This is a genomic window from Haloplanus sp. (assembly GCF_028275055.1).
GTDB lineage: Archaea > Halobacteriota > Halobacteria > Halobacteriales > Haloferacaceae > Haloplanus.
In genome coordinates this window covers 1-44924 of record NZ_JAQCNJ010000038.1, presented here as the reverse complement: position 1 = coordinate 44924, position 44924 = coordinate 1, and the positions used below count along the sequence as shown (strand labels likewise).

Annotated in this window: 44 protein-coding genes and 1 pseudogene; 29 read left to right on the top strand and 16 right to left on the bottom strand. The window is 65.6% G+C overall.

Going from position 1 to position 44924, the window contains the following annotated elements; genetic code table 11:
• Positions 1-237 precede the first annotated feature (237 nt).
• Positions 238-921: a PHP domain-containing protein gene (locus Q0925_RS04915; RefSeq protein ID WP_299332392.1), complete on the top strand. Its 684-nt coding sequence runs from the start codon at positions 238-240 to the stop codon at positions 919-921.
• Positions 921-2030, top strand: a complete 1110-nt coding sequence (locus Q0925_RS04910; protein ID WP_299332397.1) for an asparagine synthase C-terminal domain-containing protein — start codon at positions 921-923, stop codon at positions 2028-2030. The genes Q0925_RS04915 and Q0925_RS04910 overlap by 1 nt, the downstream gene beginning before the upstream one ends.
• Here the strand turns inward: Q0925_RS04910 and Q0925_RS04905 are convergent.
• Both Q0925_RS04905 and Q0925_RS04900 read right to left on the bottom strand, forming a co-directional pair.
• Entirely contained in the window at positions 2019-2495 is a 477-nt protein-coding gene (locus Q0925_RS04905; protein ID WP_299332391.1) for an NUDIX hydrolase, read from the bottom strand. The genes Q0925_RS04910 and Q0925_RS04905 overlap by 12 nt on opposite strands.
• A 208-nt stretch (positions 2496-2703) precedes the next feature.
• Positions 2704-3693, bottom strand: a complete 990-nt coding sequence (locus Q0925_RS04900) for a transcription initiation factor IIB (protein WP_299332390.1) — start codon at positions 3691-3693, stop codon at positions 2704-2706.
• A 127-nt stretch (positions 3694-3820) separates the two neighbouring features.
• Here Q0925_RS04900 and Q0925_RS04895 point away from each other — a divergent pair, with 127 nt between their 5' ends.
• A complete protein-coding gene (locus Q0925_RS04895) occupies positions 3821-4933 on the top strand; it encodes a CobW family GTP-binding protein (protein WP_299332389.1) in 1113 nt (370 codons plus the stop codon).
• Here the strand turns inward: Q0925_RS04895 and Q0925_RS04890 are convergent.
• Genes Q0925_RS04890 through Q0925_RS04880 form a run of 3 tightly spaced genes read right to left on the bottom strand, consistent with a single transcriptional unit; the run spans position 4930 to position 6740 of the window.
• Positions 4930-5085 carry a hypothetical protein gene (locus Q0925_RS04890; protein WP_299332387.1) on the bottom strand — a complete coding sequence of 52 codons (156 nt, stop codon included), beginning with the start codon at positions 5083-5085 and terminating at the stop codon, positions 4930-4932. The two genes, Q0925_RS04895 and Q0925_RS04890, sit on opposite strands and share 4 nt — an antisense overlap.
• 45 nt (positions 5086-5130) lie before the next feature.
• Complete coding sequence (locus Q0925_RS04885; RefSeq protein ID WP_299332395.1) at positions 5131-6288, bottom strand: glutathione-independent formaldehyde dehydrogenase; 1158 nt, start codon at positions 6286-6288, stop codon at positions 5131-5133.
• Positions 6289-6293: 5 nt separating this feature from the next.
• On the bottom strand, positions 6294-6740 hold the full coding sequence (locus Q0925_RS04880; RefSeq protein WP_299332386.1) for a GlcG/HbpS family heme-binding protein: 447 nt from the start codon (positions 6738-6740) through the stop codon (positions 6294-6296).
• 387 nt (positions 6741-7127) lie between these two features.
• Between Q0925_RS04880 and gatC the strand changes: the two genes are divergently transcribed.
• Together gatC and gatA are read left to right on the top strand one after the other, a co-directional pair.
• Positions 7128-7406 carry an Asp-tRNA(Asn)/Glu-tRNA(Gln) amidotransferase subunit GatC gene (gene gatC, locus Q0925_RS04875; RefSeq protein ID WP_299332385.1) on the top strand — a complete coding sequence of 93 codons (279 nt, stop codon included), beginning with the start codon at positions 7128-7130 and terminating at the stop codon, positions 7404-7406.
• Complete coding sequence (gatA, locus tag Q0925_RS04870) at positions 7403-8680, top strand: Asp-tRNA(Asn)/Glu-tRNA(Gln) amidotransferase subunit GatA (RefSeq protein ID WP_299332384.1); 1278 nt, start codon at positions 7403-7405, stop codon at positions 8678-8680. Before gatC ends, gatA begins: the two co-directional genes overlap by 4 nt.
• Positions 8681-8905: 225 nt before the next feature.
• Here the strand turns inward: gatA and Q0925_RS04865 are convergent, their stop codons facing one another.
• From Q0925_RS04865 to Q0925_RS04850, 4 genes are all read right to left on the bottom strand, one after another.
• On the bottom strand, positions 8906-9343 hold the full coding sequence (locus Q0925_RS04865) for a hypothetical protein (protein ID WP_299332383.1): 438 nt from the start codon (positions 9341-9343) through the stop codon (positions 8906-8908).
• 26 nt (positions 9344-9369) lie between these two features.
• Positions 9370-10116, bottom strand: coding sequence for a hypothetical protein (locus Q0925_RS04860; protein ID WP_299332382.1), 747 nt, complete (start codon positions 10114-10116; stop codon positions 9370-9372).
• Positions 10117-10208: 92 nt separating this feature from the next.
• A complete protein-coding gene (locus tag Q0925_RS04855; RefSeq protein ID WP_349254387.1) occupies positions 10209-12866 on the bottom strand; it encodes an alkaline phosphatase PhoX in 2658 nt (885 codons plus the stop codon).
• A gap of 280 nt (positions 12867-13146) precedes the next feature.
• Complete coding sequence (locus Q0925_RS04850; protein ID WP_299332380.1) at positions 13147-13683, bottom strand: SRPBCC family protein; 537 nt, start codon at positions 13681-13683, stop codon at positions 13147-13149.
• Positions 13684-13798: 115 nt separating this feature from the next.
• On the opposite strand from Q0925_RS04850, the gene coaBC reads away from it, so the two are divergent.
• The 17 genes and pseudogenes from coaBC to Q0925_RS04765 form a co-directional block, all read left to right on the top strand.
• Entirely contained in the window at positions 13799-14974 is a 1176-nt protein-coding gene (gene coaBC, locus Q0925_RS04845) for a bifunctional phosphopantothenoylcysteine decarboxylase/phosphopantothenate--cysteine ligase CoaBC (protein ID WP_299332379.1), read from the top strand.
• 130 nt (positions 14975-15104) lie between these two features.
• A complete protein-coding gene (locus Q0925_RS04840; protein WP_299332378.1) occupies positions 15105-16235 on the top strand; it encodes a monovalent cation/H+ antiporter subunit E in 1131 nt (376 codons plus the stop codon).
• Positions 16236-16242: 7 nt separating this feature from the next.
• On the top strand, positions 16243-16521 hold the full coding sequence (locus Q0925_RS04835; protein WP_414652092.1) for a cation:proton antiporter: 279 nt from the start codon (positions 16243-16245) through the stop codon (positions 16519-16521).
• Positions 16518-16856 (top strand): monovalent cation/H(+) antiporter subunit G, encoded by a 339-nt coding sequence (gene mnhG / locus Q0925_RS04830; RefSeq protein ID WP_299332375.1) that lies wholly within the window; start codon positions 16518-16520, stop codon positions 16854-16856. The genes Q0925_RS04835 and mnhG overlap by 4 nt, the downstream gene beginning before the upstream one ends.
• The gene (locus Q0925_RS04825; RefSeq protein ID WP_299332374.1) at positions 16853-17389 is read left to right on the top strand and encodes a DUF4040 domain-containing protein; all 537 of its coding nucleotides are present in this window, start codon (positions 16853-16855) and stop codon (positions 17387-17389) included. Before mnhG ends, Q0925_RS04825 begins: the two co-directional genes overlap by 4 nt.
• Positions 17390-17508: 119 nt before the next feature.
• The gene (locus tag Q0925_RS04820) at positions 17509-18024 is read left to right on the top strand and encodes an MnhB domain-containing protein (protein ID WP_349254389.1); all 516 of its coding nucleotides are present in this window, start codon (positions 17509-17511) and stop codon (positions 18022-18024) included.
• Positions 18021-18386, top strand: a complete 366-nt coding sequence (locus tag Q0925_RS04815) for a sodium:proton antiporter (RefSeq protein WP_299332371.1) — start codon at positions 18021-18023, stop codon at positions 18384-18386. The genes Q0925_RS04820 and Q0925_RS04815 overlap by 4 nt, the downstream gene beginning before the upstream one ends.
• Positions 18379-19875 (top strand): monovalent cation/H+ antiporter subunit D family protein, encoded by a 1497-nt coding sequence (locus Q0925_RS04810; protein WP_299332369.1) that lies wholly within the window; start codon positions 18379-18381, stop codon positions 19873-19875. The genes Q0925_RS04815 and Q0925_RS04810 overlap by 8 nt, the downstream gene beginning before the upstream one ends.
• Positions 19872-21587, top strand: coding sequence for a proton-conducting transporter membrane subunit (locus Q0925_RS04805; protein ID WP_299332367.1), 1716 nt, complete (start codon positions 19872-19874; stop codon positions 21585-21587). The genes Q0925_RS04810 and Q0925_RS04805 overlap by 4 nt, the downstream gene beginning before the upstream one ends.
• Positions 21584-23332 (top strand): Na(+)/H(+) antiporter subunit D, encoded by a 1749-nt coding sequence (locus tag Q0925_RS04800; RefSeq protein WP_299332365.1) that lies wholly within the window; start codon positions 21584-21586, stop codon positions 23330-23332. The genes Q0925_RS04805 and Q0925_RS04800 overlap by 4 nt, the downstream gene beginning before the upstream one ends.
• Positions 23333-23391: 59 nt before the next feature.
• Positions 23392-24819, top strand: coding sequence for a carotenoid oxygenase family protein (locus tag Q0925_RS04795; protein WP_299332363.1), 1428 nt, complete (start codon positions 23392-23394; stop codon positions 24817-24819).
• A 44-nt stretch (positions 24820-24863) separates the two neighbouring features.
• Entirely contained in the window at positions 24864-25430 is a 567-nt protein-coding gene (hpt, locus tag Q0925_RS04790) for a hypoxanthine/guanine phosphoribosyltransferase (RefSeq protein WP_299332361.1), read from the top strand.
• Positions 25431-25534: 104 nt separating this feature from the next.
• The gene (locus Q0925_RS04785; RefSeq protein WP_299332358.1) at positions 25535-27397 is read left to right on the top strand and encodes an ABC transporter substrate-binding protein; all 1863 of its coding nucleotides are present in this window, start codon (positions 25535-25537) and stop codon (positions 27395-27397) included.
• A gap of 31 nt (positions 27398-27428) precedes the next feature.
• Complete coding sequence (locus Q0925_RS04780; protein ID WP_299332394.1) at positions 27429-28397, top strand: ABC transporter permease; 969 nt, start codon at positions 27429-27431, stop codon at positions 28395-28397.
• Positions 28397-29563 carry an ABC transporter permease gene (locus tag Q0925_RS04775; protein ID WP_343218107.1) on the top strand — a complete coding sequence of 389 codons (1167 nt, stop codon included), beginning with the start codon at positions 28397-28399 and terminating at the stop codon, positions 29561-29563. Before Q0925_RS04780 ends, Q0925_RS04775 begins: the two co-directional genes overlap by 1 nt.
• On the top strand, positions 29563-30651 hold the full coding sequence (locus tag Q0925_RS04770) for an ABC transporter ATP-binding protein (RefSeq protein ID WP_299332357.1): 1089 nt from the start codon (positions 29563-29565) through the stop codon (positions 30649-30651). The genes Q0925_RS04775 and Q0925_RS04770 overlap by 1 nt, the downstream gene beginning before the upstream one ends.
• Positions 30648-31883 (top strand): annotated as a pseudogene (locus Q0925_RS04765) (ABC transporter ATP-binding protein); the annotation flags it as partial. The gene Q0925_RS04770 and the pseudogene Q0925_RS04765, both read left to right, overlap by 4 nt.
• A 311-nt stretch (positions 31884-32194) precedes the next feature.
• On the opposite strand, the gene Q0925_RS04760 reads toward Q0925_RS04765, so the two are convergent.
• Positions 32195-32476 (bottom strand): transcriptional regulator, encoded by a 282-nt coding sequence (locus Q0925_RS04760; protein ID WP_299332355.1) that lies wholly within the window; start codon positions 32474-32476, stop codon positions 32195-32197.
• A gap of 96 nt (positions 32477-32572) precedes the next feature.
• Between Q0925_RS04760 and Q0925_RS04755 the strand changes: the two genes are divergently transcribed.
• Positions 32573-33541 (top strand): NDP-sugar synthase, encoded by a 969-nt coding sequence (locus Q0925_RS04755; RefSeq protein ID WP_299332353.1) that lies wholly within the window; start codon positions 32573-32575, stop codon positions 33539-33541.
• Between the two features lie 168 nt (positions 33542-33709).
• Here the strand turns inward: Q0925_RS04755 and Q0925_RS04750 are convergent, their stop codons facing one another.
• The 6 genes from Q0925_RS04750 to purB all read right to left on the bottom strand — a co-directional run bounded on the left by Q0925_RS04750 (position 33710) and on the right by purB (position 38882).
• Entirely contained in the window at positions 33710-34432 is a 723-nt protein-coding gene (locus tag Q0925_RS04750; RefSeq protein ID WP_299332351.1) for a diphthine--ammonia ligase, read from the bottom strand.
• A 118-nt stretch (positions 34433-34550) separates the two neighbouring features.
• Entirely contained in the window at positions 34551-35519 is a 969-nt protein-coding gene (locus Q0925_RS04745) for a phosphoadenosine phosphosulfate reductase family protein (protein ID WP_299332350.1), read from the bottom strand.
• A 99-nt stretch (positions 35520-35618) separates the two neighbouring features.
• Positions 35619-35801 (bottom strand): DUF5786 family protein, encoded by a 183-nt coding sequence (locus Q0925_RS04740; RefSeq protein ID WP_299332349.1) that lies wholly within the window; start codon positions 35799-35801, stop codon positions 35619-35621.
• Positions 35802-36229: 428 nt separating this feature from the next.
• Positions 36230-36793 carry a DUF7110 family protein gene (locus tag Q0925_RS04735; protein ID WP_299332348.1) on the bottom strand — a complete coding sequence of 188 codons (564 nt, stop codon included), beginning with the start codon at positions 36791-36793 and terminating at the stop codon, positions 36230-36232.
• 105 nt (positions 36794-36898) lie between these two features.
• The gene (locus tag Q0925_RS04730; protein ID WP_299332346.1) at positions 36899-37243 is read right to left on the bottom strand and encodes a glutaredoxin family protein; all 345 of its coding nucleotides are present in this window, start codon (positions 37241-37243) and stop codon (positions 36899-36901) included.
• Between the two features lie 247 nt (positions 37244-37490).
• Entirely contained in the window at positions 37491-38882 is a 1392-nt protein-coding gene (purB, locus tag Q0925_RS04725; protein WP_299332344.1) for an adenylosuccinate lyase, read from the bottom strand.
• A 106-nt stretch (positions 38883-38988) separates the two neighbouring features.
• On the opposite strand from purB, the gene purH reads away from it, so the two are divergent.
• The 6 genes from purH to Q0925_RS04695 all read left to right on the top strand — a co-directional run.
• Positions 38989-40563, top strand: a complete 1575-nt coding sequence (gene purH, locus Q0925_RS04720) for a bifunctional phosphoribosylaminoimidazolecarboxamide formyltransferase/IMP cyclohydrolase (protein ID WP_299332342.1) — start codon at positions 38989-38991, stop codon at positions 40561-40563.
• A gap of 141 nt (positions 40564-40704) precedes the next feature.
• The gene (locus tag Q0925_RS04715; protein ID WP_299332340.1) at positions 40705-41871 is read left to right on the top strand and encodes a 5-(carboxyamino)imidazole ribonucleotide synthase; all 1167 of its coding nucleotides are present in this window, start codon (positions 40705-40707) and stop codon (positions 41869-41871) included.
• On the top strand, positions 41868-42479 hold the full coding sequence (gene purE, locus Q0925_RS04710; RefSeq protein WP_299332338.1) for a 5-(carboxyamino)imidazole ribonucleotide mutase: 612 nt from the start codon (positions 41868-41870) through the stop codon (positions 42477-42479). Before Q0925_RS04715 ends, purE begins: the two co-directional genes overlap by 4 nt.
• A 138-nt stretch (positions 42480-42617) precedes the next feature.
• Positions 42618-43031 (top strand): NADH-quinone oxidoreductase subunit A, encoded by a 414-nt coding sequence (locus Q0925_RS04705; RefSeq protein WP_299332336.1) that lies wholly within the window; start codon positions 42618-42620, stop codon positions 43029-43031.
• On the top strand, positions 43028-43735 hold the full coding sequence (locus Q0925_RS04700; protein ID WP_299332334.1) for an NADH-quinone oxidoreductase subunit B: 708 nt from the start codon (positions 43028-43030) through the stop codon (positions 43733-43735). The genes Q0925_RS04705 and Q0925_RS04700 overlap by 4 nt, the downstream gene beginning before the upstream one ends.
• A partial coding sequence (locus tag Q0925_RS04695; RefSeq protein WP_299332333.1) for an NADH-quinone oxidoreductase subunit C occupies positions 43732-44924 on the top strand: 1193 nt, incomplete at its 3' end. The genes Q0925_RS04700 and Q0925_RS04695, both read left to right, overlap by 4 nt.

Sequence of the window (44924 nt, the reverse complement as noted above, 5' to 3'; positions counted from 1 at the left end):
CCCCCTCGACGGCGTGCCAGTCGGTGTGACAAGCGCCGGCGTGTCGTATCTCGACGCTGACTTCCCCCGGCTTCGGGTCGTCCACCTCGACGTCAGTCAGCGTGAATCCGTCCGACGACTGGTCCTCGATGATCGCAGCCGAAACCGTTCGGGACATTCGTGGGCATCGGTGGGAGACCCACCATTATGAAACCTCGACCGGCGTGTTTTTTATCGCCCGCGTCCGAGGTTACCACCGTGTTATCGGTCGAGTTGCACACACACTCGTCGTTGTCGCACGACGGCCGCGACCCCGTCGACCACCTGCTAGAACAGGCGGCGTCGGTCGGGCTTGACGCCTTGGCAGTCACCGATCACGACGAGATAGATGCCAGCCTCAACGCGGCCGAGCGGGCCCCCGACCACGGTCTGATCGGTATTCCCGGCATGGAGATTACGACCGCCGTGGGACACGTTCTCGCACTCGGTGTCCAGGAGGCGGTCCCGTCGGGACTCTCCTTCGAGGCGACGCTCGACCGCATCCACGACGGGGGTGGCATCGCCGTCGTCCCCCACCCGTTCCAGCCGTCCCGTCACGGCGTTGCCACACACCTCTCCGAGGAGGCCCTCGCGAGCGCGGACGCCATCGAGGTGTACAACTCCCGCCTGCTGACGGGGAGAGCGAACCGCCAGGCCGAACGCTTCGCCGCGGCCCACGGCCTCCCGATGACCGCCGGGAGCGACGCCCACATCGCCGAGATGGTCGGGCAAGCGACCACCGAAGTCCACGCAGATGAGCGTTCGGCCGGGGGCATTCTCGACGCCGTCGTCGCCGGGCGGACGAGCGTCGTCGGCCGGCGCACACCGTGGCATATCAGCTTCCGGCAGGCCGCCGGCGGCGCGAAACGACGCGTTCTCCGAGCGCTCGGCGACCTGTTGTGATCCGGGGCACCGACGCCGCGACGGTTCGTCGCGCCCTCGGTTCGGGCGATCCCCTCCCGGGGGCGACCGGCTTCGCCGGCCGACTCGACGGCCGCCTCGTCCGCGATGTGCTCGGCCGCCGCCCCGTTTTCGGCACCCCCGACGACTGGGGGTTCGTCCCCACGGACATCGACACCGACGACCCGACTCCCGTCCCCGCCGGCCACGTCCGGGATTCGACGGCCGACGGGCCGGTCGACCGTCGCGTCTGGTCGCTCCCCGACCCGCCGGCCACAACCGACGCCGCCGCCGCCATCGGCACCGTCGAACGGGCGGCCACCGAAGCCGTCGCGGCGGTCAACGACGACGGCAACGATCTCGCCGTCGCCTTCTCCGGCGGTGTCGACTCGGCGCTTGTGGCTTCGGGCGTCCCCGACGCTCCCTGTTATGTCGCCGGGTTCCCCGATGCGGGCGATGTGGCGACCGCCCGCGACGCCGCCGCGGCGATGGACCGTGATCTCCGGGTGGTGGAACTCAACCACGCCGACCTCGAACGCGCGGTCCCCGAGGTGGTCGCCGCGACCGGCCGGACCGACGCGATGAGCGTAAGCATCGCCCTTCCCCTCTACGTGGTCGCCGAACGCGCCGCAGTCGACGGGTTCGACCGCCTCGCACTCGGACAGGGGGCCGACGAACTGTTCGGCGGTTACGCGAAGGTCGTCGATCCCGCAGACGACGACCGGATCGACGCGACGACCGTTCGCGGAGCGGTCCGGGAGACGATCCACACCCTTCCCGATGGCATCGAGCGAGACACCCTCACACTCCGGGCCGCCGGCGTCGAACCGGTGTTTCCCCTCCTTGACGACCGTGTCGTCAGGGCGGCGCTTCCCCTTCCCGACCACCTTCTGGCGACCGACGACCGCCGGAAGATTGCGCTCCGGCGGGCCGTGGCCGGCCGCCTCCCGTCGACGGTCGTCGACGCCGACAAAAAAGCCGTCCAGTACGGCAGCCTCGTCTCGCGGGAACTCGACCGCCTCGCCCGGCAGGCGGGGTTCAAGCGACGACTGGACCGTCACGTCGACCGGTATATCGAGTCGCTGGTCGACGACCGCCGGTCACGCACCTGATTGACGTTCGGCGGCGTCGATGGCTTCGATGCCCAGTTCCCGCACGTCGTCGTCGATGTCGGCCTCACGGAGGGTGGCGCGGTCGTACCACGCCCACGCCTCCGATCCCACCTCCCCCGGACCGGGGTCGATCGCCCGCCTTTCGGCTGTCGCGTAGAAGACGTGATCGACGTGTTGGTGGCCGACCTCGCCGTTGCAGACGTTCACGTCCGCCAGCATCAGATGTCGGGGCCGAGGGATCGACCGCGTCGTCTCCGAACTGATGTCGGCGTGGTCGGCTAACAGCGTCGGATCGAGCCCGGTTTCCTCCCGGGCCTCGCGGAGTGCCGCCTCGTGGGGCAGTTCTCCCCGGTCGACGTGACCGCCGGGCGGGAGTCGCAGGCCGAGACCGGGGTGTTCGTGGAGCGCGGTCACACCGTCCGCGACGACATACACCGTCGCGGTGACGTGGCGAGTCAGTTCCATGGCTGTGGATCGGTCGCCGCCCGTATCGGCCTTCCGACGGAACGTTTTTTTCGTGTGCCCGCGACACTCGATGATCGACCGCGCTCATCTTCGCATCTCGTACCGGGACCGACCGAACCCCACGGTCCCAGTCGACGGCGCGTTCGGAGTCCCGAAATCGACCGTGCGGGCCGCCGGCCGCCGGTCCGTCGGCGACGCCCACGCGTCGCTACGGAACCTGTATCTGTTCTTCGGCTTCGAGCAGTTCGTGATACCGGTTGCGGATGGTCACCTCGGAGATGTTGGCAACCTCGCTGACCTCGCTTTGGGTCACCTTCTCGTTGGTGAGGAGGGCGGCGGCGTAGATGGCCGCGGCGGCGAGACCGACCGGACTCTTGCCGCTGTGGACGCCCTGTTCCTTGGCGGTCTTCAGGAGGTCGCGCGCCCGCCGTTCGGACTCATCGGAGAGGTCGAGTTCGGAGGCAAACCGCGGGACGTACTGCTCGGGGTCCGCCGGCTGGATCTCCAACCCGAGTTCGCGGACGACGTATCGGTACGTCCGGGCAATCTCGTCTTTCTCGACGCGGGAGACGGTGGCGATCTCGTCGAGCGACCGTGGGGTGCCGGCCTGTCGGGCGGCCGCGTACAGTGCGCTCGTGGCGACGCCCTCGATAGAGCGACCGGGAAGAAGGTCGTCGGAGAGTGCGCGGCGGTAGATCACCGAGGCGGTCTCGCGGACGTTCTCGGGGAGGCCAAGCGCCGAGGCCATACGGTCGATCTCACCGAGTGCCTGTTTGAGGTTGCGTTCTTTCGAGTCTCGGGTGCGGAACCGCTCGTTCCAGGTGCGCAGGCGCTGCATCTTCTCGCGTTGTCGCGACGAGAGGGTCTTGCCGTAAGCGTCCTTGTCCTGCCAGCCGATGTTTGTCGATAACCCCTTGTCGTGCATCATCTGGGTCGTCGGTGCGCCGACCCGTGACTTCTGATCTTTCTCCTTGGAGTCGAAGGCTCGCCACTCGGGGCCGTGGTCGATCTCGTCTTCCTCGACGACGAGTCCACAGTCGGCACACACCGTCTCGCCGTGTTCCGTGTCGGTGGTGAGTTGGCCCTCACACTCCGGACAACGCAACCGCTCGCCGTCCCCGTTGGTGCCCTCGGTTTCGTCCTCGCTCTCGCGCGCGCGTGAGCGCTCGGCCGTGTAACCGCGTACGCTGTCAGTCATATGTTTGTATCAGTGAGCAAAATGGCTCTCTACAGAATCTAATAATCCAAAGATATTTAAATCTGACGGAAGAGTGCAAGCATCCAGCGTGGGGTTGATACCGCTGCCCCGACTTCTTATAGAGATAATGAGCGACGAGAACGCCACAACCCCGATGACGGTTATCAGCGGGCCGTTGGGTGCCGGCAAGACAACGCTGGTCAATCGACTGCTGGACGACCCCGGTGACCGGCGCATCGCCGTCGTAGTGAACGACATGGGGGAGGTGAACGTCGACGCCGAACTGTTGGCGGGAGCGGCCGACGATGACGTGATCGACCTTTCGAACGGCTGTATCTGTTGTCGGCTCCAAGACGACCTCGTGACACAGGTGAGTGGGTTGGCCACGGAGCGGTCCTTCGACCACCTCGTCGTTGAGGCCTCGGGGATCAGCGAACCGATACCCATCGCCCGAACCCTGACCGAGGGGACGGCCGAGGGTGAGCCACCGAACGGCGTTCATCTCGACACGACCGTCTCGGTGATCGACGCCTACGGCTTCTGGAAGGCGTTCGATCCCTCTGCGTCGCTCCCCGACGGGGCCCCCGAACCGGAACGGCCGCTCACCGAGGTACTCGTCGATCAAATCGAGTTCTGCGACGTTCTCCTGTTGAACAAATGTGATCTGGTTCCCGAGGAGGAACTCGACGCCGTCGAGGCGGCGATTCGGGAACTCCAGCCCCGGGCGACGATCCACCGGACGACCCACTCAGAGGTCGATCCCGGAACCGTTCTCGGTACCGGCGCCTTCGACTTCGCGGCGGCGAAGCGCCGGCAAGGGTGGAAGCGTACACTCGCCGAGGGCGACGACGCCGACGGCCACGGCGAACACGCCCACGGTGACCGCCCGGCGGCCGCCGCACATGGCGTTGGATCGTTCGTCTATCGTCGGGGACAACCGTTCCATCCAGCGCGTTTCGATGCGTGGCTCGACGAGTGGGACGGCGACATCGTCCGTATGAAAGGGTTCGCGTGGGTCGCGAGTCGACAGGAGACGGTAATCGGCGTGAGCCAGGCCGGACCGGCCGCTCAGGCCGGCCCGATCGGCGAGTGGGGCGCGGACGACCCACAGACGCGACTCGTCGTGATCGGCCGGAACCTCGATTCCGAGGCGATCACGGCCCGTCTCGACGACTGTCTGGCCGACGACGCGGAACGGGAGGCGTCGTACCCCGACGACCCGCTTCCGCGGGAGTCCTAGGCGTCGAGTCCGACGTCGTCGCGGAGTTCATCCCACGACTCGTGGAACCCGTATGTCGATTCGGACGCCGCCGTTGCCGTCCGGTAGGTGTCGTCGTACGATAGGAGCTGCGTCCAGCCATCGTGGAGGCGGTAGCTACAGTACTGGCACATACATCCGTGGAATCGCCGACCGGTGATAGGGTTGTCGTCGGGGCGTTACGGCTCCAACAGCACCTTCGTAACGCCTTCCTCGCGGTTGTCGAAGGCTTCGTACATCTCGGGGGCCTCGTCGAGGCCAACACGGTGGGAGACGACCCAACTCGGATCGGCCCGTCCCTCGATAATCAGGTCGCGAAGCTCGCGGTTGTACGACTTGACGTTACACTGGCCGGTGCCAAGGGCCTGTCCCTTCTCGAACAGGAGGCCGAAGTCGATTCCGATCCGGCCCTGTGCGGCCATGTCGTCCGGCGCGCCGGGGTCTTCGGGGACATAGAGGCCCGGGATGCCGAGTTCACCCGTCGGCCTGACCGTCCGGATGAGGTTGTTGATAACGACCGCGGGGTTCTCGCGGGCCGGGTCGTAGGCTGAGTCGGCCTCCTTCTCGGGGTCGACCGCCTGGTAACCGACCGCGTCGACGCCCTTGTCGACGCCGCCACCGTGCAGGTCCTTGATCTGTTCGACCGGGTCGCCCTCCTCGAAGTTGATCGGCGTCGCGTCGCAGTACTCCTCGCCGAGTTCCAACCGTGAGGGTACGCGGTCGACGATGTAGATTTCGGCCGCGCCCTTGATCTTCGCACTGTAGGCGGCCATCAGACCGACCGGACCGGCGCCGTAGACCGCCACGGAATCACCCGGTTCGACGTTTGCGAGTTCGGTGCCGTGCCAACCGGTTGGGAAGATGTCCGCGAGAAGCGAAAACGCGTCCTCGTGTGCGTCGCCATCGGGGAGTTTGAGCGCGTTAAAGTCGGCGTACGGAATACGGAGTTTCTCCGCTTGGCCCCCCTTGTACGGGCCCATAGCGACGTAGCCGTACGCCCCACCGGCGAAACCGGGGTTGACGTTGGTACAGAAGCCGGTGTAACCGCTCTCGCAGTTCTCACAGTGACCACAGGCGACATTGAACGGGGCAACGACGCGGTCACCGACCTTGAGGCTCGAAACGGCGTCGCCGGTTTCCTCGACGATACCCATGTTCTCGTGGCCGAAGACGATTCCCGGCTCCGCCGACGTCCGACCCTCGTACATGTGGAGATCTGACCCACAGATACACGTCGTCGTGATGTCGATGAGAACATCGTTCGGGTGCCGGATCTCCGGTTCGGCGACTTCCTCGACGGCAACCTCGTGGGGGCCCTTGTAAACGACGGCGTTCATCGACATCAGTTGTGCACCTCCGCCGGGGAGTCGCTACGGATCGACTCCCAGTGAGCCACACCCGCTTCCGCGACCTCCATATCTTGTTCGACCGCACCACCGGAGACGCCGAACGCACCCACGATATCCCCGTTCTCGTTCAGCAGCGGGTAGCCGCCGCCGAAAATGACCATCCGACCCTCGTCGGTCGACTGGAGACCGTACAGGGAGTTGCCGGGTTCGGACGGTTCGGCGAGTCCGTGTGTGGGCATGTCGAGTGCCGCCGAGGTGTACGCTTTGTTTCGCGATATCGACACGGAGGCGAGCCACGCCCCGTCCATCCGATGTTGTGCAACGAGGTTCCCCTCGCTGTTCGTTACCGCGATGACCATCGGGTTGTCGATTTCGTCGGCCCGTTGTTCGGCGGCGTCGATCAGTTCGGTTGCGGTGTCGAGTGTGATAGATTGAACCATTACGGACGTGTATCCACTCCCCTGGGTCATAAGTATTTGTATTTACGCCATGTGAGGAATCGAGTGACGATCAGTAATCGACGGATCACTCGGAACCGCAAAGGAACGTCTAAAACGGAGTTATATCGGATATACGCATCAATATATTGGACTACTGTTATTTGTGCTCTCCGATGTCAGGTGGATGTAGGTAAACGAAACTAATTATACATTCTCCGTTCGAGGAACAGCCGAACGAGCCGCTAACGAGATGTTTTTGGCGGGCCTAAACAAATCGACGTGGAGTTTCTCCCGCTCGCTTGGTGGCGGCGTCGACCGTCGGCGACAGCGGTGGCGACCGATCGGTGGACCGAAACCCTTAGTGCCGGGCCGAAAGTCCCGACTAACATGAGCGAGACGCCCGTCGACGCCGACGAGGTCCGCCACGTCGCCGACCTCGCGCGGATCGACCTGGACGACGAGGCGGTGGACCAGTTTGCGGTGCAGTTCGCCGACATCCTCTCGTATTTCGACGCCTTGGACGACGTACCCGAGGTCGACCCCGAGGCCGACCTCGTCAACGTCATGCGGGACGACGAGGTTCGTGACGGACTCACCCAAGCCGAGGCTCTGGAGAACGCGCCGGAGGCCGAGGACGGCTACTTCAAGGGACCGAGCGTCTCATGAGCCACGACGCCTTCATCACCGAGGAGACGATCCACGGGGCCGACGACGGCCCACTCGCCGGTCGAACCGTCGCGATCAAGGACAACATCTCGACGGCGGGCGTCCGGACGACCTGCGGGTCCGAGATGCTCACGGACTACGTTCCCCCGTACGACGCAACGGTCGTTGAACGACTCAAATCGGCCGGGGCAACGCTTGTCGGCAAGACGAACATGGACGAGTTCGGGATGGGAACGACGACGGAGACGTCGGCGTTCGGGCCGACGACGAACCCGGTCGACGAGGACCGCGTTCCGGGGGGGTCGTCCGGCGGCAGCGCCGCGGCCGTCGCCGCCGGCGAGGCCGACGCCGCGTTGGGAAGCGACACCGGCGGCTCGGTCCGGTGTCCGGCGGCGTTCTGTGGCGTCGTCGGGATCAAGCCCACGTACGGACTGGTGTCGCGGTACGGGCTGGTCGCCTACGCCAACTCGCTCGAACAGATCGGCCCACTGGCCCCGACCGTCGAGGAGGCTGCCGAGGTCCTCGAGGTCATCGCCGGCCCCGACGACCGCGACGCGACGACCCGAGCCGAGGGTGCCGACGCGAACTACGCGAGCGCCGCCGACGGCGAGGTCGACGGGCTTTCGATCGGTGTCCCGACCGAACTGATCGAGGGGGCCGACGACCGTGTTGTCGACCGGTTTCACGAGACCATCGCCGACCTCGAAACGCGGGGCGCGGAGACCCACGAGGTGAGCCTCCCCTCCATCGAACGCGCCGTGCAGGCCTACTACGTCATTGCCATGTCCGAGGCGTCGTCGAACCTCGCACGGTTCGACGGCGTCCGCTACGGTCCCGACACCGACGCGGAAGGCAACTGGAACGAGTCGTTCGCGGCGGTCCGTGAGGCGGGGTTCGGCGACGAGGTCAAGCGCCGCATCCTTCTCGGGACCTACGCCCTCTCCGCCGGCTACCACGACAAGTACTACGCCAAGGCACAGGACGCCCGCGCATGGCTCAAGCAGGACTTCGACGAGGCCCTCTCCGATGCCGACGTGTTGGCGTCGCCGACGATGCCCGTGCTCCCGTTCGAACTCGGCGAGAGCCTCGATGACCCGCTTCAGATGTATCTCGCCGACGCCAACACGGTGCCGGTGAATCTCGCCAACCTCCCCGCGATCAGCGTCCCCGCGGGTCGGGCCGACGGCCTCCCCGTTGGCTTCCAGTTGATCGGGCCAGCCTTCGGCGAACGGGCGATCATCCGGGCCGCGAGCGCCGTCGAGTCGTCGGTCTGAGCGACGTGCTGCCGTTACTTCTTGATTGTGGTCGACGAATAGGGTAGGGAACACGACGGGCATCCGATCCGACGAGCGGCGCGTTCCCCCCGGAGCCGCGCCGCGCTAGCGCCACGAGCTCTCGCCGCGCCGACATCGGGTCGGTGCGCCCAAGTGGACTGGGGGCATACGGTGGTATAACGTTATGCCCACAGTTTTCAGAGATGATACCTGCGCGGCCCGGGATCAGTCGAGGCCGCGGTCGGCGGCTCCCTCACGGATCTTCCCCGCTCGTTTTCGTACCCGGTTGATGTACCGTTCGACCTTCTCCGGTTTCACGCCGTAGTACGAGGCGATCCACTCGATATCGCCGTAGCCTTGCGTGTGAAAGTACGCGACGAGTGTGTCCCGGCCGGCTTGGATGATCTCCGGCGGGACGCCACGTTCGCCGACACCGTTCTCGTCGAACCCGTTCACGTCGAAGTAAACGTCGGCGTACAGTTCCGCCGTTTCGGGCCGGTCGAACTCGACGCCGTCGTGGTACGGAGCGTCGAATCGGTACACCGTCTCGCCGGTGTCTGTGACCCGCCTCGTGATCCGAACGTCGAAGCCGTACTCGCGGTGGGTGGTGTCGGTTTCGGTGCCTGTTCTCGTGTCCGTCGCATCGTCGGGTGAGTGTGACATGGTTGTGGGGGTCGTGTCGGTCCGGATTACGGTCGGTGATGCCAGGCTGCGAGCGCGGCGACGACGGCGAGGGCCGCGAGAACCAGCGCCGGCGACAACGGGCCGTCTCCCGTGGTCGGTTCGGCGTCGGGCTCCGCGTTCCCGCCTGCGGCCGTCGTCGCGTCGGAGCCGGCGTCCGGGGTGGTCGTGTCGGTGGCGGTTCCGGAGTCGCCGCTCGGGTTCGCCGTGTCGTCGCCGGTGACGGTCACCGTGCCCGGTCGCACGGCCGGCTCGAAACCGGTTCCGTCGTCGTCGTCGAACTGCCGCGGTCGAACCGTCAGTTCGGCTTCACCGGGTGCGGTGCCGGCGAGTTCGACCGTTGCCAGCGTCACATCCGTCGCACCGGGTTCGACCTGTCCATCGACGTCGGCGGCCTCAAGCGCCACCGCTTGGCCGTCGTCGCCGACGACCGGGTCACTCGTCAGCCCGAACCTGTCGGGGTAGGACGCCGACTCGATGCGTACGGGTCCATCGACGGTGAGGTCGAGGTAGTAGCCGGAGAGTCCATCGGGGGCCGCGGTGAGTACGACGCGGACGGTCGTCGTGCCGTCGGCCGGCGCCGTGTCGCCGACGACGCGGACGGTCGGTTGCTCGCTCTGTGCCGTCGCGGGGCCCGCCGTCACCGCGCCGAGAAGCGCGAGCGCCACAAAGGCGAGCGCGAGCGCCGTCCCGGTGATGCGGCTGTCGGCGAGCATCGAAATCGAAATCGAAATCGAGCGTCGGATTCGTGTCATAGGTCGTCGTGCAGTCATGGAAACGGGGGGTGTGGTCGACGGGACGGTCCGGTCTGAGCCGCTCGGACGCGGGGCGTGGCCCCTACGGCCGCTCAGTTGACCTCCTCGTAGAGCGAGACAACGTCGTCGAAGTCGAGTTGACCGTTCTCGTTGAAGTCGTAGGCCGAGTCGTTCAGCGTGACGCTGTCGGCGTCGAAGTTGCTGAACAGGAGCTCGATGTCCTCGTAGTCCAGCCGGCCGTTCCCGTTGAGGTCCTCGTAGTAGCCGTCGCCGTCGGGGTCGGTCGGGGCCGATCCGCCGGTGACCGTCGGTGGCCCGGCGATGAACACGCCCGTCCGTCCCTCGGCGTCGAGGGACTGCCCGGACTCGTCGTCCATCCGCTCGACCGTCACGTCAAGATCGGTCGTTCCGGCGGTGTCGCCACGGAGGGTGAGCGACGCCAGCGGGATCCGCCGACCGCCGGCTTGGACGTTCCGGTCCGTGTCCGCGAACCGCAACCTGATTGCCGACCCGTCGTCGGCGATCTCCCGTTCGGTGAGACCGAGGCCCTCGACGAACTCGGCCCCGGTGATCGTAGCGACGTCGGGGTCGGTGACGGAGACGGTCACCTGCGCGCCCGACACACCGGTCGGGAGCGACGACGCCTCAACTGTCGCCGTTCCGGTTCGACCGTTGTCGACCGCTATCGACTCGATGTCGACCGAGATCCGCGGCTGGAAGACGTAGAGTCCATCGTTGGGGTAGGAACGGGCCGGACCACCAAAACCGTCCTCACAACAGATGACGCGGCCGTCCCGCATCGTATAGACGTTGTCGATGTTGCGGAGTGCGTCGTCGGCGTCCTGTGGACCGTCGGTGAAGTCCGGTCCCGTGATCACCGGTTCGAGCCGCGTGACGTCGTAGTTCCGCGTGAGTTCGGCGCGGTAGACGACGCCCCCGTCGACGCGGTCCATCCGAATGTCGCCCGTATCGTCCGCGAGGTCGTCGTTGAACTCGGAGATGCCGAAGTAGATGAAGTCGCCGGGCTGGGAGTCGTCGACGCTGCTGACGCCTTCGGCCTTGTTGAACTCGATGGAGGCACCGATCTCCTTTGCGGCCGCACGCGTCTCGAGGAACGGCACCCTGCGGAGGTCCTCGTCGACGCCGTCGGGGCCGTTCGCCTCGTACTGCTCGGCCCACTCGATGATCTCCTCGTTTGTGATGTAATTTTGATTGCCGTTCTCGATGACCGTCCGGTCGGCCGCCTCCAGAACCTCGGGAGTGACCTCGTCGCCCTCCTCCCAGTCGGTGTGAGCGCTGAGGTAGTCGGCTTGGGTCACGTCGTCGTACTCGGCGATCCATTCCTCGGCCTCGCCGTTGCTGGCGTGACCCAACTCCAACCACTCGATCTCCAACGGCGTCTGTGCCGGGGAGTTGCGCTGACCGGCCTCCGCGGCGTTGGCGGCGTCGTTGGTGATCTTCGGCGCGTAGAGCGTCCCTGCGATGTCCTCGTAGTCGTCGTAACTGTCGATGGGTTCGTCGGCGACGAACTTGTAGATCCCCTTGCTGTCGCCGTCGGAACACCCGTAGACCGTCTTGCGGTCGCCTTGGATGTCGGGGGCCTCCCAGGAGACTCGACCCATGATCCAGTACTTGATCGGGGTCGGCTCCTCGGCCGCCGGGTCGCGGATGTCGACGTGGTAGCCGTAACGGTAGAGGTTCGGATAGACGTCGGCGATCGGGTCGATGGTATTTGTCGTGTTGTCGTCGTTCTGGTCGACCCGGTCCGCACCGAGGTAGTAGGCCAGAAATTCGACGCCGTCGAGCGCGAACGACCCTTGGGCGTACCAGGCGTCGATACCCTCGTACCTGTCGAGCGCGTCCCCGATCTCCGACGGGTTCGGGCGGTTCCAGAACTGGCCGGCACCGAGCAGCCCCTCGCCGCTCCCGGCCTCGACGACGTCACCGACGGTGTTTGTGAACCTAACGCGCGGATGCGCGTAATTCTCCTCGGAGGAGATCATCGTCTCCCACGGGCTGAGGTCACCGTAACAGTTGATCCGCGTTCCGCCGATGTCGCGGAACGCCTCGGTGTTCGGGAGGTTCATCGCGTCGTCGGGGTCGGCACTCCACTCCCCGTTCTCGTCCTGACTGATGAAGATCCGCGAGACACAGCCGGGACTGTTCTCCCAGTTGGTGAAGAGATAGCCCTCTGTCTCCTCGTCGTTCGTCGGGACGAACTGGTTGCAGTCCGGGTTGGTCGCCGCCCCGCCGTACTGCGTGCCCGCGAGGGTGTCCCGCGTGATGTCGACACCGTCGGGCGTTTGGATCACGCCCATCCGTTCCTCGCCGTCGTTGATCGGTTCCCGCCCTTGGAGCAGGATCTCGTAATCGCCGACCTCCGAGCGGACCTGCCGTTGCTTTGTTTCGGTGTCGGGAACACCGATTTCGGGAAAGTCGTCGTTGTTGCCGTCGAACGCGAACTGGAACCCGCTGAAGTAACCGACCGCCGCGCGGCCGAACTTGCCCGGGTTCTGCGTGTCGGGATGTTGGAGGCTGTACAACAGGGAGCCGTCCTCGAAAACGAACGGACCGGTCGCCTCGGCACCGAACGCCGTTGTCGACAGACGCTTCAGTTCGCCTTCCACGCTGGGTGCGCCGGGTGTGTCTGCCTCCGGCACCTCGTCGGCACTCGCCACGCCGGCGACGCTTGCTCCAAGCGCTGTTGCTACGGACGCTGCCATCAAACTTCGTCGGGTCAGATCGACCATGCAGGTGCACGGGCACGCCGTCGGGCAAAATCGGTTTGTATTACGGATACATCGATGAAACGAATTATCCCAACCGGGCCGTGTGTGAACGTTGGCCTTTGAACCGGTTCGAACCGGAATTGTTGAGTATAGAGTGGTATGAAGCCGCGGTCGACCGGTGTATCATCATGTATCGCTTGGCCCCAGCGAAACAAAAACCTTGCCTCAAATTATCCCACATGATACTGGCGGTCGTTCTCGGCCGCCACGACCGACGTCGTCGTGGGCGGCGACCCCGCGTTCAGATGCCGCCGGGAACCTCGTGGACAACAAGGTCGACCTGTCGCCGTTCTCCCTCGACGTCCGCGACGATGCGCTCGACGACCTGTTCGGCCTCCTCGACGAGAATGGGCTTCACCCGGTCGATGACCCAGTCGAGCGAGACGAACCGCGGCAGATCGAGAATCCCGCCGCCGACCGAGTCGGCGTCGAACCTGACCTCCAGATGGACGCGACAGGCCGGACCGTCGTCGGACGGCGTCGACGGGTCGGTGTCGAGCGGTTCGATCCGCCACCGCCCGCTGGCGTCGATATCCTCGGTCACCTGCCAGTCGAGTTGTTCCGGTGGGTCGGTGTCCGTTACCTCCGTGTGGGCGGTGTATGTGAGTTTCCACCACTCGAACCGCAGGCGGTAGCGGGTCCCCGGGGAGCCGTCGCCGTCGGCGGCCACGCGGGTCAGATACTCCGAGTAGCGGGCGTACCGCGGAAAGTCCTTGAGGAACTCGTACACCTCAGTGGATGGGAGTCGAACGACCGTGCTAACGTGGATGCGGTCCACATGCCACGGTTGGACGGCGTCGGCGTAAACGTTCCGCGGGGGCGAGCACAAAACGGATCGCCGTGACCCGACCGCCGACCGAGACTTAAGACCCTCGGCGCGAACACACGGACGAATGCTCGACGGTACGAACGTCGCCCTTGGACTCTCCGGAAGCATCGCGGCGGTGAAAACCGTGGAACTCGCCCACGAACTCCGGCGACAGGGCGCGAGCGTCCGGGGCGTCATGACCGAGAGCGCCCGGGGGATCATCCACCCGTGGGCGGTGGAGTTCGCCACCGGCCACGCCCCGATCACGGAACTCACGGGCGCGGTCGAACACGTGGACCTCTGCGGTCGTGACGGTTGGGCCGACGTTCTGTTGATCGCTCCCGCCACCGCGAACACGGTCGGGAAAATTGCGGCGGCCGTCGACGACACGCCCGTGACGACCTGTGCGACGACGGCTCTCGGGGCGGACGTGCCCGTGGTGGTCGCGCCCGCGATGCACGAACCCATGTACGACCACCCCGGAGTGCTCGACGCCATCGACCGCGTCGAGTCGTGGGGCGTCGACTTCGTCGATCCACGGATCGAGGAGGGGAAGGCGAAGATCGCGGCCGAGGATACCATTGTTACCGCGACCGCGCGGGCGGCGACCCCCTCGCCGCTTGCCGACCGGCACGTCGTCGTCACGAGCGGTGCGACAACGGAGTCGATCGACCCGATCCGGACGCTCTCGAACCGCGCCTCCGGCCGGACGGGTCGGGCTATCGCCCGCGCTTGTTACGTCCGCGGCGCGGACGTGACACTCGTCCACGACGGCCCCGGTGTCCACCACGCGGACGTGCGATCCGTCGAAAGCGTGGCGGAGATGCTTGCGGCCGCCGAGCGTGTGGTCGGGGGAGATGCGGGCGCCCACGGGCCGGCCGATGCCCTGATCTCCGCCGCGGCCATCGGGGATTTCACCGTCGAGACGGCGGCCGAAAAACTCCGTTCCGGCGAGTCACTGACACTCGAGTTGGAACCCACGCCGAAGCTTCTCGACCGGGTCCGAGCGACCGCCCCGGACCTCCCGATGGTCGGGTTCAAAGCCGAAACCGAGGGCGACGACGATGCCATGGTGTCGCGTGCACGGTCACTCCTGAAGCGGGTCGACCTCGACCTCGTCGTCGCTAACGACGCATCCGTGATGAGCGACGACCGGACCCGCACGTTACTGGTCCGGGACGAGTCGGTGGTGTCGTACGAGGGATCGAAAACGGGACTCGGCGCCCGCGTGGCCGACGGTCTCGTCGAGGTGCTGGATTGACCGTCTGAGCGCACGCACGTAACGGAAATCGGGTCGGATAGCAATAGTTATGAGAACGGAACCGAACCGTACAAGACGATACGTATGATCGGGAGAGCCACCGCTCGATCCGCCGGAGGTCGACAGCCGGATGGAGGCTGACCGCGAGCGAGACGTACTCGTCCCCGTAGGCCGGTCGGAGACGCTCAGGCGGACGGTCACCTACGCCGTCGAGCATGCCAACGAGGCGGCCGTCGAGGCCGGTGAGACCGCGACCATTCACTTCGTGTATCCTGCCCGGTGGCGGAGTTTCGATATCGGGCGTGGTGACGCCGACGCTGCGGAGTCGTTGCTCGAACGGGCGATCATCTGGGGCCGCGAGGATCTCGACGAACTCCTTGCCGAGGACACTCCGGAGACGGTTACGTTCGAGTCGGCCATCGTCGGCACCAACGAGTACATCTTCGGCCCGAGCGACTTCGCCGACGTGATCGGCCGCTACGCGGACGCAAACGGCCTCGAACAGATCGTCGTCGACCCCTCGTTTCGTCCCGGCGGGAACGCCCCGTTGTTGCGCTCCTTCGAGGCGGAACTCGCCGCCCTCGGCTTCGACGTGTTGGAAGCCCCGGTCACACGCCAAACCCGACGACGCCTGCCGCTCACCGACATCGGTTTCGCGGAGTTTTCCGTCATATTTACCGCCTCCATTCTCTTTTATTTCGCGCTCGGTGGCTGGCACGTCACCGATCCGTACGAACTGGTCACGGGCGTGGCCACGGCAAGCGTCGTCACGCTCACGCTCGCCGGCGTGAGCTTGAAGGGTGGGGTTCCGGGGGTCCGGGCGGTCGCCACCACGCTGCTCCGGTTTGGCGCCTACACCCCGATCCTTCTCTGGGAAATCGCGAAGGCGAACGTCGCACTCGCCTACGTCGTTCTTCACCCGCGGCTCCCGATCGATCCCCGTGTCGTCGAGTTCGACGCCGCGGTGTGGGGTGATATGCCCGTTATGACACTCGCCAACTCCATCACGCTGACGCCCGGCACGCTCACCGTCGACGTGAGCCGACAGCAGTTCGTCGTCCACGCGCTCATTCCCGACGCCGAGGACGACCTCATGGAAGGGACGCTCGAACGCCTCGTCAGGTTCGTCTTCTACGGCCGCGAATCGGCCCGCATCCCGTCGCCGCTCGAACGCCGCGACGATGGCACGGACCGAGACGGGGAGGGGAGCGGCCCCAAACCAGGTGGCGAGAACGGCGGGCCCGCAAAGGAGGATGCCTGAGGTGGCGATCTCGGAAACGCTCTCGACGATCTTTCTCGCCGCGGCCGGCGTGTTCGTGTTGTTTGCGGTGGTTCTTCTCTACCGGGTCTTCCGCGGCCCGACCACGCAGGACCGCATCGTCGCGATCAACGTCGTCGGTACCAACACCGTCATCGTCATCGCGCTGGTGAGTGTCGCTCTCGGCGAGTACGGCTACCTCGATGTGGCGCTTGTGTACGCGCTGCTCAACTTCGTTATGAGCATCGCTGTCTCGAAGTTCACCGTTGAGTGGGGTGGAGTCATATGACGCCCCTCGAATATCTCGCGGCCGTTCTCGTGATCGGCGGCACCTTCTTCGGGCTTGTCGCCACCGTTGGACTCCTCCGACTGCCGGGGCTTTACGCCCGCCTTCACGCCGCGTCGAAAAGCGATACCCTCGGGTCCGTGCTAGCCGTCGCCGGCGGTGCCGTCGTTCTCGGTGTCGGCACCGAGTCGCTGAAACTGGGCTTTCTGTTGGTCTTTCTGCTCCTGACGAGTCCAACCGCCGCCCACGCGATCGCCCGGTCCGGACAGGAACAGGGGGTCGAACCCGCCGGCAACGTCGACGCCCCGTGGATCGACGAGGAGGAGGGAGACGCGTGAGCCTCTCGCTTCCCATCGCGGCCGTTCTCCTGTTTATGATCGGGAGTGCGCTCACGGCGGCCGTTCTCCACGACGTGGTCTCGAGCATCGTCGCCTTCGCCGGCTACAGTTTCGGTGTGGCCGTTCTCTGGGCACTGTTCCGAGCGCCCGACGTGGCGCTCACCGAGGCGGCCGTCGGGGCCGGGGTCACGACCGTTCTCTTTCTGCTCACCATCGCCCGAACCAGCGTTCCACGATCCGGGCGGTTCGAGGGACTCAGCCCCCGGTCGGTGCTTGCGGTCGTCGCCGTTGTCCTCACCGTCGGCGCGACGGTACCGGCGCTTCCGGCCGTCGGCGACCCCTCGGCACCGATCCTTGCCGGCGAGGTGAGCCAGTACTACCTCGGAAACGCCTACGAGCAGACCGACGTGACGAACGCCGTGACCGCGGTGCTTGTCGGCTACCGTGGCTTCGACACGCTCGGCGAGGTGGCTGTCGTCTTTGCGGCCGGCGTCGCTATGTTGCTCGTTCTTCGACAGGAGGAGTTCGTATGAGCGGTCCCGACGACCGTGAGACGGCGGGTATCGACGCTACGACCGACCGGGCCGTCGGCGCCGACTCCGGCCCCGATACTGTCACGACCCCGACGCCGGACACGGATCCGGATCCGGACATGGTCACCGACACCGGTCCCGACTCGGCCGGGCGTGTCTCCCGACCCGCCGCGGAACGACAGCCGTACGTCGAGAGCACGATCATTATGACGACCGTCCGGGTCATCGCCCCGTTCGTGCTGACTCTCGGGGCGTTTGTCATGTTCCACGGCGCGAGTTCCGCCGGCGGCGGCTTTCAAGGCGGTGTGATCGCCGCCACGACCGTCATCATGCTCGGGTTCGCGTTCGGGATCAACCCCGTCGCCGACCGCCTGCGAAACGAGTATCTCGGCGTTCTCCTCATACTGGGTGTCGGTACCTTTCTCGCCATCGGCTTCGGCGGCTATCTCGCCGGCGACACCTTTCTGGAGGTGTCCGCCTACGAGACCGTGATCGACCACGGGAGCAAGTACAGCATCGAACTCGTGGAGGTCGGCATCGGTGTCGTTGTCGCCGGCGTCATCACCGGTCTGTTTTTCCTGCTCGGCACCGGTATCGACAGCGTTGCCATCGGCACGGAGGACGACACCGAATGATCGAGCTTGTAACCACCAGATACGCCTACCTCGTTGTCGTTGTCCTGCTCGCCATCGGCGTGTACACCATGATCGAGAGCAGCAACTTCGTAAAGAAGATCATCGGCCTGAACATCTTCCAGACGGGCATCTTCGTCTTCTTTATTACGGGCGCGTACCACGTGAACGGACGCTCACCGGTCGTCGAGAGCGGCGGCGGTGGAGGGCCCTTCGTCTCCCCGCTCCCGCACGTCCTGATCCTGACGGCTATCGTCGTCGGCGTGAGCCTCACCGCCGTTGCGCTCGGTCTCGTCGTCCGGATCCACGAGAGCTACGGTACGCTCAACGAGGACACCCTTTCGGAGGTGTTGGCGGATGACTGATACGCTCGTCCCGTTGCTGGTCGCGGGACCGCTACTCGGTGCGCTCCTCACGGTTGCGGCCGGACTGCTCGACGACCGTGCTCCCCCGGTGGTGGCCGTTCTCACCCTCGTCGGGCAGGTCGGTCTCGCCGGCTGGATGGGATCGCGCGCGCTTCTCGACGGCCCGCTCTCGAACGGCGTCGGCGGCTTTGTCGCGCCCTACGGGATCGAACTCGTCGTTGACGGGGTGTCGGCGGTCATCGTCTCCCTCGTCGCGCTTGTTTCTCTCGGGGTTCTCTTTTACGCCGTCGACGACGACCCCGGCGGTACCGCCTTCTACACGGAGTATCTTCTCCTCGTGGCGGGCCTGTCGGGCATGTCGGTCACCGGCGACGTGTTCAACCTGTATGTCTTTCTCGAAATCTCCGGACTGGCGACGTACGCGCTGGTCGCCAGCGCCGGAACGGGCCGGTCCGCAGTGGCGGCGCTCAAATACCTGCTTTTCGGCACCGTCGCCGCCTCCCTCTACCTGCTCGGCGTCGGCTACGCGCTGGTCGCCACCGGAACGCTCAATATGGCCGACCTCTCGGTGAAACTGGCACAGGTGGGCTACGACTCGCCGCTGGTGCTTGCCTCCTTTGGCTTCATCGTCGTCGGCCTCGCCACAAAGGCGGCGTTGTTCCCCTTGCATACGTGGCAACCCGACGCCTACAACGACGCCCCCGACAGCGTGAGCGCGTTTATTTCCGCGCTCGTGTCGACGGTTGCCGCCTACGCGCTTTTCCGGTTGCTCTACACCGTTTACACCCCGGCATTTTTCGAGGCTGTCCCCGTCGCCCGCGACGCCCTCGTCGTCTTTGCGACGCTGAGTATCGTTGTCGGGAGTGTTCTCGCCGTCGTCCAGTCGGAGGTCAAACGGATGCTCGCGTACTCCTCGGTGTCGCAGTACGGCCTCGTGGTGGTCGGGCTGGCTATCGGCACCCCCGCCGCGGTGTTTGGCGCCGTTGTCCACCTGGTCGGCCACGCGGTCATGAAAGGCGGGCTGTTCGTCGCCGCCGGGACCGTCGACGACCTGACCGGCGCGCGGACCGTCGACGAGTACGCGGGGCTCGCTGACCGCTTCCCCGTTCTCGGAGGGGCGAGCGCTCTCCTCATGCTCGCGATGGTCGGCGTCCCGCCCGCCGTTGGCTTCGCCGGCAAGTGGTACATCGCGCTCGGCGCCGTTCGGGCTGGCACGTGGCCCGTCGCGGTCATTATCTTCGGCTCGACGCTTCTGACGCTTGCGTACTTTACGTTGCTGATCGAGCGGATGTTCGTCGCGCCGGCCTCGCCGAGCGTTCGTGCGGCGACCGACGGGGGCGAACGTGGGCTCGACCGTCCCGACCGACCGAGCCGAGTCGCGCTCACACTCATCGTCGTCGCGGCGGTTGCCGCTATCGCGCTCGGTCTCGCCGTCACGAACCTGCAGGTCGCGCTGGAACCGACACTCGATACGCTTCTCGCCACATGACCGATATCGCCTCACTCAGACCGGCCCTGGCCGTCGCCGTCGCGGCGGCCGCCGTAGTACCGATCCTCGCCTCCGGGCGCCGCCCCAACGTCCGCGAGGGCTGGACCGTTCTCGCGGCCGGCGGCGCGTTCGCACTCGTGGCGAGCATGCTTCCCGCCGCCCTCGACGGAACGGTTCGTGTCTCCCACCTCGGGACGCTCGTCGCGGGCGTCGACCTCTCGTTGCGGGCCGACCCGCTCGGTCTTCTCTTTGCGACCGTCGCCAGCCTGCTGTGGCTGGTCACCAGCTTCTACAGCATCGGGTACATGCGGGGGCTCGGCGAGAACGACCAGACCCGGTACTTCGCCGCCTTTGCCGCAAGCGTCGCCGCCGCGCTCGGCGTTGCCTTCGCCGCCAACCTCGTCACCTTGTTCGTCTTCTACGAGTTGCTGACGGTTGCCACGTACCCATTGGTCACCCACGACGAGACGGCCGAGGCGCGGGCGGCCGGCCGGAAGTATCTCGCCTACACCTTCGGCGGCGGCGTCGCCGTTCTCGCGGGGACGGTACTGGTCGCCGCGATGACCGGCACAACGGCCTTCACCGCTGGCGGCATCGCCGGCCTCGTCGACGCCGACCCCGTTCTCTCGCGGGCGGCGTTCGTCCTGCTGGTCGGCGGGTTCGGGGTCAAGGCGGCGCTCATGCCCGTTCACTCGTGGCTCCCGGACGCGATGGTTGCGCCGACGCCCGTCTCCGGTCTGCTCCACGCCGTCGCCGTCGTCAAAAGCGGGGTGTTCGGCATCGCGCGGGTCGTTCTCGACGTGTACGGTGTCGACCTCACCGGCGCCTTGGGACTGGGGCTTCCGCTCGCTGTCGTCGCTGCCGCGACGCTCACCCTCGCAAGCGTCATCGCGCTCCGACAGGACAATCTCAAGCGTCGGCTGGCGTTCTCGACGGTGAGCCAACTCTCGTATATCGTTCTCGGTATCGCCATTCTCGATCCCACCGCCGTTGTCGGGGGGCTCCTGCACATCCCCGCACACGCGTTTATGAAGCTCACCCTCTTCTTTACCGCCGGAGCCATCCACGTCGAGACTCACACCGACGACATCAGCGACATGGCCGGCATCGGCAAGCGGATGCCCCTGACCATGCTCGCCTTTGGCGTCGCCGCCGCGGGCATGGCCGGCATTCCGCTCGTCGCCGGCTTTGTCAGCAAGTGGTACCTCCTCATCGGGAGTGTGAGCGCCGAACAGAGCGTCTTTGCCGTCGTCCTGTTGCTCTCGGGGATTCTCAACATCGCGTACTTCTGGCCCGTGTTCTACCAGGCCTTCTTCGAGGCGGAGGACGACCACGACGCCAAACCGCTGGTCGAGTTCCCCCTCGGCGGCGAGCCGCGGTCGATCCTGCCCGAGACGCCGACGCCGGACTCCGGCGCCGTCACCGATGGCGGGCACGGCGACCACGGCGACCACGGCCACGACGACCACGGATACGATAAGCACGACGAACACGGCCACGACGACGAACACGACGACGACCACGGTGGCCCACCCGCCGACGGCTGGGAGCGTCGCGGGTGGCTCGGCGGCGAGAGCACGTGGTTCATGCTCGGCCCCATCCTCGTGGCGATGACCGGGGCGGTCCTCATCGGCGTGATTCCGGAGACGGCGGTGTTTCTCCGCCTCGTCGACCTCATCGTTGAGGGCGCGACGGGGGTGAGCGTTCTGTGACGGGACCGCTCACCGCCCTCCCGCCGGGGGTCGTCGTTCTCGCCGCCGCGCTTGCGGCCGGTCTCGCCGGCGAGCGACGGCGCCTCGCACACCTGCTTGGGGGCGGAACGACGGCGCTCGTGACGGGCTGGATCTGGGTCGTTCCGGAGGGCACCCACCTGACCGGGCGGCTGTTCGGTTTCGACGCCGTCTTTTTCAACGTCGACCCGTTCTCGTGGATCGTCGGGCTCGTCTTCGCGTTTATCGGTACCGCAGCCGTTGGCTACTCGTGGGCGACCGGCGCGAAAAGCAAGCAGACGGCATACGCACTCACCTACGTCGGATCGAGCCTCGGGGCCGTTTTCGCCGGCGACTGGCTGACGCTGATCGTCTGGTGGGAACTGATGGCGGTGACGAGTACGCTCCTCGTCTGGGACTACGGCGGAAAGGCCGTACGCGCCGGTTTCCGCTATGCGCTGCTCCACGGCATCGGGGGCAGTCTCCTGCTTGCGGCAATCGTGTGGCACTACGCCGCCGTCGGGTCCGTGCTTTTCAGCGCCGCCGACGGAATCGTCGGCACGGTTCCACAGATCCTCGCCGCCCTCGGTATCGGCGTCAACGTGGGCTTTATTGGCCTGCACGCATGGCTTCCCGACACCTACCCGCGCCCACACATCGCGGCGAGTGTCTTTCTCTGTGTCTACACCACCAAAACCGGCGTCTACGGCATGTATCGGGCGTTCCCCGACGGCCACCTCTGGATCGCCTACATGGGCGGTGCGATGGCGATCTTCGGCGCCGGCGCGGCGCTTCTCCAGAACGACATGCGCCGCCTGCTCTCCTATCACATCCAGTCGCAGGTCGGCTACATGGTCGCGGGCGTGGGCATCGGTGGCGCGCTTGCGCAGGCGGGCGCGTTCGGTCACGTCTTCAACCACATCCTGTACAAGAGCCTCCTGTTCATGACCGCCGGTGCGATCGTCTACAGCACCGGCGAGGAGAACCTGAAATACCTCGGCGGTCTCGCCCGGAAGATGCCCGTCACCGCCGGGGCCTTCACCGTCGCCGCCCTCTCAATCGCCGGGTTCCCCGGCTTCAACGGGTTCGTCAGCAAGGGGATCGTCATCTCCGCCAGCCACTACACGTTCGTGAAAGGACCACTCGTCGTCGGCGACTTCTACACGCTCGAGTTGCTCCTTCTGGTCGGTGGCGTCGGGACGTTTCTGTCGTTCATCAAGTTCGGCTACTACGCCTTTCTCCACGGGCCGTACGAGGGCGACGAGGTGACGCCGGCGCCGCGGGCACAGCGGATTCCGATGCTGGTCGTGGCGGGGCTGTGTGTCGCCTACGGCGTCTTCGACGGGGCGTTGTTCGGGCTGCTTCCCTTCGACGTGACCGACGGCAGCGTCGTCGGCCGCGTTTACACCACCTACACCGTCCCCCACATCGCAGAGGGACTCGTTCTCGCCGCGGCGGGTGTCGTCGGCTTCGCGGCGTTGAAAACACCGTTGTCGAAGGTCGGCCGTGTCCCCGACGTTGATGCGGGATACAACCCGCTTGTCTTCTACGGGGCGCGGGCGCTCGTCCACGGTGTCACCGAGACGTATGCGGCCGTTGACCGCGCCGCCGTTGCACTCGCCGACCGCGGAGCCGCCGCGCGTGCCGATCCGGCGCCACTCGACCGCTTTCGCGCCAACATCGGCGGCAGCATCTTCATCCTCATGGTCGTTCTTGGCGGTGTGTTGGCGTGGCTCGGCGTTGTCTGATGCCGCCGGCCCGAGGCCGAGGCTGATGCTATTTGTCGCTCCCGCGCGTGAACGACACTATGGCAAACACTTGGCGGACGGGGTTTCACACGCAACGCGAGGAGGTCCACGACGTTGCACTCGACGTCGCGGGATCGTTTCCGTCGTGGCTCGACGGGAGTCTCGTCGTCAACGGCCCCGGGGAGTTCGAGGTGGGCGACACCGACCTCGGCCACTGGTTCGACGCGTTGGCGATGCTTCGCCGGATCCGTATCGCGGACGGAACGGCCCGGTATACGAACCGGTTTGTCAGGAGCGACGACTTCCGCGCCGCCCGCGAGGAGGGCCGAATTCGGCGCGCCCTTCCCGGGACCCCTGCCGACGGCTCGGCGCTTTCCCGACTCAGACGGGCGGTCGACGGCGATTTTCAGGACAACCCATCGATCGGCGTCGTCGACCTCGATGGCACACTGTACGCCGTCACCGAGAGTCCGGTCGGGATCGAAATCGACCCGGAAACGCTGGAAACGACGGGTCGGCGCGACCTCACCGGCGGTCTCGACTGCGATGTGACGCTTGGCCACACCCACGTCGTCGACGACGTCCAGTGGGGACTGGGTGCGAGTTTCGGCCGTCGGTCCTCGTACACGCTGTTTCGTCGACCCGGTGACGGTGATCCGGAGTCGGTCACTCGACTCGTCTTCGACGGCCACCCGCCGTACATTCACGCGTTCGGGCTGACGGACCGGTACGCCGTTATCCCCGCCGCGCCGTTCGGCGTCGACTTCCGACGGCTGGCGCTCACGACGCTCCGGGGTGGCACCTTTCTCGACGAATTCCGGCGTCGGGACGCCCCGGCGCGGTTCCACGTTCTCGACCGGCAGACGGGCGAGGCGGTCGCCGCCGTTCCTGCCGACCCATTCTTTATTTTCCACCTCGCCAACGCATACGAGGACGACGACGCCGTCGTCGTCGATTGTGTCGCCTTCGGGAACGAGCGTGCGGTCACCGCGCTGACCGTGTCGAACCTCCGGCAGGACGACCCCGACCTTCCACAGGGCGATTTCGTCCGGTTCCGTCTCCCGCTCGACGGGGGCCGGGCAACCCGCGAGACGCTCCACCGCGGCCCGGTCGAGTTCCCGACGATCCACTACCGCCGGTACAACGGCCGCCCGTACCGTTATGCGTATCTGGCGGCCACGGACCGGGGAAGCCTCCCGACGGCCGTGGCGAAAGTCGATGTCGAGGCGGCGACGACGCGACGGTGGTCGGCCGTCGGACTCCACCCCGGCGAGCCGCTCTTTGTCCCGTCGCCGTCGCCGTCGGCCGAGGACGACGGCGTTCTGCTGTCGCTGGCCCTCGATGCCCGGGGCGACCGGTCGGTGGTGTGTTGTCTCGACGCCGGGACGCTGACCGAACTGGCGCGTGCGCCCCTTCCACACAGGCTCCCGTACGGGTTTCACGGACAGTTTTACGGCGAGACCGATCCCGGCCGGTCGATGGCCTGATCATGGACCGCCAGGTTTTATCACCGAGGCTCGGTACAAGCCGCATGGATCAGTTGCGGCAGTCGCTTCTCGACGCGCCGATCATCGAGAAAGGCGAGTATCAGTACTTCGTCCATCCCGTCAGCGACGGGGTGCCGATGCTCCGCCCGGAACTCCTCCGTGAGATCACGATCAAGATCATCCGCAAGGCGGATCTGGAGGACGTGGATAAGATCGTTACCCCCGCGGCGATGGGCATTCACATCTCCACCGCGGTTTCGTTGATGACCGACGTTCCGCTGGTCGTCATCCGGAAGCGACGGTACGGCCTCGACGGGGAGGTGTCGTTGTCGGCACAGACCGGCTACTCTGAGAACGAGATGTACATCAACGACGTAGAGGCCGGCGATACGGTACTCGTTCTCGACGACGTGTTGTCGACCGGCGGGACGATGCGGGCCATCCTCGACTCGTTAAAACATATCGGCGCGAACGTCGCCGATGTCGTCGCCGTCATCAAAAAGGCTGGATCGAACGAACTCGACGACGCCGACTACAACGTCAAAACGCTCATCAACGTCACCGTCGAGAACGGCCAGGTCGTCGTTACCGACCCGCAGGGCGACGGCTGAACCCGCATCGTAGCGGTGTCTGCCGATCCGTCGTGCTGACCGATGGGTATTAGTTAACCCCGATGTTTTGGATGCATATGCCGTCTGGTAACGATCATCGGAGTATGTCTGATACGACGGGAATCCGAGGCCGTCGTGATCTCTTGAAACTCCTCGGCACGGCGGGAGTTGCGGGGCTCGCGGGGTGTGGTGGCGGTGGCGGTAGCGGTGGTGGCGATGGATCGACGTCGGCGGGAACGACGACATCGATGGAAGCGACGACGATGCCGGACGTTCAAGGACAGTACGTCTCGGCGTCCAGCGTCGATGCACAGTCGCTCAACTGGCTGACTATTGCCGACTCCACGTCCGGATCGTACATCACCGCCACGCTCGACGGGACGTGGGCGGTCAAGCCGAACCGAGAAATATTCCCCCTGTGGGCCGACTACGAAACAGACGACGGCCGTGTCTACGAGATTCAGCTCCGGGAGAACCTGGAGTGGGGTGCCGGCTACGGCCAGATGACGGCCGAGGACTGGGTTTACATGATCAAGAACGTGTTCCAAGCCCAGCCAAACTGGAGCGGCTACCCCAACTCGGGCGACTGGTTCCGTGTGAATCCCGAGTCGGGGGAACGCGAACCCATCCCGGTCGAACAGACGGGGACCCGGACCTTCGAGATTCGGTTGTTCGAGGTCGACCCCGCGTTCCCGTTCAAACCGGTGCTCTGGCGACAACAGTGCATCCCCAAGGGGATTCTGGAAAAGTACGTCCCGAACAAGGACACCGAGGGACTGAAACAGGACGAGGAACTCAATACGCTGGCCTATACGGGTAACCTCGGTCCGTACACGTACGAAACCTGGGAACGATCCGCGCGGTACACGATCACCCGGAACGAGGACTACTACCTGACCGAGGTCGATGCCGTGCCCGAACGGTTCAGGAACGCGCCGTACTTCAGCCAGAGTACGACCCGGGTCATCAAAGAGGAGAGCACCCGCCTCGGCGCGTTAGAGTCGGGAGAGGTGGACGCAGCCGGCATCCCACCGGACAAAGCCACTCGGTTCGAGAACCTGTCAAACGTCGATGTCAACGTCACACCCCAGCCGTTCGTCCGCAACATCGTCTACAACATGCGGGCGAACGGATGGACGCCATTCCGGTCGAAGACGGTGCGACAGGCACTCGCGTTCGCCGTCGATAAAGAAACCATTGTAGAAAACATTCTGCGTGGCTACGGGCAGGTGGCTCAGACAATGCAGCCGAGATGGTCCGACTGGTACGACGACAGCAGGGTGACCGAGTTCGGTGTTGGCGACCGGTACGGCCCTGAAAAAACCCGGTCGCGTCTCGAATCCGCGCTCTCGGACACCGAGTACGCGTACGATGGAGACCGACTCGTCAACGGAGCGGGCGAACAGGTGACACTCTCGATTTACTACGACTCCGGCCAGCCGACCGAAGGCACCATGGCCGAGTTTATCGCCCGTGAGTTTGACGAGAACGCTGGCATCGCGGTCCAGCCCCAAGCGGTGTCGTCGTCAACGTTCCAAAGCAATTACGTCCAAACTTCCGCGCCAGACGGAGCCGACCCGGAGTGGACCGCCGGCACGTTCAACGGCGGACCGCGGGACGTGGCCACGAGTGCCGAGCCGTGGGACATGTCGGTCAACCTCCAGTTCAACACCTATCCGTTCACGCCCGCGTCCAGTAAGGGCTTTTTCGAGCAGCGTGGCGGCATCAACTACTACGGCTACTACCCGGACGAGGACATCGGGGCGTTGTACGAGGAGGCGACGGCGACGACCGACGAGAGCCGTCGCCGCGAACTGTTCGGCGAGGCGTTCGGTCTCATCAGCGAGGAACAACCCTTCAGCTTTCTTGCGATGCCGTCGAGCGTGACGGGGTACGCCACCGACGTGCAAGGCTACGATCAAAAATTCAACGCCGGATGGGATTCTCAGACATGGTACTTCAGGTGAGCGCCACTGGGGGTCGATCCAACCGGTGAGCATGCGCTGGTACGTGGTTCGGCGGGTCGCGTGGGCCGTCGTCGCCACGTTTCTGATCCTCTCGATCACGTGGGGACTGCTCGCGATCACGCCGAATCCCGCGGCCGAACAGATGCAGTTCCAGGCGGCGGCAAGCGGTGGGTCCGCGGAAGCCGCCGAGGAGGCATTCGAGGCACGGCGCGGCCTCGACCGCTCGCCGTGGGACCGTTACCGCGAGTATATGATCAACATGGCGACGCTCAACTGGGGCTGGTCACAGAGTCGATCCCAGTCTGTCACCGACGCCATCGCGAGCGCACTCCCGTACACCGCTATCTACTCTATACCCACAACGATTCTCTCGATCCTGTTGGGATTGTCGATCGGTCTCTACTCGGCGACCCATCAGTACACGAAGACCGACTACGCCGCGACCTTTTTCGCCTTTTTCGGGTACGCCATCCCGAACTTCTGGTTCGGCATCATCCTCCTGTTGGTGTTCGGGGTTCAACTCGGCTGGTTCCCCGTGGTCTTCGACTCGGACGTTCCCATCTTCGGCCTCGGCATGGTCCAGCAACTCGTTCTCCCCGTCGTCGTTCTGGTGACGGGGACCATCGCGGGCATCATGCGCTACTCCCGGGCGGAGGCGTTGGAGTACGTTGAGGCCGAGTTCGTCAAGACGGCCCGGGCCAAAGGTGCGGACGGCTACCGCATCCTCACTCGGCATATCCTGCGACCGGCCGCGGTGCCGCTGATGACGATTCTCGTCGGCGACATCCTCGGCATCTTTCTCGCGGCGTCGTATCTCGTCGAAGTGGTGTTCGGTATTCCCGGGCTGGGACAGTTGTCGTACAACGCCATCATCGCACAGGACACGTCGCTGGTGCTCGGGACGACGCTCATCTTCACGTTCGTCTCGGTCGTTGGCAACCTCATCCAGGACGTGGCGTACACGATCCTCGACCCGCGGATCGACTACGGTGATCGCTGATGGGTGGGAAGCCGGACACCTTCGAATCGGTCGATTGGACGGAAACGGGCGGACGGCTGTCGACACTCTCCCGGCGCGACAGGGGTGCGTTGCTCGCCGGCCTCGCCCTCGTCGCCGCCTTTTGTTACGACTTTGTCGTCGTCGCCGCGGACCAACCGACGATTACGTTCCCCGTCGAGTGGAACGTCACGCAACTCGACTGGCTGTTCGTGACGACGTTGCTCGCGCTGCTTTTTTATGTCGTCGTGCCCCTCTACGGGAACCGCCGGCTGACCGCCTACTACTGGCGGGAGTTCCGCAAAAACCGGATGGCCGTCCTCAGTCTGTTTTATCTCGTCGCCGTGTTTCTGATCGGGACCATCGGCCCCATCTTTCTGGAACAGCCGGGGCTCGCGCTCGAACGGGCCTACCAGCCGCCGGCCTACCTCTCCGTCGACTCGACGGTGCCCGTAAACTGCATCGGCGAGGTTGTCAACGGGCAGTGCCAAGGGACGATGGAACACCCGCTGGGCACCACCGGAGACGGGAAAGATATCCTCGTCCTCATCGTCTACGGGATGCAGGTCAGCATGAAGGTCGGCCTCATCTCGACGCTGCTCGTGGTGACCATCGGCACGGCCGTCGGCACCGTCGCGGCCTACGGCGGTGGCCTCGTCGACGAGGTGTTGATGCGGTACGTCGACATCCAACTCGTCTTTCCCGCCTTCTTTTTGTATCTCCTGCTCACCTACCTCTTCGGCGGGAGCCTGTTTATGTTCATCATCATCTTCGGGCTGACCGGCTGGGGGTCGATTGCACGGTTGGTGCGCTCCGAGGCGCTCCAGCGCGCCGAGGAGGCGTACGTGACCGCCGCCCGTGGCTCCGGAGCCGGCACCCTCTATGTCATCCGTCGCCACCTCGTCCCGAACGTCTCGAACAGCGTTATCACGGCGGCGACGCTCCTCATTCCGGGATTCATCCTGTTTGAAGCGTCCCTTTCATTTCTCTCGCTTGGCGATCCGACCGTCCCCTCGTGGGGGCAGGTGATTGCCAACGGGCGAAGCGACCTCTCGACGGCGTGGTGGGTATCGACGTTCCCCGGCGTCTTTCTTTTTACCACCATCCTCGCGTTCAACTTCATGGGCGATGCGTTACGCGACGCGCTTGACCCGCGACAGGAGCGATAATGTCCGACGACCCACTCCTCTCGATCCGTGACCTGCGAACCGTTTTCCACACCGACGAAGGCCTCGTCCGCGCCGTCGACGGCGTCAGCTTCGATGTCGGCCGGGGCGAAACCGTCTGTATCGTCGGCGAGTCGGGCAGTGGCAAGACCGTCACCGGGGAGTCGATCACCCGACTGATCCGCTCGCCGCCGGGCGAGATACCCGACGGCGAAGTCGTCTTCGACGGGCAGGATCTCACGACGCTCTCCGACGACGCGCTCCGTGACCTCCGTGGCGGGCGCATCGCTCACGTGTTCCAGAACCCACAGGGTGCGCTCAACCCCGTCTACACCGTCGGCTGGCAGATCGTCGAGGCGATCCAACTCCACGACGACGCGGATCAACCCACCGCCCGCCGCCGGGCGATCGACCTGCTGGACCGGGTGGGCATCCCCGAGGCAACCCGCCGGTTCGACGACTACCCACACGAGTTTTCGGGCGGCATGAAACAACGGGTCTCGCTGGCGATGTCGCTCGCGACCAATCCCGACCTGCTGATCGCCGACGAGCCGACAACGGCGCTCGACGTGACGATCCAAAACCAGATCCTCACGCTACTCGATGAGCTTCAGTCGGAGTTCGAGATGAGCATCCTGCTGATCACCCACGATCTTGGCGTTGTCGCCGAGGTGGCCGACCGCGTGGTCGTGATGTACGCGGGAAAGGTAATGGAGCGTGGCGATGTCTTCGACGTGTTCGAGCGGCCATCCCACCCCTACACCCGCGCGTTGCTCGACTGCCTCCCGGGCCGAGGCGACGGGACCGGCTCCATCGGCGGACACCTCCCGCCGCCGACTGACCCACCGGCCGGCTGTCGGTTCCACCCGCGCTGTCCACACGCCGTCGACGCCTGTCGAGAGGGCGAACAGCCGCCGGCGACGCCCGTCGACGGCGACGAAGACCACGTCGTCTCGTGTGTTCACTACGAACCCGGCGGGGATCCGTCGGTCGTCCGTGGCGAGAACGGCGGGACGGTGCCCGCGGACGACCCGGCGGCCGACGGCGGCCGCTCGCCCGACGTGGCCGACGATGGGAGGCCGGACCGATGAGCCGATCGTTGCTGGACGTGGAGGGCCTGACGAAACACTACCCGGTCACCGAGGGCGTACTCCGGAACGAGGTTGGCCGGGTCCGCGCCGTCGACGGCATCAGTTTCACCGTCGACCGTGGGGAGACGCTGGGTCTTGTCGGCGAGTCCGGGTGTGGTAAGTCCACCGCAGCGACGACGACGCTCCGTCTCGAAGAACCGACGGACGGCCGGATCGTTTTTGACGGCGAGGACGTGACCGCGTACGACGACGCGGCGCTGAAACGGTTCCGGCGTCGCGCTCAGATGGTGTTCCAGGACCCCACCTCGAGTTTCGACCCTCGGATGAGCATCGGCGAGTCGGTGGCCGAACCGTTGCGCGTCCACGGGATGCGCGACCGGGAGCGGCGGCGGCGAATCGTCGGTGACCTTCTCGACCGTGTCGGCCTCGACGCCGACGACATGGACCGCTACCCCCACGAGTTCTCCGGGGGACAGAAACAACGGGTCGCACTGGCCCGGGCGCTGGTTATCAACCCCGACCTGATCGTCGCCGACGAACCCGTCAGTGCGCTCGATGTGAGCGTTCAGGCCGACATCCTCGACCTGATCGATGACCTCCAGTCGGCGTTCGGTCTCGCTATCGTCGTCATAAGCCACGATCTGGGGGTCGTCCGCGAGGTGTGTGATCGGGTGGCGGTAATGTATCTGGGCGAAATCGTCGAGACGGCTCCGACCGAACGGCTGTTCGAGGACCCCCGACACCCATACACCCGCGCGCTGCTCGGCTCGACACCGATCGCTGACCCCCGTCGCCGTGGCCAAGGGACACGTCTCACGGGCGACGTACCGAGTCCGTCCGATCCGCCGCCGGGTTGTCGGTTCCACACCCGGTGTCCGGAGGTGATCCTCGATGAGGACTACGATATCGACGACGAGACGTGGCGGGCGGTGTTGAATCTCCGTCTGCGTGTCGTCGGCGAGGGCCTCGACCTCGGCGCGGCCCGCCGGTACGCCGCGACGGGCGACGAGGCCGGCCCGGAGGCGGTCGATCCCGCCGCGGTCAAGGCGGCGATCCGCGAGGAGTTCGGCGTGCCGGCAGAGTTGGCGGATCGGGCCGCCGAGTCGGCGCTGTCGACGGCGCTTGATCGGGTTCTCGACGGCGACCACGACGGGGCGGCGGAGCGGCTGGCGGATGCCTTCCCCACCGTGTGCCGGCGCGAACGTCCGGGACTGGTGCCCTCAGACACCGACCTCTCGGCGACCGAGTGGGCGGCGATCACCGAACTGCGGGCGTGGGTCGCGACCCTCGCCGACGCGTCCGAGGAGGCGGTGCTCGACCGCCTCCGCGACCGTTGTGCCGAGGAAACCGACCGCGAAGGGGAACTCGACCGCCTCGCCGTCCGGGCGGCCTTCCGACTTCCCGAACCGCTCTCGGACTCGGACGCGGAACGGACGGTTGGAGCGGTCGTCGACTCGTTGCTCACCGGCCGGGCCGACGACGCCGCCGCCGAACTGTACGGTACGTTCGGGTCGCTCCGGGAGAGTGCCTGTCACCTAGACGATTAGTCGATCCGGAAGGCGGGTTCGGCGACGTTCTCGCTCCGACACTCCGGACAGGTCGAGGGGTCGTTGATCGGGTCGTCGAAGCCGTCGAAGCCACAGTCCCGGCAGGTCGGCGGCGAAACGAGCAGTTTCTCGTCGGTGCCGTCGACCGAGCGCGCGACGTGTCGAACGTGGTTGTAGACGGCGGATCGGGCGGTTCCGACCCGTGAGGAGAGCGAACTCGCTGTCGCCGCCTCCGATCGGAGCAGGTCCGCGATCCGTTCCCGCGTCGTCGACTCCATGTCCGAGATACTCCCGACGGGATCAAATCCTTTTCTCCGGCGGTGGACGGCGATGGATACAAAAAGAACTTTACACTGTGGTGGAGTCGGTGCAATATGAAGGCCATCGTCCTGGCGGGTGGGTACGCGACGCGGCTCTGGCCAGTCACCAAGCATCGGCCGAAGATGTTTCTCCCCGTCGACGAGTCGACCGTTATCGACACCGTCTTCCAGGACCTCGAGGCCGATGACCGGATCTCCGAGGTGTACGTCAGCACCAACGAACGTTTCGCAGACGATTTCGAGGCATACCTCGCCGACAGCGAGTTCGACAAGCCGACCCTTTCGGTCGAGCAGACAACGGCCGAAAACGAGAAACTCGGTGTCGTCGGCGCACTCGCCCAACTCATCGACCGCGAGGGGGTCGAGGAGGATCTGATCGTCGTCGCCGGTGACAATCTCATCAGTTTCGATATCGCCGAGTTCGCCGACTTCTTCGAGCGAAAGGGAACGCCGACCCTCGCCGCATACGACGTGGGGTCGAAAGAGCGAGCGCGTTCCTACGGACTGGTCGATCTAACCGGTGATCGTGTCGTCGAGTTTCAGGAAAAACCCGACGACCCGAGGAGTACGCTCGTCTCCGTCGCCTGCTATGCCTTCCCCGCAGAGACCCTCCCGTTGTTCGAGGAGTATCTGTCGGCCGGCAAGAACCCCGACGAACCGGGGTGGTTCATCCAGTGGATCCAGTCGCGCCAGCCGGTCCACGCCTTCACCTTCGACGGCGCGTGGTTCGACATCGGCACGCCTGAGAGCTACCTCGACGCGGTCGCGTGGCACCTCGACGACGGCGTCCGGGTCGACGACTCCGCGACGGTGGAAAACTCGACGCTCCGGAAGAACGTCCACGTGATGGCCGGCGCGGAGATCGTCGACTCGACGCTCGAACGAACCGTCGTTTTCCCCAACGCGACCATCCGGGACGCCGACGTCCGCGGGTCGATCATCGACGAGGACACCCGAATCGAGAATCTTGATCTCGCCGACGCGCTCATCGGTGCACACTCGACGATGCTGAACGGGGAGTAACGTTCGACGGAAGAACCCGGTCAGTTTCGCTGTACTCCCCGATGTGTGGCGGACTCGTCGCCCGGGAGACGATGTCGATGGAACAGCGCATCCGACCCGATACGTGTCCGGAACGACCCTCACACCCTCCGAAATCCATCGTTCGCCGTGTGGAGTCCGGTGTGTCGCTTACCCCAGCCGTGCGTCCGTGAGCCGACAGTGCCCTCGTGACCCCTCCCACACCGGCTCCCAGTCCAGTTCCAACGGCCGGCTCATGTGTGGTGCGTCGGTGACGAGCGTCTCGAACTCGCCGCCCTCGCCGAGCGGATGCACACCGTACTCGTTTTGCAACGCCAGTAACTCCTCAAAGGCGTCGGCGTCGAGACGGCGGCCCAGCCACGACTCGTCGAGGCCCGCGGCGGCGACCTGGACGATCCGGATCTCGAACCCGGCGTCGAGCATCTCCTCGGCGAGGGTGGCCGGATCACGCTGCCACAGCGGCGCGAACAGGTCGATCCCCAGCCGATCACACATCGCCTCGATGCGACTCGTCTGGTACTCGCTCTCGACGGCCCCGGCTGTGACGCCCGTCAACCCCGTCTCCGCCGCGAGGTCGGTGAGCGCGGCCTCCAACGGTTCGAGTTCGGCGTCACCCTGTGCGCTCGCGTCCGTTGCGGTTTCCGCGCCTAAATCGTCAGGGGTGACTTCCACGAGGTCGATCCCGATGCTCTCGGCGGCGAGGGTGGCGAGCTCCGTCGCCGGGACGTGATACATATACGAGTCGCCGCCGGGGTGGACGGTCACCAGCCGCGTCACGTCCAACCCGTCTTCCAGCGCGCGATACAGCGCCCACGAGGAGTCCTTGCCGCCCGAAAAGAGGCTCGCCCACGCGCCACCGTCGGTGTCGGTCATCGGCGTCGGTACGGCGGGTGGGGCGTTATGAGCTGTGGTTCCGCGCCAGAACTGACCGCTCGTCTCGCACCGTCGAACGGGCCGCGCCGCGAGCGGACGGCGCTCAGCCGGGCCGTGACTACATGTACCCCAGGTCGCGGAGGCGCTCCATCAGATCCTCCTTGTCTTGGGCGCGACCGGCGCGTTCGGTCGTGTTCTCTATGTCCTGCAGCCACGCAGGCTCCTCGTCGGATTTCTCCGTGCTGACCTCGCTACCCAGCGACCGGAAGCCGGCGAAGTACTTCGGGCTGACCGGGATGTCGTCTTGGGTCAGCCCGTTCGGCAGGTCGTCGGCGCTCTGGGGGACGTAGCCGTCCTCGGGGAAGTCTTCGACGGTGTCCGGAACGACGTAGTTCCAGAACACGTCCCACACGTCGCGCTCGGCGAACTGAAGAATCGCCTGGATGCGGTCGTGTGGCGGGTAGATATCGGGGTCGTGGCGGGGGCTGAAGAACGTCTCGTCGGCGCGGGCGTCCTGCTCGTCCCACCGAACCCCGGAGATGACGCCGTCGATGTCGTAGCTCTTGAGCGTGTCGTTGAGCGCGACGGTTTTCAGCAGGTGATTGCCGACGTAGGTGTCGAGCAGAAACGGGAACGTCTCCTCCTCGTACTCCAGAATCTCGCGAACGTGGTGTCGGTTGTGTTCGGAGAGTTCGGCGACCGGGATATCGTCGCCCGGTTCGAGGTTGTGGTCCTCGACGTACGCACCCACGTCCTCGTTGCGGGCGTATACCACATCGAGGTCCCACTCCTCGGCCCAGTGATCCACAAAGTCGTGGATGGCGTCGAAGTGCTGGTAATGGTCGATGAACACCGCGGTCGGCGTGTCGTACCCGTACTTCTCGGCGACCTCCTTGATAAAGTACAGCGTGAGCGTGGAGTCTTTACCACCGGTCCACATCACGGCGGGGTTTCGGTACTGTTCGAGACCCCGCCGGGTGACCTCGATTGCCTTCTCGATTTTGTTCTCGAGCGTCGGATAGTCGTCGGGCGTCTGCCCTTCGCCGTCGGTGTAGTCGACGTCGAGGTAGTCCGGGAACTCGCTCATTGTGTAATGAGATATAATTATTGGTGGTAAAATGTTTTGTGTCTCCCGTCCGCTCCATCCCGGGAACGCCCGGCCGGTGACGTGGCCGGGCCGACGAGCCTACTCCTCGTCGTCTTTCATTTCGCCGAGTTGGTCGATGAGGTCGTCGGTCGAGGCGTTCGTCTCGAAGGAGACTTCGCCTTCGTGGTCGTTCTCGTGAACGTTGACCCCTTCGCTGTCGTCCTCGTCCGTGTTTACGTCCTGGTTCTGCTGTTCGGATTCATCGTAGCTCCCAAAGCCCATACGTTGACTTCGATGCCACACGGATTAAACTACCCGGTCCCGCCGTGACGCCGGAAGACGGCCGCCGCCGATCCGCGGTGGCCCCGTCCGATCCTCCGTTCGACCGGCTGCGGTCGTCGGTTCGGTGTCCGACAGGCGGCCGCTACCGACTGTTTAGGAACGGTCCTGCCGGTCGACGCCGAACCGACGCGTCCGTGCCCGTCGTCGGTGCCGACCGTTCCGTGGAGTCGTCCGCCCGAGCGGTCGGCCGATCCATCGCCGTTCTCCCGGTGGTGGCGCTTCCGGCATCGCCTCCGCCGACCAGCCCATCGCCGCCGACACCGCGATGCCGGCCGCGACCGGTGCCACGGCACCCTGGAGCGGCGGTTGTCGGGCGCGCAAAGAAGCAGGTGACCGACAGGGCGGCCGGCGCTCACACGCCGTCCCGGTCAGTCCGAAATGAACTGGTTGTCCCGCCAGTTGACGCCGTTTTTCTCGGCCTGTGACTGGCTGGGATTCTCGACGACTTCGACCGAGGCAGGGCGGTCTTCCCCCTCGACGATGCGGGTTGCGATGAGTTCGTCGTCCTCCTCGACGATGGCGGTCAGCGTCCCCTTCTCGGCCATCCGGGCGATGTCGCGGAGAACGAGAAACATCGGGTACTGGAGCGCGGTGTTCTGGAGAACGGTTTCGCGGTCGCCTTTGAAGCAGGCGAACTCGACGAGTTCGGAGGGAATCTCCTCTTCCTCCTCCTGCCACGGCCCACCGGGCTGGGGTGGTTCCTCCTCGTACACCCGCGTCTCGGTGATGCTGGCTTTCAGTTGGGCCGTCGGCGTGTACTTGCTCAGGCCCTGATCCTCCGCGACGGCCTTCAGGATGAGCGTGTTGTTGCGTCGAGTGAGATTGACGTCGGCAACCTCGGGTGGAAGCTCCGGGTCCCCGCCGAAGTAGTCCTGTACGTCTTCGAGTGGCAGTTCGAGCGTCGAGTGGAGTCGATATACACGGCCTGACATTGTTTGTACTCGGCGAATGACGCGGCTACGCCCGTCTGCTTGGACGTAGGGTGCGTACGCTTATATGACCTGCTGTTCGGGTTGGGTGGCGAACATGACGCCGCGTCACTCGCCGGCCAGCGTTGCCTCGAGTTCGCCCCGCTCGTCGAGTTCCGCGAGCACGTCGCTCCCGCCGACGAACTCCCCTTCGACGTACGCCTGCGGTGTTGTCTCCCAGCCGCTGTGCGCTTCGAGCGCCTCGCGGAACTCCGGCAGCGCCGGCAACACGTCGACCGTCTCGAAGTCATCGACGTACTGATCGATGAGTTCGAGTGCCCGTTTGGAGTAGCCACACTGGGGCATCAGTCGGTTCCCCTTCATGAACAGCACCACGTCGTTTCCGTCGATGGCGTCGTCGACACGTGATTGCACGTCCTCGGCGTCTAGATCACTGCCTGGTTGGAACGTCATACTGCCCTCTATGTGGGCGTGGATCAAATGGGTTGCGCACCCGCGCACACGATCCGACCCGGATGCGCGACGGACCGTCGCGACGCGACAGGTGCCCCACCGATCGCATGACCCGACCGCCGGTCAGACGCGTCGCCGTCGGAACGCCGCACCCAACTACCGCTCGATCCCGAGGACAACCGGGTGCTCTGGCCTCGTGTTGTGTCACCCGCACTCCCCCGGTGGGTCTCGGAACCCCGTGTCGTGTTCAGTCGTCCTCGACGACACCGTCCGTGAGATCGGTCGCGATACCGGTGTACCCTGCGGGCGTCAGTGCCCGAAGCTCCTCCCGCACCGACTCCTCCACGTCGAGGTCGTCGAACAGCGCGCGGAAGTCCTCGATGGTCACCCGTTGGCCCCGGGTGAGATCCTTCACCCGCTCGTAGGCCGTGGTGTCGCCCTCCCGCCGCAGGATCGTCTGGACGGCCTCACCGATCACCTCCGGCGTGGCCGTCAACTCCTCGCTCATCACCGCCTCGTTGGGGACGACCTTCCCGAGTCCGGCTTCGGTCTTCCGGTAGGCGAGCAGACAGTGCGCGAGCGCCGCGCCCATGTTACGTTTGACGGTCGAATCGGAGAGGTCGCGCTGGAGACGCGAGGTGGTCACGTAGTCCGCGAGAAAGGTCAGGTCGTTGTTTGCTTTTGAAAGGTTCCCCTCGCCGTTCTCGAAGTCGATTGGGTTGACCTTGTGGGGCATCGTCGACGACCCCGTCTCGCCCTCGACGGTGCGTTGTCCGAGATACCGGTCGGAGACGTAGAGCCACATGTCCCGGTCCAGATCCAACAGGACGTTGTTGACGCCGCGGACGGCGTCGAACAGGGCTGCGAGGTCATCACAGGGGTTCACCTGTGTCGCAAGCGGCGTGTGTTCCAGTCCGAGACCGGTGACGAACTCGCGGGCGAACGCCGGCCAGTCGACCTCGGGGTAGGCGGCGACGTGTGCCGCGTACGTCCCGGAGGCACCGGCGAGTTTCCCCGACAGGTCGGTCGTCGCCTCGCGGACCTCTCCAATCGCCCGGCCGAGGCGGGCGGCGGAGACGGCCATCTCCTTGCCGAAGGTGGTCGGCGTCGCCGGCTGACCGTGGGTACGTGCGAGCATCGGCGTCTCGCGGTGCTCGCGGGCCAATCCCGTCAACTCCCTCCGCACGCCGACCAGTGCCGGGACGAGTACCTCCTCGAGTGCACCCTTGAGGAGCAACCGGTGAGCGAGATTGTTGACGTCCTCGCTCGTCAGGCCGAAATGAATCCACGGATGGAGCGACTCGTCGGTCTCGGTCCGGAGGAAATACTCCACCGCCTTCACGTCGTGGTTTGTGGCGTCGTACCCCGCGGCCCCCTCGGTTTCGAGGCGCTTGATCAACCGGGCGTCGGCGGCGTCGAACGAGTTGTAACTGTCACGCAGCGTCTCGGGGGCTGTGACCTCGATCGGCGTCGCGTCGATGTCGGCAAGCGCGAGTAGATATTCGACCTCGACGCGGACGCGCGCTCGCATGAGCGCCGACTCGCTGGCATATGGCACCAACGGCTCCGTGTAGCCTGCGTACCGCCCGTCGAGGGGCGAGACGGCCGCGAGCGGGTCGCTCCGTGGCAGATCCGTCATACTCGCACTCCCCGTGGCCCGGGCAAAAGCGTACCGGTCCGGACGGATCGACCCGCCAAGCCGCGGAGCCGGAACTGTTTTTCTCCCGGCCGTTCCTCCCTCACCCATGGTACGAATCGCGGGTCTCGCCGGCAATCGCGGACGGAACCTGATGCACCTTGCGGCCGTCGAACCCGGCGGTGCCGAGGTGACGGTTGTCTGCACGGACGATACGACTGCGCCGGTGCTGTCGTCGGCCGCCGACCGCGGGATTCCGACCGAGGTGGTCGAACGTGGCGACGACTCGACGGCGGATCATGAGGCGCGGCTGCTTGACCGACTCGAAGACTACGAGGTGGACCTGGTCTGTATGGACGGCTACATGCGCGTGCTTTCCGGGGAGTTGCTCGACGCCCTCCCGCCGACGCTCAACGTCCACCCCTCCCTGCTTCCGGCGTTCCGGGGGGAGAACGCCCACGAACAGGCGCTCGCGGCGGGCGTCCGTACAACGGGCTGTACCGTCCACGTCGCCACCGAGACACTCGACGCCGGTCCTATCGTCACACAGGAAGCGGTGCCCGTCTACGAGGACGACGACGCCGACGATCTGAAACGGCGCGTGCTCTACGAGGCGGAGTTCAAAGCTTACCCCCGGGCGGTACGGTGGTTCGCCGAAAACCGCGTGACCGTCGACGACGACGGCGTCACCATCGAGGGCGACGAGTCGGGCGCGTTCCCCGTCCGACGGACCGCCTCCGAGGACCGCCGCCGGACGCTCCGATACGGCGAGAACCCACATCAGGACGCCGCGTTGTACGCCGACGACGGCTTCGACGGCGCGAGCGTGGTCCACGCCGACCGGTTGAACGAGGGGGCGAAGGCGTTGTCGTACAACAACTACAACGACGCTGACGCCGCCCTCGGGCTGGTCAGGGAGTTCGACGACCCCGCGGCGGCGGTGATCAAACACACAAACCCGGCGGGGTGTGCGACCGCCGACTCCCTCGTGAACGCCTACGATGACGCCCTCACCACCGACGAGATGAGCGCGTTCGGCGGCATCGTCGCGCTCAACCGCACCTGCGACGCCAAGACGGCCGAGTCCATCGTCGAGTCGTTCAAGGAAGTCGTCGTCGCGCCGGGGTACACCGACGGTGCACTCGACGCTCTCGCCGCCAAAGACGACCTCCGGGTGCTCGACGTGGGATCGCTCAACGCACGACGCGACGCGTCCGCGGAGAAACCAGTCGTCGGGGGTCGACTGGTGCAGGAACGCGACGACTGGGCACCCACCCGTGACGACCTGTCGGTCGTCACCGACCGCGCCCCGACCGACGACGAAGCCGAGACGATGTTGTTCGCGTGGCGGGTACTCAAACACGTCAAATCGAACGGAATCGTGCTCGCCTCGGGCACCGAGACGGTCGGTATCGGGATGGGACAGGTCAGCCGTGTCGACGCCGTCAGACTGGCCGCGATGAAGGCCGACGAACACGCAGAGGGCAAATCCGTAGAGGGGGCGGTGATGGCCTCGGACGCCTTTTTTCCGTTCCCGGACGGCGTCGAGCGGGCGGCCGAGGCGGGTGTCGAGGCCGTGATCCAGCCCGGCGGTTCAGTCAACGACGAGGACGTTATCGCCGCCGCCGACGACCACGGCATGGCGATGGCGTTCACCGGGACGCGGTGCTTTAGACACGACTGAAAAGAGTGGCTAACGCTCGCCGCGCGAGCGAAACGAGTGCGGCGGTGCTTCAGGCACGACTGACGGGACTGTCGCGCGGTGGACACACAGGCGCAGTCCGTTGTGACAACGTTTAACCGCGGCTCGGTATCACGACCACGCATGACGGTAACCGTTCCCGGACCGACCCTCGGTGTCGTCGGCGGCGGCCAACTCGGCCGGATGCTCGCCGAGGCGGCCGCCCCTCTCGGCGTCGAAACGATCGTTCTCGATCCGACGCCGGACTGTCCGGCCGCGCCCGTCGCGCGCGGCCAGATCGTCGGCAACTTCGACGATCCCGAGGCGATCGGCCGACTCGCCGACCGTGCCGACGCGCTAACCTACGAGATCGAACTCGCGGACCCCGCCCACCTCGCCACCGCGAGCGACGACGCCGGCGTGCCGGTCCACCCCACGCCGGAGACGCTTCGGACGATCCAAGACAAGTACGCAGAAAAGGAACTGCTCGCGGCCGCCGGCGTCCCGGTCCCCGACTACCGCCGGGTCGACTCCGCCGCCGACCTCCGGGCGGCGGTCGAGGAGTTCGGCGCGGTCATGCTGAAAGCGCGCACGGGCGGGTACGACGGCCGGGGGAACGTTCCGGTCCGCTCGTCCGACGACGCCGAGTCGGCGCTCACGGAGATTGGGATGGCCGACGACCCCGCCGCCATCGCCGAAACGTTCGTCGACTTCGCACGCGAGGTGTCGGTGATCGGCGTCCAAGGCGACGACGAGGTGCGGACCTTCCCCGTCGGCGAGAACGTCCACCAAGAGGAGATCCTTCGGGAGACGGTCGTGCCGGCACGGACCGACGACGCCGTCGCCGACCGCGCCCAATCCGTCGCGCGGGACGTGCTCGAGACGCTTTCCGGGCGGGGTGTTTTCGGCATCGAACTGTTCGAGACACCCGACGGCAAGATCCTCGTCAACGAGATCGCACCCCGCCCCCACAACTCCGGCCACTGGAGCATTGAGGGGGCGGTCACCTCGCAGTTCGAACAGCACGCCCGCGCGGTGCTGGGTTGGCCCCTCGGCTCGACTCGCCTGCGTGCGAAGACGGTGAGCGCAAACGTTCTGGGCACCGTCGACGAGGAGCGGCCGGCGGAACTCGCCGGCGTCGAGACCATACTCGCCGCCGAGGCGGCCCATCTCCACTGGTACGGTAAGGACGACGTGCGCCCGCTTCGAAAGATGGGCCACGTTACCGCGACGGCCGAGGAGGCCAACGCCGACACGACCGCTCTGCTCGAAACGACCCGTAGCCTCCGTGACGACCTCACATTTCGATGACCGACGAAATCGACGACATCATCGACGACCTGCACGCACAGGCCGACGACGACCGCGACCCCGAGTCGACCCCGGAGGTAGGGATCATCATGGGGTCGGACTCCGATCTAGATACCATGTCGGGTGCGTACGACGCGCTCCGGGCACTCGGTTTCGCCGAGCAGACCGACTACGACAGCCCACCTGCGGCCCGATTCAGCTTCGAGAGCTACGTCGTTTCCGCCCACCGCACCCCGGACCTGATGTACGCATACGGCGAGACGGCGGCCGACCGTGGGGTGGACGTGATCATCGCCGGCGCCGGCGGCAAGTCCGCCGACCTGCCCAACATGACCGCCTCGATCGCCTACCCGCTCCCGGTGATCGGCGTGCCGGTTAAGGAGAAGTCGGTCGACTCGGTGATCGGGATGCCGACCGGCGCACCCATCGTCGCCGTCGACGCCGGCAAGTCGTACAACGCGGCGTTGTCCGCGGTCCAGATCCTCGCACGGGCACACGACGAGTTGGCGGATCGGCTCCGTGCGGAACACGACGACCGTCGCCGGAACGTGGCCGGTGTCTCGCGGGACTTGCATGGGTTGGGGCTTGACGGCTTCCGCGACCGGTAACGACGGCGGTCCGCTGCCGAGAGACGGTCTCGCCCGACGTCGGGGCGTGAGGCCGTGAGGCCGTGATCACCGCCCGGCGGGTGTAAATCAACGCTTATAAGCGTGCACTCCCAACCGCCGGATGACAGGACCTAAGGTATGAATCAGTGGATAGCAATCGGTGCCCTCGGGTTGGTTGGCGTCGGCATCCCCATCGGCATGATGGCGGTGTCGGCGCTCCTCCGGCCGAGCGTCGCCGAACAAGGAAAGACCGTGGTGTACGAGAGCGGTGAGGTGCCGACGGGAACGGCGCACGTGCAGTTCAACATCCAATACTACATGGTCGCGCTGTTGTTCGTCGTCTTCGACGTCGAAACCGTTCTGATCTTCCCGTGGACGTTGATCTATCGGTCCGCGCTAGCGAACGGCGCGACGCTCACGGAGGTCCTCGCACCGATGCTTCTGTTCATCGGCATTCTCGTCGTCGGCCTCGCATGGGCCTGGCGTAACGGGGCTGTCGAGTGGGTCAAGAGTCCGCGCGCGTCCCGCCGCAAAACGGAGAGACAATCATGAGTAGCGAAAACGGACGATTCGTCACCGACACGACTCGAGTGGAGAGCGACACACGCGACGCCCGAATCGGGGCGTCGGGAACCGACAACCGGTTCAACTCGAAACTCCGGGAGGCGTTCGGCTCGTCGCCGTTTATCCTCACGAAGTTCGACCGGTTCATGGAGTGGGTTCGTGGCTCTTCGATGTTCATGCTACAGTTCGGCATCGCCTGTTGTAGCATCGAAATGATGCACACTTACGCGGTGAAACACGACCTCGACCGGTTCGGGGCCGGCGTGCCGCGGGCATCCCCCCGGCAGGCCGACGTGATCATCGTCCCGGGAACCATCGTCTCCAAGTTCGCTCCCCGGATGAAGCGCGTCTACGACCAGATGCCCGAACCCAAGTTCGTCGTCGGCATGGGGTCGTGTACCATCTCCGGCGGGCCGTTCCAGGAGGGGTACAACGTCGTCAAGGGGGCCGAGGAGGTCATCCCGGTCGACATCCACGTGCCGGGCTGTCCGCCCCGACCGGAAGCGCTCGTTTACGGCGTCGCCAAACTGCAAGAACAGATCGCGAACGGCGAGAGTTCGCCGGTAACGGTCAAGCCGTACGAACTCGAACAGTTCGACGACCTCGAACAGGACGAGGTGGTGGACAAACTCGCCGACCAGATCGACGAGGACGACCTGGTCATGCGTTACAACTGGGGCGATTCACCATGAGCCTCGAGGAGTCGACGTCCGACGTGGTCGACGCCGAGGAGACGACGGCCGAGGACCTCGAAGCGCTCCTCGGCGAGTCGGTTCTCGACCGTGACAACCACCTCAACGCGCCGGGCTTTGTCGTCCGACCGGACGAGGTGCAGGACGTGCTCTTTGCCCTCCGCGACGAGGCGGGGTACGACCACCTCTCCTGTGTCACCGCACAGGAGTACGAGGACCGCTACGAGTCCATCTACCACCTCAAAAAGTACGACGACCCCACCGACGAGGTGAGCGTCGTCGTCCCGACGCCGACCGACGACCCGGTGAGCCAGTCCGCCGAACCGGTCTACCGGACCGCCGACTGGCACGAACGCGAGGCGTACGACCTCGTCGGGGTCGAGTACGAGGACCACCCCGACCTGCGCCGTATCCTCCTTCCCGAGACGTGGCAGGGCCACCCGCTGGCTCGTGACTACGATCAGGACCGGCCACAGATCGTCCCCCTCCGCGAACACGCCAACCCACTCGAAGAGGACCACACGGGTGAGGGTGACACGATGTTTCTCAACATCGGTCCACACCACCCCGCCACACACGGCGTTCTCCATCTCAAAACCGTTCTCGACGGCGAACAGGTCGTCGACGTCGAGTCGGATATCGGCTACCTCCACCGGTGTGAGGAACAGATCTGCCAGCAGGGCACCTACCGCTACCAGATCATGCCCTATCCCGATCGCTGGGACTACATCTCGGCGGGCCTGCTCAACGAGTGGGCGTACGCCCGCGTCGCCGAGGACCTCGCCGACATCGAGGTACCGGAGTACGCACAGGTCATCCGGACGATGGGAGCCGAACTCTGCCGGATCGCGGCGCATATGCTCGCGGTCGGCACCTTCGCCCTCGACGTGTACGGCGACTTCACCGCCATCTTCATGTACGCCGTCCGGGACCGCGAGAAGGTCCAGAACATCCTTGAGGAACTGACCGGCCAGCGCCTGATGTTCAACTACTTCCGGCTCGGGGGGGTCGTTTGGGACCTGCCCGAACCCCGAGAGGACTTTTTCGAGATGACCAGGGACTTTCTCGACGACCTGCCCGAGGCTCTCGAGGAGTATCACGACATGATCTCGGCCAACGAGATCCTACAGGTCCGCACCGTCGATACGGGCGTCCTCCCCCCGGAGGTCGCCAAAAGTTACGGGGCCAC

What these genes read in the sequence shown, in the direction of transcription:
- Q0925_RS04775 (WP_343218107.1), top strand. Translation starts at nt 28,397, where the DNA reads ATGGGTGGGAAGCCGGACACCTTCGAATCGGTCGATTGGACGGAAACG.
- gatC (WP_299332385.1), top strand. Translation starts at nt 7,128, where the DNA reads ATGAGCGAGACGCCCGTCGACGCCGACGAGGTCCGCCACGTCGCCGAC.
- Q0925_RS04770 (WP_299332357.1), top strand. Translation starts at nt 29,563, where the DNA reads ATGTCCGACGACCCACTCCTCTCGATCCGTGACCTGCGAACCGTTTTC.
- Q0925_RS04740 (WP_299332349.1), bottom strand. Translation starts at nt 35,801, where the DNA reads ATGGGCTTTGGGAGCTACGATGAATCCGAACAGCAGAACCAGGACGTA.
- purH (WP_299332342.1), top strand. Translation starts at nt 38,989, where the DNA reads ATGGTACGAATCGCGGGTCTCGCCGGCAATCGCGGACGGAACCTGATG.
- Q0925_RS04905 (WP_299332391.1), bottom strand. Translation starts at nt 2,495, where the DNA reads ATGGAACTGACTCGCCACGTCACCGCGACGGTGTATGTCGTCGCGGAC.
- hpt (WP_299332361.1), top strand. Translation starts at nt 24,864, where the DNA reads ATGGATCAGTTGCGGCAGTCGCTTCTCGACGCGCCGATCATCGAGAAA.
- Q0925_RS04745 (WP_299332350.1), bottom strand. Translation starts at nt 35,519, where the DNA reads ATGAGCGAGTTCCCGGACTACCTCGACGTCGACTACACCGACGGCGAA.
- Q0925_RS04895 (WP_299332389.1), top strand. Translation starts at nt 3,821, where the DNA reads ATGAGCGACGAGAACGCCACAACCCCGATGACGGTTATCAGCGGGCCG.
- Q0925_RS04890 (WP_299332387.1), bottom strand. Translation starts at nt 5,085, where the DNA reads ATGTGCCAGTACTGTAGCTACCGCCTCCACGATGGCTGGACGCAGCTC.
- Q0925_RS04730 (WP_299332346.1), bottom strand. Translation starts at nt 37,243, where the DNA reads ATGACGTTCCAACCAGGCAGTGATCTAGACGCCGAGGACGTGCAATCA.
- Q0925_RS04735 (WP_299332348.1), bottom strand. Translation starts at nt 36,793, where the DNA reads ATGTCAGGCCGTGTATATCGACTCCACTCGACGCTCGAACTGCCACTC.
- gatA (WP_299332384.1), top strand. Translation starts at nt 7,403, where the DNA reads ATGAGCCACGACGCCTTCATCACCGAGGAGACGATCCACGGGGCCGAC.
- coaBC (WP_299332379.1), top strand. Translation starts at nt 13,799, where the DNA reads ATGCTCGACGGTACGAACGTCGCCCTTGGACTCTCCGGAAGCATCGCG.
- Q0925_RS04705 (WP_299332336.1), top strand. Translation starts at nt 42,618, where the DNA reads ATGAATCAGTGGATAGCAATCGGTGCCCTCGGGTTGGTTGGCGTCGGC.
- Q0925_RS04780 (WP_299332394.1), top strand. Translation starts at nt 27,429, where the DNA reads ATGCGCTGGTACGTGGTTCGGCGGGTCGCGTGGGCCGTCGTCGCCACG.
- Q0925_RS04865 (WP_299332383.1), bottom strand. Translation starts at nt 9,343, where the DNA reads ATGTCACACTCACCCGACGATGCGACGGACACGAGAACAGGCACCGAA.
- Q0925_RS04885 (WP_299332395.1), bottom strand. Translation starts at nt 6,288, where the DNA reads ATGAACGCCGTCGTTTACAAGGGCCCCCACGAGGTTGCCGTCGAGGAA.
- Q0925_RS04880 (WP_299332386.1), bottom strand. Translation starts at nt 6,740, where the DNA reads ATGGTTCAATCTATCACACTCGACACCGCAACCGAACTGATCGACGCC.
- Q0925_RS04840 (WP_299332378.1), top strand. Translation starts at nt 15,105, where the DNA reads ATGGAGGCTGACCGCGAGCGAGACGTACTCGTCCCCGTAGGCCGGTCG.
- Q0925_RS04820 (WP_349254389.1), top strand. Translation starts at nt 17,509, where the DNA reads ATGGTCACCGACACCGGTCCCGACTCGGCCGGGCGTGTCTCCCGACCC.
- purB (WP_299332344.1), bottom strand. Translation starts at nt 38,882, where the DNA reads ATGACGGATCTGCCACGGAGCGACCCGCTCGCGGCCGTCTCGCCCCTC.
- Q0925_RS04795 (WP_299332363.1), top strand. Translation starts at nt 23,392, where the DNA reads ATGGCAAACACTTGGCGGACGGGGTTTCACACGCAACGCGAGGAGGTC.
- Q0925_RS04760 (WP_299332355.1), bottom strand. Translation starts at nt 32,476, where the DNA reads ATGGAGTCGACGACGCGGGAACGGATCGCGGACCTGCTCCGATCGGAG.
- Q0925_RS04855 (WP_349254387.1), bottom strand. Translation starts at nt 12,866, where the DNA reads ATGGTCGATCTGACCCGACGAAGTTTGATGGCAGCGTCCGTAGCAACA.
- Q0925_RS04755 (WP_299332353.1), top strand. Translation starts at nt 32,573, where the DNA reads ATGAAGGCCATCGTCCTGGCGGGTGGGTACGCGACGCGGCTCTGGCCA.
- Q0925_RS04785 (WP_299332358.1), top strand. Translation starts at nt 25,535, where the DNA reads ATGTCTGATACGACGGGAATCCGAGGCCGTCGTGATCTCTTGAAACTC.
- Q0925_RS04805 (WP_299332367.1), top strand. Translation starts at nt 19,872, where the DNA reads ATGACCGATATCGCCTCACTCAGACCGGCCCTGGCCGTCGCCGTCGCG.
- Q0925_RS04700 (WP_299332334.1), top strand. Translation starts at nt 43,028, where the DNA reads ATGAGTAGCGAAAACGGACGATTCGTCACCGACACGACTCGAGTGGAG.
- Q0925_RS04715 (WP_299332340.1), top strand. Translation starts at nt 40,705, where the DNA reads ATGACGGTAACCGTTCCCGGACCGACCCTCGGTGTCGTCGGCGGCGGC.
- purE (WP_299332338.1), top strand. Translation starts at nt 41,868, where the DNA reads ATGACCGACGAAATCGACGACATCATCGACGACCTGCACGCACAGGCC.
- Q0925_RS04810 (WP_299332369.1), top strand. Translation starts at nt 18,379, where the DNA reads ATGACTGATACGCTCGTCCCGTTGCTGGTCGCGGGACCGCTACTCGGT.
- Q0925_RS04900 (WP_299332390.1), bottom strand. Translation starts at nt 3,693, where the DNA reads ATGACTGACAGCGTACGCGGTTACACGGCCGAGCGCTCACGCGCGCGC.
- Q0925_RS04815 (WP_299332371.1), top strand. Translation starts at nt 18,021, where the DNA reads ATGATCGAGCTTGTAACCACCAGATACGCCTACCTCGTTGTCGTTGTC.
- Q0925_RS04860 (WP_299332382.1), bottom strand. Translation starts at nt 10,116, where the DNA reads ATGACACGAATCCGACGCTCGATTTCGATTTCGATTTCGATGCTCGCC.
- Q0925_RS04750 (WP_299332351.1), bottom strand. Translation starts at nt 34,432, where the DNA reads ATGACCGACACCGACGGTGGCGCGTGGGCGAGCCTCTTTTCGGGCGGC.
- mnhG (WP_299332375.1), top strand. Translation starts at nt 16,518, where the DNA reads ATGACGCCCCTCGAATATCTCGCGGCCGTTCTCGTGATCGGCGGCACC.